We start from the raw sequence: 53,704 nt of genomic DNA on the forward strand, positions 1-53,704 counted from the left end.
TGGGGAAGATCGAGAAGCGTGCAAAGGGCGTCAACGCGACGTTCAAAGGTGAGGGCACGAGCGGCAAAGACGAGACGCGCACCTTCGACGCGGTGCTCGTCGCAGTCGGGCGCCGTCCCGTGACCGACGCGCTCAACCTCAAGGCCGCGGGACTCTCGACCGGCGAAAAAGGCTTCCTCGCCGTCGACCAGCAGATGCGCACGAGCGTTGCGAATATCTTCGCCATCGGCGACGTGACGGGAGCACCGCTTCTTGCGCATCGCGCCATGAAGCAGGGGCTCGTCGCCGCCGAAGTCATCTCCGGAATCCGCTCGGCCGCGTTCGATCCGATCGCCGTGCCGAACTGCATCTACACGGACCCCGAGGTCGCAACCGTGGGACTCTCCGAAGAGGAAGCCAAGGCGCAAGGCCACGAGGTTCGGATCGGCAAGTTTCCTCTCGCGGCCAGCGGCCGCGCGCGCACAATGAACGAGACCGAGGGGCTCATCAAACTCGTCGGCGACGCGAAGACGGACCTGCTGCTCGGCATGCATATCGTCGCGCCGCAAGCGGAGTCGCTCATCGGCGAGGGCGTGATTGCGCTCGAGATGGGCGCGACGCTGGAAGACATCGCGCTCTCCGTGCACCCGCACCCGACGCTCACGGAAGGCATCATGGAAGCGGCAGAGGCCGCGCACGGAAAGGCGATTCACATCCTCAATCCCAAACCGCGAACCCCCACAGCGGTATAGCCGTGTCGCAGGCGCGCCTGCTCGATCTCGGGCTGCGCCCGTACCGCGAGGTATGGGAGCTTCAGCACGCCCTGCACGAGCGCGTCGCGCTAGGCGAGGAGCCGGAGACGTGGATCGCCGTCGAGCATCCGCCGGTGATCACGCTGGGGAGGAACGCACGCGCCGCGAACGTTCTCGTGCCGCGCGATGCTCTCGCGGCGCGCGGAATCGACGTCGTCGAGATCGAGCGCGGCGGCGACGTCACCTATCACGGACCCGGGCAGCTCGTCGTCTATCCGATCCGTCGCCTCGAACGATTCCGTGAAGTCGTTCCGCTCGTACGCAGCTTGGAAGAGGCCGTCATCGGCGCCTGCGCGTCGTTCGGCATCGCTGCCACCCGCTGGAGCGAACACGCCGGCGTCTGGGTAGGGCGCAACCAGATCTGCGCGATCGGCCTTGCAGTACGACAGATGGCCTCGCTGCACGGTATCGCGTTCAACGTCTCGACGGAGCTCGACTACGACCGCCTCATCAACCCCTGCGGTCTCACCGATCGCGGCTTGACCTCGCTCTCGAAAGAACTGGGCCGCAACGTCTGCGTCGACGAAGCCAAACCCGCGCTCTTCTCGTCCCTCGAAAGAACCTTCGCGCTGTCCTTTGCCGGCGACGTGCCATGGCTCTCGAAATCGATCTGATCCGCAAGCCGGACTGGCTGCGCGTCCGCCTTCCGATCGGCGACAACTACGAACGCGTCAAGCGCGAAGTGCGCGGCCTCGAGTTGCACACGGTCTGCCAGGAAGCTGCGTGCCCGAACCTCGCCGAATGCTGGGGCGTCGGCACCGCGACGATCATGATTCTCGGCGACGTCTGCACGCGCGGCTGCCGCTTCTGCAACGTCAAGACGGGAACGCAGCACGGCAACGTGGACTGGCTCGAGCCGCTGCGCGTCGCACGCGCCGTCGAGGAGCTCGGCTGGAAGTACCTCGTCTTGACGGCTGTCGACCGCGACGATCTCGCCGACGGCGGCGCGCTCGTCTTTGCCAACACCGTGCGAGCGATTCACGAGCGCGTCCCCGATGCACGCGTCGAGATCCTGAGCGGCGATTTTCGCGGCGATCTTCGCGCGCTCGACATCGTCATGGACGCCGCGCCGGACGTCTTCGCTCATAACGTCGAAACGGTGCGCCGTCTCACGCCCGTCGTCCGCGATCGCCGGGCCGGCTACGATCAGTCGCTGCGCGTGCTCGATCATGCGAAACGGCGCGCACCCGAACGCTTCACGAAGACGTCGATCATGCTCGGCCTCGGCGAGCGCGAAGACGAGGTCGAGCGCGTCATGGAGGATGCGCGCAGCGCCGGCGTCGACATCTTCACCATGGGCCAGTATTTGCGTCCCACGAAGAAGCATTTGCCCGTTACCGAGTACGTCACGCCGGATCGCTTTGCCGAGCTCGGCGCGCTCGCGCGCTCGAAGGGTTTCCATCAAGTGGTTTCGAGTCCGCTCTCGCGCTCGTCGTATCACGCTGAACAAGCCTTTTCGTGATTCGGTTCTTCCTCAACAGACCGATCTTTGCGACCGTCTGCGCGCTCATGATCACGCTCGCGGGCGCGGTGATGATTCCGACGCTGCCGATCGCGCAGTACCCGCAAGTCGCGCCGCCGGTCGTCACCGTTTCGGCGAACTGGATCGGCGCGAGCCCGACCGCAATCGAGAGTGCCGTCACCGTTCCCCTCGAAGACGCACTCAACGACGTCGAAGGCCTGCGCTACATCACGTCCTCGAGCGCCGACGGTGCCTCCACGGTGAGCTGCACGTTCACGCTCGGAACGAATTTGGACATTGCGGCGGCCGACGTGCAGAATGCGGTGCAGTCGGCGTTGGGCTTGCTCCCGGCGCAGGTCCGTCAAACCGGCGTTACGATCACGAAGAACTCGGGTTCCATTCTCGTCGCGATAGCGTTGAGGTCGAACACTTCCAAGTACGACACGCTATGGCTCAGTAACTACGCACAGCTCAACGTCGTCAACACGCTGGCGCGCGTTTCGGGAGTCTCCCAAGTGCGCATCTTCGGAGAGCGCCGGTATGCGATGCGCATCTGGCTCGATCCGCGCAAGCTCGCTCAGCAGGGATTGACGGTCCCCGACGTCATCAACGCCCTCTCCGAGCAAAACGAGGAGGTCGCGGCCGGCAGCATCGGCGCGGCGCCGGAGCCATCAGACCAGCCGTACACCTACGTCGTCAACGCTTCGGGCCGCCTCTCCGCACCCGCCCAGTTCGCCAACATCGTGCTTCGTACGGATCCCAACGGCGGCTTCACCCGCCTCGGCGACGTGGCGCGCATCCAGCTCGGTGCGGAGGATTACTCGTCCTATCTCCGCTTCGACGGGCAGCAGAACGCTGTCGGCATGGGTGTCTTCCAATATCCTGACGCAAACGCGCTGAGCGTCGCCGCTGCAGTGACGAAGCGCATGAAGGAACTCGCCAGGCACTTTCCGGCCGGCATCACGTATACGGTCGCGCTCGACTCGACGACGTTCGTGCGCGAGTCGGTGCGCGAGGTGCTGATCACGCTGATGCTCTCGGTCTTGCTCGTCGTGCTCGTCATCTATCTCTTCTTGCAGGACCCACGCGCGACGCTCATTCCCGCCGCAACCATTCCGGTTTCGCTCGTCGGTACGTTCTTCGTGATGAAGATCTTCGGGTTCACGATCAACACTATCACCCTCTTCGGATTGACGCTCGCCACGGGGCTCGTGGTCGACGACGCAATCGTCGTCATCGAGAACATCGCACGCCACATGGAGCGCAATCGCGGCAAGATGTCGGGACGTGACAGTGCGCTCGAGGCAATGCGAGAGATTCAGAGCGCTGTCGTCGCTTCGTCGCTCGTCTTGCTTGCGGTCTTTTTGCCCGTCGCATTCTTTCCAGGCACGACGGGCGAAATCTACCGGCAGTTCGCCCTCACCATCGCAGCCTCCATCTCGATCTCGCTCTTCGCAGCCTTGACGTTCGCGCCGACGCTGACCGCAAGGCTCCTCCACGGCGACATCGAGTCGAACGCGTTCGTGTTCCACTACTTCAACCTCGGCTACCACGCATTCCGCGACTGGTATGCGCGGTCGCTGCCGAAGATCGCAAACCGGCGGACGCTCGTTCTTGGCGCGTTTGCGGCGGCATTGCTGGTGACGGGAATCATGTTCCGCACAACGCCGACGGCGTTCATCCCCAATGAGGATCAGGGCTTCGCGATCATCTTGGTGCAGGCGCCGGAGGGTACCTCGCTCGCCTACGAGAGCGCGTTCGCGGCGAAAGCGGAGCACATTTTGCTCTCCTCGTCGGACGTCGATCATGTCTTCAACGTCGGCGGCTTCAGCTTCGGCGGCTCGGCGCCGAACTTCGGCCTGATCTTCGTACGCTTGAAACCGTGGAGCGAGCGGCCGGGCTACGCACACTCGTTGGACTACCTGCTGGCCGGCTGGGACGCGCAGTTCGCGCGGATTCCGGGCGGCACGATCATCGGCTTCGACCCCCCGGCGATCAACGGCATCGGCAGCTTCGGCGGCTTTCAGTTCGAGCTCGAAGACCAAGGGAATGTCGGTCTTCCCGTCCTCGCAGCGACCGCAAACGCGATCATCGCCGCCGCCTATGCCGACCCGCGATTGTCGCGCGTTTTCACGCAGTTTCGTCTGAACTCGCCGCAAATCCAGATGCACATCGACCGCAACAAGGCAAAGGCGCTCGGCATCTCGATGACCGATCTCTTCGAGACCGTCGGGACCGATCTCGGCTCCTACTACGTGAACGACTTCGACTACCTCAATCGCTCCTGGCGCGTGTACGTCCAAGCCGACACGCCCTTTCGCGACCGCATCGATGCGCTGCAGCAGCTCTACGTCGCTCCCATCGTAGCGCCCGGCCCGGCGCCGGCGGCGAGCAGCAGTCTGGCAAGCGGGCAGACGCCGATAAGCAACCTCGTGACGCTCTCACAGGTCAAGACGGCGCCGGTGATATCGCACTACGATCTCTTTCGATCTCTCGAAATCAACGGAAACGCGGCGCCCGGGCATGGCTCCGGCGAGGCGATCGCCGCCATAGAGCAGATCTTCGCGCGCGTCGCGCCGGCAGGCATCGGGTACGAGTGGTCGGGATTGCAGCTCGACGAGATCGCCGCGGGCAGCACGAGCACGCTCATCTTCGTCCTGGGACTCGTCGTCGTCTTTCTCGTGCTCTCGGCACAGTACGAGAGCTTCATAGACCCGCTGATCGTGATTCTCGCCGTGCCGGCGGCGATCTTCGGCGCGCTACTCGCGCTCGACGTGCGTCACTTGCCGCAAGACATCTACGCGCAGGTCGGATACGTCATGCTGATCGGCCTCGCGAGCAAGAGCGCGATCCTCATCGTGGAGTTCGCAAACCAGCAGATGCGGGCCGGCGCGGATGCCGTCACCGCGGCACTGCGTGCCGCCCAGACGCGGCTGCGCCCGATACTCATGACCTCGATCGCTTTCATCATCGCGGTTCTGCCGATGGTCTTTGCTACCGGGGCGGGCAGCGCGGCGCGTCACTCCCTCGGGACGGTCGTCTTCGGCGGCATGCTCCTTTCGACGTTTCTCAACTTGGCGATCACGCCCGTCCTCTATATCCTCATCAAGTCGCTCTCGCGGCCGCGCGCCCCGGCAGACTCCTAGGAGTCCTAGCCGGGTTTTTTCTAAGGCAGCGAGGGTTTAGCGGGGCCAGGAGGCAAGTCTCTGGCCGGCCTACCTTGATAAGTTTAATAGGGTCTTGCCGTCTTTTCGTGGGAGAAGCTCGATGTTCAAACGCCTTCCCGCCATAGCGGCCGCCGTTTTGGCGGCGGCGTCTTTCGCGTGGTCTTCGATCCCCGCAATGGCCGACGGCGGCACCGTCGACGCCATGTCGCAGGGCGTCGTTACGGGCGCCAACACGGCGATCCGCAATGCCATGGACGCGGCTGCGCGGCGGAGGGCCGAGCACGTGGCTCCGGCGACGGTGAGCCAAGCGCCGCCGGTCGCCCAGCCGAAGCCGAGCGGCTCCCTCGGGCTGCCGATGGGATTTACTTATACGCTCGATTGGTCGGTGGCGTACCCGTTCGGCAACATCGGCACGTTCGGCAAGCGTTGGCTGCCGGGTGGAATGGATGCCGTCATGGGGTGGGGTTTCAGCCCCTACTCTCGCATCGTCGCGAACTACTACGAGATCCAGCATTACCCGTACGGATTCAACTCGGGAATCGTGCCCTTCTACTTGCAAGGACTCGCTAATCCGGTCGGCACCGCTAACCTCGGGACGCTTTCGCCGCAGTTGAACCTGGCGACGAAGGACCGCTTCTTCCTTGCGAACTGGGAACAGCTCTTCACGCTCGGAAACGTTGGCGGCAGGCAGATTCCGCTCGTCGTTACCCCGACGTACGTCGCGCGTTGGTCGTCCATCGCCGCGTCGAACAACAACAGCGACGTGGTTCCATTCGAAACCGTTCCGGGCCTCGGCACGCCGGTCTACGACGTGCATACGCGTACCGCTCAATACTATTCGGTGGCCTTCACGCTGCCGTTCCTCAAGACGCCGAAGTTCTTCGGGACGTTCACGGTGGCGCCGACCTGGCTCGTGCACCTCGCTGGAAACAACCAACGCAACTATGCCCAGCTCTATCAGATCCTCTACCTCGAATACGACGCCACGCCGACGACCACGCTCTTCGTCGAGCCGCAAAGTTCGCGTGACTATCTGCCGCTCGATCCGTACGCGCAGCACGTCATCGATTACTTCGCCGGCGTGTCGCAGCGCATCGGCAAGTTCGGCTTCGTTCAGCTCGTGCTCAACAGCGGCGGCCCCACGAACTTCTCCCCGGACGGCGTCAGCGCGCTAACCTGCCAGCAGCTTCCGTGCGGCCCGAGCCAAGTGGTTCCAACGGTCGGCGGTCTGCGGGCGACCCAACTCCAGATTCAATTCGGCATCGGTTCGCCGAGCGTGATTCAATTCTAAAGCAAGGGCATTCATCATGAGATTGACAGACTCGATCAAGCTCCTCACGCTCGCCGCCATTACCGCAGGCATCGCGGCCTGCGGCGGTAGTGCCGGGAATCTCCCGCCCGCTGGTCCGCCGGGGGTCCCGCCGCCGAGCTCGCCCGCAATGGTAACGAACAAGATCGTGGGACTCGGCGACAGCCTAACCGCCGGCTACCAGTCCAGCGGTATGCTCGGCCAGACGAACGTCCCGCTCGGGCAGGCGGAGTTCACGAGCATCGGATTGACGACGGTTCCGCCAACGCAGGAGAACGGCTTCTTCTCGGTCTTTTACTCTGCGGCCAAGGGCATGACGTGGGTGCAGCAAGCCACCCCGGGCGTGTCGGTGCTGCCTCTTATCGCGGGGCCGGGCATCGGCAACCAGATTCTTCCCGCGAACCCCGCCGACACCGGCGGCTACCCATTCGCTACGGTGCCGGGACGCTCGAGCTGCGATGCCTTCAATCAATCGGCATACGCGTATACCGCCAGCTCCGGCGCCGGAGCGACGGTTCGCATGAATCCCACATCCGTGACGTACGATCTCGGCATTCCGTCGCTCACGCTCGCCGAAGCGATCGGAATGCGCCAGCCGCTCACGACGACGTGCAGCGAACTCTACAATCCCCCCGCCAGCGTGGCGCAGGCGGAGATCGACGCGTTGCAGACGCTCGTCAGCGGCGAGAGCGAGAACTACTATCCGGTGATGGAGAAGTACAGTTCGCCGGCTAGCCCGATGTCGCCGCTCCAAGCCGCCGAGTCGCTGCACCCGACGCTCACGACGGTTTGGCTGGGCGCCAACGACTTGCTCCGCTATATCTTCTCGGCTGGTACCGCACCCGGCATCGACACGACCGCGAGTCAAGTCCGAACGCACATGACGACAATCATTCAAGGGCTGCGCCACAGTGGATCCGACGTCATCGTTGCCACGTTGCCGAACGTGATCGAGACGCCGCAGTTCGCGATCGTCGGCAATCCGCCGTCGCAAGCCTACTGCCAGATTCAGACGTGGCTTCCGTGCATACTCTACGAGTTTGGCCTGGCCCCGACGTTCGCTCTGGCCGAAGGCTACACAACGGGCGTCCTCATCGCGAGCGACAGCTTCCTCGCGCCGTCCGGATCGCAGAACGCCTACCTCACCGAAACCGGCCTCATCACGCTTCTCGCGTCGGGGGCTAACCCGGCGTCGCTGAGTGCCAGCGCAAATGGATCCGAGTATCTCACGGCGTCGTTTGCTGCCCAGTCACAATCGGTGAACGCCGCGATCAACAGCGGCATCCTCGCCGCTGCAAGTGCCACCGGCGTCCCCGTCGTGCGCGTCGATCAGATATTCGACGGCATCTACAGCGGCTCCGGGCCGTACTTCGCAGCCGCAGCATCGATCAATCCGCCCAAGTGCTGCACGCTCGCATTCGGCGGCGGATTGCTGACGTTCGACGGTTTGCACCCTTCGGACACCGGGTACGCGCTGATCGCCTCGTCGTTCGCGCAGACCGCCAACGGCGCATTCGGTACGAGCATACCCGCCATCAATGCGGCGGGAGCGTACACGGGAGCCGGCGGCATCTTCGCACCGTACCCGGACCCCTACGCCCTACACTAGCGACCTAGGGAGCTATGCGTAGATGCCGCGGAGCTTGAGCGCCCTCACGACGCGGTCGATCGCGAGCGTATAGGCGGCCGTCCGCAGCGTTGCGCCGCGTTTGTTCGCAATTGCGCGGATCTCGTGCAGATTCGTGAGCAAGACGTCCTCGAGGCGCTCGTTGACCTCGGCTTCCTTCCAAAAGTACCCCATGCGGTCTTGGGCCCACTCGAAATACGAGACAGTAACGCCGCCGGCGTTGCCCATGATATCCGGAATGACGACGATGCCGCGCTCTTTGAAGATGCCGGCGGCCTCGGGCGTCGTCGGGCCGTTTGCGCCTTCAACGACGAGCTTGGCGTTAACCTTGGCGGCATTCTCCGCGGTAAAGACGTTCTCGAGCGCTGCCGGCACGAGCACGTCGCACTCGCTCGTCAACAGCTCGGCATTGCCGATGCGCTCGCCACCGGTGAAACCCTCGAGGCTACGGTGCTTGAACGCATGGGCCGCCGCCTCGTCGATATCCACGCCCTTCTCGTTGTAGTACGCGCCGGTGACGTCGGAGATACCGACCACGCGACACCCTCGCTCGGCGAAGAGTTTCGCCGCGTGCATGCCGACGTTGCCGAACCCTTGAATCGCGATCCTCGCGTTTGCCGGCTTGAGACCCATCTGCTGCATCTGATCGAGAGCGCAGATCGTGACGCCGCGCCCCGTCGCTTCGACGCGACCGCGAGAGCCGCCGATCTCGAGCGGCTTGCCGGTGACGACGCCGGGCTGATTCTGGCGCACGTGCATCGAGTACGTGTCCATGAACCACGCCATCACTTGCGGCGTCGTGTTGACGTCGGGCGCCGGAACGTCTTTATCGGGGCCGACGACCTCGACCAGCTCCGCCGCATAACGTCGCGTAATGCGCTCGAGCTCGCTCAACGACAGCGTCGCCGGATCGCACGTCACGCCGCCCTTGGCTCCTCCGAAGGGCAGATCGACGACGGCGCACTTCCAGGTCATCCAAAATGCCAGTGCCGTGACCTCGTCGAGCGTCACGCCGGGATGAAAACGGATCCCGCCCTTGCCCGGACCTCGAGCGAAGCTATACTGAACCCGATACCCCGTGAACACTTCGAACTCTCCCGAATCGCGCTGAAACGGAATCGAGAAGATGATTTGGCGGGTTGGATGCGTCAATATCAGTCGCATCCCGGAATCGAGTTCTAGGAGATCTGCGGCTTCGTTGAAATAGGCGATCGCTTCGCCGAAGATCGAGACGTCGCGTACCGCAGTGCTCATCAAAGAAAAGACTACAAGGGTGGCGCCGTAGCTCCTTCGGAAAGCCTTGGACTTTTTTCCCTCATCGCTACGGCCCGAAGGCGATGCCGTAGGCGTTCGAAATCCCGCTCAAAACCTCGACTGCCGTGCTGGCAGAGGTGATCGGGGCCTTGATCTCCCAGACGGAACCGCCGCCTACCTCCTCGGTAACCCATAGGTCGCCCGAGCCGTCGAATGCCATCCCGTAAACCACATTTCCCGAACTCACCGTCAGGTTGAATGCTGGCGTGCTGCTGGAGACAAACGGCGGCGTGAGAACGGAAACGAGCCCATTGCTGCTCGCGTCGGCCACGAACACTCGGCCGCTGGAATCCACCAACAACCCATAGTTGTTCTGGTTTGGCGTTACGTTCGCTGCAGGGGCCATTGGGGCTGACTCCGTTTGCATTGATGCTGAAGTTCGCCGTAGCCGTGCCGTTGACGGGGCCGTTGAAGGCGTCGATGCAGCAGGTGCTGTTGACGTCGGCGCTCTCGTAGACGTTCCCCGCCACGTCCTCGGTCGTATCTTCTATACCGCCGTCGGCCGACCCGCAACTCCCTCTCCGCTCAAACGTTGAAGCGGAAGTTGACGACGTCGCCTTCCTGCATGACGTACTCTTTGCCCTCGCTGCGCACGAGCCCGGCGGCGCGCATCGCCTCCATCGTCCGATGCTTCACGTAATCGTCGTATGAGACGATCTCGGCGCGGATGAATCCGCGCTCGATGTCGCTGTGGATCGTACCCGCCGCTTGCGGTGCGCGCGTCCCCTTGGGGATCGGCCAGGCGCGTGCCTCTTTCTCTCCGGCGGTGAGGAAGGTCATCAAACCGAGGGCGTCGTACGCCGCGGCGGCGAGCTCGTCGAGCCCACTTCTCTCGATGCCGAGGCTCGCGCGAAACTCCGTCGCCTCGTCCTCCTGCAGGCCCGCTAGCTCCGCTTCCAGCGTGCCGCAGAGCCGCAATACGCGGCTGCCGTCTTCTGAGGCCTTCTCCTCGACCGCGCGGACGCGACCGCCCGTCATCTCCGTCGGGGTTTCGTCGACGTTTGCGACGTAGAGCATCGGCTTCGCGGTGAGCAGAAACGCTTCGCGCGCAATCCCGCGTTCGAGCGACTCCGGTGGGAACGCTCTCGCAGGGCGCCCCGCTTCGAGAGCCTCCCTGACACGCCGCGCCGCATCGAGCCGTGAGCGCACCTTTGCGTCGGCTCGCGCTTCGCGCTCCAAGCGCTCGATGCGGCGCGAGATCGTCGCGAGGTCGGCAAGCGCGAGCTCGATCGCGACGATCTCGATGTCGCGTAACGGATCTGGTTCGCCTTCTACGTGCACGACGTCGCTCGCCTCGAAGCACCGGACGACCATCGCGACGGCGTCGGTCTCCCGAATGTGGCTCAAGAACGCGTTGCCGAGCCCTTCCCCGGCGCTCGCGCCCCGTACCAAGCCGGCGATGTCGACGAAGCGCACGGTCGCCGGCACCACGCGAACGGCACGAACGAGTTCCTGCAGGACCCCAAGGCGCCGGTCGGGGACCGCCACCTCCCCGATATTGGGCTCGATCGTGGCAAATGGGTAGTTGGCGGCGAGCGCCGCCGCCGAGCGTGTGAGCGCGTTGAAAATGGTCGACTTGCCGACGTTGGGCAGACCGACGATCCCGCAGGAAAGGGGCATGAGAATCCCCAGTTCGCGTCGGATAAAATGAAACATGCGGAAGATGACGGTCGATAAGCTCGGCATCGATCTCCTGACACACGATCCGGTCGTCATCCTCCGGGACGGCGACGGCACCCACTACCTGCCGATCTTGATCGGTCCGTTCGAAGCAACCGCTATCGCTCTCGCGCTCGAGGGCGCTCCCGTTCCTCGGCCGCTCTCCCACGACTTGATGCGCAGCATCCTCGTAACGCTCGGCGCCCATCTCGAACACGTTATCATTCACGACATCAAAGAATCGACGTTCTTTGCCAAACTGGTCGTACGTACGAACGGCGATCTCCAAGAAATCGACGCGCGCCCCTCCGACGGCATCGCGCTGGCGCTACGCGTCCAGGCGCCGATCTACGTCTCCGACAAGATCGTTCTCGAGGAATCCGTGTCGGAGAAAACGCGCCCCGTCGACGACGCGGAGATGGCGCGATTCAAGAAGTTCCTCGACGATCTCAAGCCTAGCGATTTCAACCGCTAATGGCGCAGAGCGGTCGCACCGTCGCCGCTAGATGTCCCATTGCCAGGCGTTCCACCAGGGCGTGGCGCTCGGATTCGTGCTAAAGTTGCGCAAATCGGGAGACCGCACGATTGGCCGCCGTAGTTCGTACAATGGCACGTACGAGATCGTCTCCCACATGATCTCGCTGGCTTGCCGGTAGAGCGCGGCGCGAATCAACGGGTCCTCGGTCTGCAGCCCGCGCTTCTCTAGCGCGTCGACCTCGCGGTTGCAGTAGCCGAAGACGTTCTGGCCGTGCGGATACCATCGATCGCACCCGACGTAGACGTGGACGTCCGGATCCCACTGCAGCGTCGTGGAGTAGATCGCCATGTCGTACGTGCCCGATAGTATCGGACCCGCCGGCACGAAGATCGTGTCGTAAGGATAACTCTTCATCGTGAGAGCGATGCCCACAGCTTTGAAGTTCTGCTGAAGCTCGATTCCGATATCCGTAAGAGTCGTCGAGCCCGCGATCACCGCAAGCGTGAAGGCGAGGCGCACGCCGCGGCGGGAACGAACGCCGTCGCTCCCGCGTACCCAGCCCGCAGCGTCGAGCAGCCGGTTCGCGCGTACGGGATCGTAGCGGTGGGGCGGCAGCCGCTCGTATCCGAGGGCCGTCGGAGGCAGCGTGTTGTACGCCTCCTCCCCGATGCCGTGCGCGATCTTGCGAAGGAGCGCGTCGTAATCGATCGCGGATGCGACGGCGCGCCGAACCGTTACGTCGGCCAGCCCGGGTTTGCGCTCGTTGAGTATCAGCACTTCCTGCGCGTTCCAGGGCCGCAGGCCCGTGACCACGCCGGGAAAGGAGCGATACTCTTCGTACAGCGCTCCGGTGGGCGAGACGACGAGATCGACGTGATGCACCCGAACCTCGGTCGCGATCGTCTGATCGTCCGGAATGACGTGCAGCTCGATGCGTGCGAGCTTCGGCCTGCCCTTGAAGTACCGGTCGAAGCGCTCGAGCACGATGCCCGTACCTCGCTTCCAGCTGACGAACGCGAACGGCCCGGTGCCGATCGGATGCGTGTCGAGGGAGCTATGATTGAAATCGACATCCCGATCGATGACGTGCGCTGGAAGAACGGGCTTGCCGCCTTCCTGCAGTGGCGCGAAGAATTGCGAGACGAAGGCGGGGTCCCGCTCGCGCAAGCGCACGACGACGGTATACGGGTTGGGTGCGCGTATCGACGCCACCCGGTCGTATCCTTCGCGGAAGAGCGTGTCGTTTCGCGGATCGACGACGGCGCGCCACGACGCGATGACGTCGCGCGCCGTGAAGGGCGCGCCGTCCTGCCAGAGGACGCCTCGCCGAAGATGGTACGTCACCGTCAGGCCGTCGCGAGAGACGCCGCCGTTGAACGGCGTCGGCACCGTTTCGGCGAGATCTCCAACGAGCCGCCCGCGATCGTCGGAGATCACGAGGTACGAATAGATCAGGGACGAGAGATCGTAGACGAGGTCCATCTCGGACAAATACGGATTGAGATGATCGGGGTCGGAGATATCCGCAATGCGCAGCACGTGGGGAACCGTCCACGCGTGACGACCGTTTGGAGACGCCGGCGCGCCGACGCGCGTACACCCGGCGACGATCGCGACGAGCAACGCGCAGCATAAACGACGCATGCACGTGCGTTCGAGGGGAAAGCAGCGTTACCTCGAATCCGCCCCGCGATATGGAGACATCGGAGCGCGCCGACATCGGCGTTTTTGGCGGTTCGGGATTCTATTCGCTCATCGAAGACGCGCGCGAAGCGTGGGTCGAGACGCCGTACGGCCCCCCCAGCGATCGCGTCGCGCTCGGCGAGCTTGCGGGTCGTCGCGTCGCGTTTCTCCCACGTCACGGCAAAGACCATCGCTATCCGCCGCACGTCATCAACTATCGCGCGAACCTGTACGCGATGAAGATGCTCGGCGTCACGCACATCGTCGGGCCGACGGCGTGCGGGTCGCTCGCACGCGAGGTAAAGCCGGGATCGATGGTCGTTGCCGATCAACTCGTCGATCGCACGACGGGCCGTAGGGACACGTTCTTCGACGGACCCGTGACGACGCACGTGAGCTTTGCCGACCCGTATTGCCCGACGCTGCGTCCGATCGCCGTCGAGGCGCTGCGCTCGCTCGGGATCGAAACGCACGAGCGCGGTACGGTCGTCGTAGTCCAGGGTCCACGTTTCTCCACGCGCTCGGAGTCGAAATGGTTCCAGAGCCTCGGCTGGGAGGTCATCAACATGACACAGTACCCCGAGGCGTACTTGGCGCGCGAGCTCGGGATATGCTACGTGAACATCTCGCTCATCACCGATTACGACGTTGGTCTCGAAGGCATGCCGCCGGTGTCGCACCACGAGGTCATGGAGGTGTTCAAGCGCAACAACGAGCGGACCAAAGCCGCCATCGCACGCATCGTCGAGCGCATCCCACGCGAAGCCGATTGCTCGTGCCGCCACTCGCTCGAAGGAGCGCGGTGAGGCGCGCCCCCGACCTCACGATCTACCTGCGCGCGATTCCGTTGCTCGCGCGCCAGCCCTCCGTCTTCGTCGGGCCCCTCCTCGGCGCCGTCGCCGCGCTCGCGCTTGCGGCGCTGGCAACGTACGTCACCGCTCCGCTGGGAGGCGCGGGCGCAAGCCTTTTCGACTTCGCCGCCCGAGTTTTCTATAGTTTTGCTTTCGGCGTGGCGATCGTGCACGCCGACGCACTCGAACGTGGGCTTCGCGCAACGTTCGACTCGGCATGGGAAGAGGCGCGCCGCAAGGGCGGCGGCATCATCGTCGCGGCCATCGGCTTTTGGTTTCTCGTCATGATCGCAGAGTACGTCGGCGCGCTCTTCGGGCTCACGGGCCAGATCGTCCTGATGCTGGTAGCTGCATTCTTTCTCATCTACACGATCCCGGCGGCGGCGATCGGTGGATTGCCGGGAAGCCTCGCGCTCGGCGGTTCGTTCCGCGCGGTTCGCGCCGATCTGCTCGGTGCGGCAATTCTTGCGGTCGCATTCGTCGGACTCTTCGTGGTTCTCCCCCCGTATCTCGTCAACGTCATCGGCGAACGAGTCCTCTTGAGCCACACCGAACAAGTGCTCTTGCAGGCCCTCTTCGAAGCGATCGCGCTCGGCTATCTCGCCTTCCCGTTCGCCAAGCAGTACGCGAACCTCGCGTTTCGCGCTTAGCGGGTTAGCCCGGCGCGCCGGCGCCGCAGAGCGCCATGCGCACGATCTCGCTCGCCATCGACGGGCTGACGTTCGTGCGCGCGAGGCGCTGCGCGTCGTCGATGCGGCCGAGAATCGCCCCAAGCGCCGCACCGGAGAGCGGCGGAAGCGAACGAAGCGCGTCGTCGTAATCCGCGTAGAGCGGCGCACGCTTCGCCTCGTGGACCGCAACCCAATCGCGGACGAGACCCTTGAGGACCTCCAGCCCCAAGACCAACGTTTCGCGTGACGCCCACCCCTCTTGCGGCGTTCCTCCCGCAACCACGTCGAAGAACCAGCGCGCTGCCTGCGTGCGCACCGATGCCTCCTCGGTTTCGAGCGCTGCCGTCGCCTGCGTCACGCTTCCTTGGCTCAAGAGCGCACCCGCTTCAGCCTGCGCGGCGTCGTACCCCTTGCGGCGCAGAATATCGGCTACCTCTGCGCGCGAGAGCAAGCCGAAACGTATCTCCAAGGCGCGCGAGCGAATTGTCGAAAGCAGCGTGCCGGGAGAGGGCGTGGTGAGGAGCAGTACGACGCCCGCCGGTGGCTCCTCGAAGAACTTCAACAGCGCGTTGGCCGCGTGGTGCGTGGCGAAATCGAGATCGCCGAGCAGCAGGACGCGCATCCCGCCCACGTACGACTCCATCGACAACTGGCGCACGAGATCGCGCGCGGTGAGCGTCTCGTCGCCGAAACGTGCCGGCGTATCGCGGTCGCCGATCTTCAGCGTACCGTCGTGCTCGAGGAAATCCGGATGGTACGCCTGCATTTCGAAGAGCCGGCAGGAGGGACAGACCCGGTCGTAGCCGAGCACGCCGGGCTTCGGCGCGGCGCAGAGCAGCGACTGCGCGAGGCGGCGCGCAAACGTCTTCTTACCGACGCCGTCGGGGCCGCTGAAGACGTAGGCGTGCGCAATGGAGTCGCGCGTCAGATGTTCGAAGTAGGCGCGCGGTCCGTGCGCGCCGACGACGTCGAAAGAGAGCTCGCCGTTCACGCGGGCGCTTCTACGAGCGCACGAACGATCGGCCACGCGTCGTCGAGCAACTCCTCCGGCGAGCGCATCGCATCCAAAACGTGCCAGCGGCCGCCGGCCTTTGCCATCTCGAGATATCCTCGCCGCGCGCGCTCGAAAAACGCGCCGTCCTCTCGCTCGATGCGGTCCGCAGCGCGCTCCTGCAGACGGCCGCGCGCGCTCTCCACCGGGAGATCGAGAAGAAACGTGAGATCCGGGTCTAGGCCGGACGTCGCGGCTAGACAGAGAAGGCGCAACGTCGGGATGTCGAGTCCGCGTCCGTATCCTTGGTACGCGAGCGTCGAATCGAAATACCGGTCGCAGAGCACGATGCGCCTCGCAGCCAGCGCCGGACGGATTCGGCCCGTCACGAGCTGCGCCCGCGCCGCGTTCATCAGGAGCGCTTCGGTGAGCGGCGCGATCTCCAGATCGCTGTTGAGCAGCAGCTCGCGCACCGCGTCACCGGCCGGCGTTCCGCCGGGCTCGTACGTGACGAGCGGCTGCGCGCCGCCCGCTTCCAAGCGCTGCGCGAGACCGCTCAGCAGCGTACTCTTGCCGCTGCCCTCGATGCCCTCGAGCGTTACGAACACTTGGAGATGCGGACGCGCCTATTCGGCTCCAATCCCGTGCTGCGCGATTGCAGGCGGTATTTCTCCGCGAGCTGATGCTGCATGCGCCGCACGTACGACGTCTGCGGCGTCAGCTCGACGGCCTGACTCGTCAGGAGCACTTGGTAGATGCCCTCCTCGGCCTCGCGCAGCGCCAGCTCCTCCCGGTCGATCGATCCGAGGTTGAACACGTCGCGCAGGGCGCTCTGGATCTGGGTGGTCGTGTTCGTCTTGATCGAATAGATCGGCACGTTGTCGGCCGCGATCTCCTTGAGCTTCGGCTGCTGTTTGCGCTCGAGCGCCTTGAGCGTGATCACGACGTCGGCCTCGTCCCACGTGCGCGAAATCCCCGCGTTGACGCGAAGGTTGTGAATCGCGCGTTCGATCTTGCTGCGCGAGACGCCGTACGGAAAGATCGCGACCGACCGCTCGTTCTCGCCATGCGAAGGTGGCGCAAACGACTCCGAGAGCACGGGCATCGATTCGGTGTCGGCCTCCTGAACGACCGTGACCTCGCCGCTCGGCTCCCGGCGTCGAATCTCGGGCTGCGGCTGATACCCGCGCAGCAGCGCATCGACCACTTCGCCCACGTTCTTGTGAATCGCGAGCCGGTCGCGTTCTTGAATCTCAACCACGACGTCGAACGTCGGCGGTGCCTTGCGCTCGAGAACGGTCTTGCGCGTGCCGCGGCGGCGCGCCTCTTCATCCGAAAGGGTGACCGCGCTGATGCCGCCGACGAGGTCGGTGAGCGTGGGATTCATCAAAAGGTTCTCGAGCGTCTGGCCGTGCGCCGTGCCGATGAGCGTCACGCCGCGTTCCGCGATCGTGCGCGCGGCCTCAGCCTCGGCGGCGGTGCCGATCTCATCGATCACGACGACCTCGGGCATGTGGTTCTCGACGGCTTCGATCATCACCGCGTGTTGGAGCGCGGGGTCCGCAACCTGCATGCGGCGGGCGAGCCCGATGCCGGGGTGCGGCACGTCGCCGTCGCCGGCGATCTCGTTCGAGGTGTCAACGATGACGACGCGCTTGCGCTCTTCGGACAGAACGCGGGCGCACTCGCGAAGCATCGTCGTTTTGCCGACGCCGGGCCGGCCCAAGAGACAGACCGACGCACCGCTGTGCAAGACGTCCAAAAAGATGTCGATCGTGCCGTAGACCGCTCGTCCGACGCGGCACGTGAGGCCGACGATCTTCCCGTTGCGATTGCGAATCGCACTGATGCGGTGCAATGTCTGCTCGATGCCGGCGCGATTGTCGCCGCCGAAAGACGAGATGCGAGAACAGATGTGTGCGATGTCTTCGTTCGTCACCGCGGCGTCGCTCAAATACGTGAAATCGTTCTCGAAGCGCGCCTCCGGCGGTCGTCCGAGATCGAGCACGACCTCGATCATCGCTTCGACGTTGGGAAGGCGAACGAGCGCCTGACGAATAGGAAGAGGGAAGATATCGAGAAGTTGGGAGAGCTCCCAACTGGGGGAGACCTGCTCGGCTTTCACCGCCACGCCTTTCTCTTTTCCGCGAAGCGGCGTCGCACCTTGCGCCTCCGGCGGCGCCTTCGCGCGCCTACGGTCGGACGACGCGGATCGTGCGCAGTTCGCTGTCGTACGGGCCCTGAATGCGCACGCCGGCCTTCAACTCCAAGCGCAGGTAGTTGAGGATCTCGTCGGTGATCTCTTCGCCCGGGGCGAGCACCGGAATGCCCGGCGGATACGGCGCGATCGTCTCCGCGCAGATGCGCCCCTTGCTCTTGCGAAACGTCACGCTCTCCGTCGGTGCCAAGAACGCATCGCGCGGCAGCATGCGCATCGGCGGAGTCTTCGGCAGCCGGTAGCTGCGCCGATTGCGCGGTTGCTCGAGGATCCCCGAGCGCGCAAACATGTCGAGGGGCCGATCGTCGCGCGAGATCTCTTCCAATGCGGTGACGAACCGCTCCGCCGCTTCGTCCCTGGTTCCGATCGTGAACAGTGCGACGATGTTGAACAGGTCCGCGAGCTCGACTTGGATATTGTAACGCCGGCGCAAGAGCTCCGAGACCTCGTAGCCGGTGTACCCGAGGCCGCGCACGGTAACGACGACCTTGGTCGGGTCGACGTCGAAAACTCCCGGGCGCCCCTTGAGCTCGTCGCCGAACGAGTAGAGACCTTCGACCCGATTGATTCTCTCGCGCGCTTCGCGAGCGAGCGCAATCGTTCGTGAGAGCAGCCGCTCGCCATCCGTCGCCATCTGCTTGCGCGCCACGTCGAGCGAGGCGACCATCGGCAGATTGGGCGAGGTCGAAAGGAACATCTTGACGACCGACTGGAGCCGATCCACGCGCACGCGATCTCCGCACTGGTGCAGCATCGCGCACTGCGAAAAGGCCGAGAGCATCTTATGCGTCGAGTTGATGGACAAGTCGGCCTTGGCAGCGGTCGCCGAAAGCGGCAGCTCCGGATGGAAGTGGAAATGCGGCCCCCACGCCTCGTCGACCAGCAGCAGCTTCCCGGCATCGTGGACGATGCGCGCGATCTCGGCCAAATCGGCCGCAACGCCGTAGTACGTCGGGGAGACGATGTAGACGGCGGCGAGATCGGGGTGCTCCTCGAGCGTGCGCGCTACCGTCTGCGGCGTCACGCAGTGATCCATGTGGAGCCCTTCGTCCACCTCCGGCTGCATGTAGACGGGCTGCGCCCCGCTCATGACGAGTCCGCCGAGCATCGACTTGTGCGAGTTACGAGGAACCGCGATCTTGTCGCCCGGGTTCACGGCGGTCATCATCATGCATTGGTTCCCGCTCGTGGATCCGTTGACCAAAAAGAACGTTCGATCCGCTCCGTACGCCTGCGCGGCAAGCTCCTGCGCGTCGCGCACGGCCTCGGTAGGCTGGAGCAGATCGTCGAGCCCCGGCATCGGCGTGAGATCGATCGCGCAAATATTGTCGCCGACGAACTCTCGAAACGACGCATCCATCCCGTTGCCTTGAACGTGCCCCGGCGTGTGAAACGGGATCACGCCTGCATCGACGTAGTCGAGCAGTGCCTGAAAATACGGCGTTTTTGTTTGGTCCACGACCGTTGCCCCGCAAAGAGAATGAGCGCTAAGAGGAAAGCGTACGCGCAGAGCGCGTGCGTGCGAGTCGCTACGCTCCCTTGGCCGTGGCGGAATGATGGCTAATCGCAAACGCCGCCGCGCGAAGTGAGGCGGAGAGGAGCGCGAAGAGCCGGACGTCGCTCATATCGTTCATTCTTCAACGTCGCTGCCAAGGCTCCGCTTAACCTCAGGCCGAACCGGGGGCGCGATGGACGCTCCCGTGATCATCGTGGGCGGTGGGCCCGTCGGACTCTCTCTGGGGCTCGGTCTCGCGCATCACGGCGTCCGCTCCACGATTCTCGAACGCGAGGCCGAGCCACCGCAGGAGTCGCGCGCGCTGCTCGTCGTGCCGCGCACGCTGGAAGTGATGCAGGATTGGAGCGCGCTCGACGCTCTGCGCGCTGCGGGCACGTGGCGCCAGGTGGTGGAGATCTCGGCCGTCGGCGTCGCCGAGCGCATCGTGCGGATCGATTTTTCGAACGTTGCCGACGTCATCGAACCCGCCGGTGCCCTTCTTATCCCGCAGAACGAGACGGAAAGCGTCCTTCGCCGGCTCGTCGGCGAGAGCGGGCTCTGCACGCTGCGAACGCGGTGTGACGTTACCGGAGTCGAGGAGCGCGCGGACGGCGTGACCGTAACCTTCTCCACGGACGCGGGAACGCAGCAGATGACGGCGGGCTACGTCGTGGGGTGCGACGGAGCGCACAGCATCGTTCGCCAGGCGCTTGGCTTGGCGCTCGAGGGCGCGACCTATCGCGCGCGCGCCGTCCTCACCGACGTGATCGTCAGCGGCCCGCCGTGGGCGCCCCCGTCGCCGCGCTTTTCGTTCAAGAAGGCATCGCTCGCGCTTGGCATCGAGTACGCCGCAAACAGGTGGCGCGTCATTGCGCTCCTCCCCGAGGGCGTCGACGACGCAAGCGCCCTCGATCCGGCCGCGCACGCCGCGCGCCTCGCGCGCCTGCTCGGCGAAGGAGTCCGAGCGCGTACGATATGGTCGAGCCTCTTTCGCATTCATCGCCGCCACGCGCAGCACTTCGTCGTCGGCTCCATCGCGCTCGCCGGCGACGCCGCGCATCTGAACAGTCCCGCGGGAGGACAAGGCATGAACGCGGGCATCCACGACGCTGCCAACCTTGCATGGAAACTCGCCTACGCGCTCTCGGGCCGCAGCGACGCGCGGGCGCTGCTCTCGAGCTACGAGCTCGAAAGGCGCGAAGCGATCGCGGGGTCGGTGGAGCGTTTCACCGACGCGCTGACGCGATTTGGATTCGGCGGCGCCAGGTGGTTCGGAGCCCTCCCGTTCCGCTTGCTCGGCGTTTTTTTGCGCGAGCCCGGCATGCAGCGCAAAGCGTGCCGCGCGATGGGAATGCTATCCGGCCGCTACACGAAGTCGCCGCTCATCGATACGCGTCACCCGCTCGCAGGGCGCCGCATCGACGATCTCGCGCTCCCGAACGGTTCGCGCATCAATCGGATGCGCGCCGGAGGGGCGGCACTCGTCGTCGTCGGGCACGTATTTGGGGACGGACTTCCCGAACCGGTCATTCGGATCGAGAAAGCGCCGAAGCACTGGCATCTCAAGCACGATGCGGCCCTTGTCGTGCGCCCGGACGGCTGCGTCGCCTGCGTCGTAGAGAGGCCTACGCCGGAGCGCGTCTCGGCAGCGTGGCGCAAAGCGTTTGCTCTGAGATCCTAACCCGCATAGAAAGGCGCTCGAGTCTAAGGAGACTCTACGGCTTCGACGCAAGGAGCGCGTTGGTCGCATAGCTGCGATCGAGAAGGCTTTGAGCCTGTGCCGCACCGGTAACCGGGAGGCCCGCCGGATCCAAGAGACCGACTTGAACGAGCAAGCACGCTTGATCCCAGTAGATGTGTTCGTGGACGATCTTTCCTTCGTGGAACTTCACCACGACGACGACCGGCAGCGACACGCGTCTTCCAGTGGGCGTGACGCCGGGTAGAAGCGCGTCTATCACGGTGTCGTGCGTGAACGTCATGACGAGTTCGTCGACAACCTGATCCTCTCCGATTGTCCGCGAAATGCGGGTCGTGGACGTGTCCCGCGGCCACGTAGTGACAAAATGATCCCGGTAGAACCTAAATATCTCTTCCTTACCGTTGCCACCGATCATCGTTGGTGCATGGTAGAGGTGTGGCTCGGCGCTCATGGTTTCCATCGTGGCCACGGCATCATGCAATTCGAATTCGTCGCGTAGATGTTCGTCGAATACCGCTCCTAGGTCTCGTGCCGGCATACGCACATCCCCTCCATCCATTCATAGCAGCCTCATTCGGACGCAAAATCGTCCGATGAATGCTGGCCTAACAGGTTAAACCTCGATGCGCTCTTCGATCGAGACGTTGTAGAGGAACAAGAACTTGCCCCATTCGTCGGGCAGCGTGTTGCGCTTGATCTGAATCCAGGGAATGTATTTCGGCTGCCGCGGCTTGCGGCGCAGCGTGAGGTTCGCTTCCTGCGGCGTACGGTTGTTCTTACGGTTGTTGCAGCGCATGCACGAGCAGACGAGGTTTTCCCACGTCGATGGTCCGCCACGGCTCTTGGGCACCACGTGATCGACCGTCATGAGGCGCTCGCCGTGCGTTCCGCAGTATTGGCAGGCGTAATCGTCGCGAATAAGCACGTTCTTCTTCGTCAAGGCTACTCGCTGCATCGGACGCCGGATGTAATAGAGCATCCGAATGACGGACGGCATGCGCATCTCGAAGCTCGTCGACGCCAGCACGCGTTCCCGATTGTGCACGGCTTCCGCTTTGCCGGCGAAGAGCAGCTTCACGGCGCGCTGGAACGTCGTGACGTTCAACGCTTCGTAGGTGAAGTTCAAAACGAGGACGTCGCTTTGCATGGGCCTTCGAGGTTACGCCTCGCGCCTTCTGACGTAGGCCAAGCGCGTCTCCGTCAAGAGCTGAGCGATCGCGAGACGCCGCTCGGCGCCCAGACGTTCGCGGATTCGATCGAACGCGAGCGACGCAACGTCGATGGCCACTTCCGCGGAAGCGAGATCGCCGGCGCCGGAGGCCTCGTCCATGTACGCATGCGCCGCAAGCGCGAGCGAACCGATGATCTCGCTTACGACCTCGGCGATTGAAGGGACCTGCCCCTGAAAACCGGAGGCTTTCGCTTCCGGGGCTGTTGGAGAACTCATCCGCCGTACGTTCTTATGCGGCGGTGGAGCGCTTCCCTATCCTCGCCGCCTCGCGGACGATTGAGAGGAAATACTCGTGGACGCGCGTGTCCTTGCCCAGCTCGGGATGGAAGGAGGTCGCAAGCACGTTTCCCTGGCGCACCATGACGCCGTGTCCCTCGCGGGAAGCGAGCAACTCTACGCCGGGGCCGGTGCGCTCGATCCATGGCGCACGAATGAAGATTGCCGCAAAGGGCTTGGCGCCGATCGCCGGAACGGCGAGATCGACTTCCGCGGACTCGTTCTGCCGGCCGAACGCATTGCGCCGAACGGTGATGTCGAGCACGTCGAGGGTCTGCTGCTTCACGTCTGCGACGTCGTGCGCCGCGACGATCATGCCCATGCACGTTCCCCAAAGCGGCAGACCGGCGCGTACGCGCTCGACGATTGGCGACGCCAGGCCGAAGCGCTGCAGCAACTTCATGACGGTAGTCGACTCGCCGCCCGGGATGACCAATCCGTCGAGCCCATCGAGCTGATCGCACTGCTTCACTGCGCGCGCCTGCGCGCCGGCGCGGCGCAGCGCCGCAAGGTGCTCCTCGACGTCACCCTGCAACGCAAGGACGCCGATCACGGGCACGCGCTCCCCCATCAGTTTCCTCTGCTTGCGAGCAACTCCGAATCGGGGAGGTTACGCACGTCGAGGCCCGGCATCGCCGACGACGTTCCGAGCGAGCGGCACGCCTCGGCGACGACCTTCGGATCCTCGTAGTGCGTCGTCGCGTCAACGATCGCTTTCGCAAAGAGTCTTTCGTTGTTCGATTTGAAGATGCCGCTCCCGACGAAGATGCCTTCCGCCCCGAGCTGCATCATGAGCGCCGCGTCGGCCGGCGTCGACACGCCTCCGGCGCAGAAGAGCACGACCGGTAAGCGTCCATCCCGCGCGACCTGCGCGACGAGCTCGAGCGGTGCGCCGAGATCGCGCGCGCGCGCGGTAAGTTCTTCTTTCGGCGCAACGCTCAACTCGCGGATCGCGTCGCCGATCGCGCGCATGTGACGTACGGCTTCGACGATGTTTCCGCTTCCGGCTTCACCCTTGCTGCGAATCATCGCTGCGCCCTCGGCGATCCGGCGCAGCGCCTCGCCGAGATCGCGTGCGCCGCAGACGAACGGCGTCGTGAACGGACGCTTCTCGATGTGGTACCTGTCGTCGGCGGGCGTCAGTACTTCAGATTCGTCGATGTAATCGACGCCGATGGACTGCAGCACTTGTGCCTCGGCAAAATGGCCGATCCGGACCTTTGCCATGACGGGGATCGTCACGGCGTCCATGATCGACTGGATCAACTCGAGCGAGCTCATCCGTGCCACGCCGCCGGCCGCCCGGATGTCGGCTGGAATTCGCTCGAGCGCCATGACCGCGACCGCCCCCGCCTCCTGCGCGATGAGCGCGTGATCGGGCGTCACGACGTCCATGATGACGCCACCCTTGAGCATCTGCGCGAGGCCGCGCTTGACGGTGTCCGTGCCGGTGTGTTCCATGTTCTCCTTATCCTATCAGTACGGCGGCGTGGTTGCACCGGGGGATGCGGCAGCTTGCGCCTCCGGCGACCCTGCGGGGCTGGGCATCGCCGTAGGCAGGGGGCTCTGGCGCCAGATGGGGACGTTCGGATTCGGCGTGGGTTCCGGCGGCTTCGGCGTAGGCGTCGGTGCGGGCGGGCGCGTCGGCAGCGGCACGGGCGGGACGCGGGGATCGGGGAAACCGGGGTCCGGAGCACCGGAGAGCGTCTGCGAGCGCTGCCAATCGGGGCCGAAGGTGCCCGAGCTCACGCCGGAGGGCTCGGGCGTGATCAAGACGGTCGGCAGCACGGCCGGGGAAAGCTCCGTCGCCTGCCCGAGCAAGCGATAGCCCATGTGCTGGCCGATGGCGATGGCGGCGAGCAAGACCACCGTGCCGAGCGCCAGCACGATGGTGGCGAAATGCTTGGAGGAGCCCACGACGCTGCCTTCGCCGCTACGTGGAGACGCTTCTTCTCAACAAGCGGTTGAGCGCCGGGCGAACGACGTCCAGGCGCGTGGCGCGTGCTCTGCGCTCGGTGGGCGTCCCCATGAAGTGGACTTCGCCCAGCGCCCCTGCGGCAAGCTCGAGGCGCGCGGAGTGGCCGCGAAACTCGACCGAAACGTCGCGCGCAGCATCGTCGAGGTTGCAGAGAAAGATGCGTGCCGCGCCGTTCGGATCCTCGAACGCCACCGCTCCGACCTCGACCGGCGAGGTCGTGACCTCGTCGCTGACGTCGCGCCCGGCATGGATGCACGTGAACGGCTCCTCCGCCGAGAGCTCGCTCATATCGCCGTAGATGATGTCGTTGCGCAGATCGATGACGTAGCTGCACCGGCGATTGCCCCAGTGCACGCGCGCGGCCGCGATCCATTGCCAGCCCTTCGGCCGCAACGGCACGAGATGCGGCCTACCGCTCGTGCGATACCCGTCGAGGCCGCCGACGGTCTCGGCCACCGCCCAGAGATACTTTGCGCCGGTCCACGGCGAGAGATACATTCCGCGGTTGCTGAGCGACCCGCCGTCGAACCATTCCCCGAACTCACCCGGTACGGTGTTGCGCGGGCTTCCAGCCTCCATCGCTTCGTACATCGCACCCAAGTAGTGCACGGCTTCGTCTACGTACGCGTGACGGGCGAGCGCCACCGTGAACCAGAGCGTGAGATCCGGCCACACGCCGCCGAGCAACCCGTAGCCGTACGAAGGGAAGTACCAGGAATCCGCCGTCGAGATGGTGCGCAGGCCGATCGGCGTCACGAAATCCGCTTCCTGCAAGCGCGCCAGGATGGCGCGCCGCTGCTCGTACCCGCCGACGCCGAAGAGCACCGGGAAGACTTCGTCCGCCGTGAAGTTGTCTTGGTAGTTGCGGTCCTTGTCGTAGTTCAGGACGAACGCCCCGGTATCGTCGTTGTAGAGCTGGGCGATCATCGCCGCCCGCAGCGCTTGGGCTTCTTGCCCGTACCGCTCCCAGTGTTCGTGATCGTCGACGACCGCGCAGAGCATTGCCGCTGCCTCCAGCGCGAAGACCGCTTCCGCGTTGATCTCCGTGACTGCGCCGTCGAGCGTGTAGTACGGAATGATGTTGCGCCACGAGGAGATGCCGTACATATCGACGCCTTGCGCTTTGCAGAAAATCAGCCCGTACGCGTCGCGCTGCGAGAGCAGGTAGTCCGCCATTTTGACGACGAGCGCGTGATGCTCGCGCACCCATGCGTCGTCCAGCGTCGCGTTGTAGTGATGGAGCATCGCCACGAGATGCAACGGCGTGTCGTCATTGATGTTGAGATCGTAGGACGTCTTGAAGCCGCTGACGCCGCGCACGTACTCGATCATCATGCCGTTCTCTTCCGCGACGCGACTGAAGACCTCGAGCGCGTCGCGGCTGAACTGCGGCAAGAAGTAGTCGTATCCGTGAACGAACCACGACGTGTCGCGCGAGACGAGGATGTCGGAGGGCGGCGAGTTCGTCGCACCCCAGCCGTGCGGATATTCCTTCACGACGCGCAGCATGTTCGCTTTCGCCCAGACGATGCCACGGCTGATGACCGGTGAGGGGGTCATGATCCGCGCGTCGGCTAGTCGCTCGGCGAAGTAGTGCTGCGTGTCGTGCAGCGCGCGGGGATCGCGGAGGAGCGCTTCGAGGACGGGTCTGGAACGCTCTCTGCCGGCAGCGTGGTAGACGACCGCGATGCGCAGCGCCTCGCGCGCACCCGCCGCGACGCGAATGCGGTACTCGAAGGCGCCGAAGATACGGTGGCTGACCAGCTCGGCTTCCTCCGGGGTCACCTCGCCGAGCTGCTGGTCTTGGATCCGCGGCACGAGCCCGCCGCGGCGCATGTGCTGCAGCAGCACCTGTTCACGCAGTGACAAGTTGATCGCCGACGGCGTCCGCGAGCCTCCCCACCAACGCTCGCCGCCGGTCTCCAGATTGCGCGAGCACACCAGCGGCCCGTCGATGTGTGCGTGCACTTCGTGCTCCGGTTCGCCGTAGAAACGCTGCCCGATGAGGAGCGCCCAAGGAAAGACGGAGACCTCGATCTCCGCGGCGCCGGGGTTGTACAGGGTGACGTCGACCACGAAGGAGACGGCCCGGTCGAACGCGGCGCCGTGCGGCACGTAAAACGCTTCGCTGACGTGCAAGCGGTTCTCCAGCGTGAACTCCGAGAGCTGCGCGTAGGGGAGGAACGTGAACTCGCGCGCGATTTGGTGCGGGAAGAGCGTCTGCCGCCCGTCGCGCAGGCGATAGGCGATTTGATGCGTTCCGAAGATGATGCGATCGGTATCCGCGTCCCATAAGCCGCGGACGCCTCCTTTTGCCGTCGATTGCGCGTACGTCTTGTAGTTGCCTAAGAGGAGACCGTACGGCGTTTGCTCTTCGGAGAGAACGTACGCGCAGTACTCGTTGTGCTGCGCGTCGTAGCTCGATCCCATGAAGTCCGGTATTCGCGGCTTGGGGCCGCGGCCATCCCGAGACACGTTCCGCGCACCGGCCAAGATCAACCTGACGTTGGAGGTGCTCGGGCGCCGCGAGGACGGCTACCACGGCATCCGCAGCGTCATGGTTCCCCTGGAGCTCGCGGACACGATAACGATCGAGCCCTGCGAGGAGCTCGTTTTCGATTGCGAGGTACGCGAGCTTGCCGGGGAGGAAAACCTCGCGCTTCGTGCGCTGCGCGCGATCGAGGCCGCAACGCGACGGCCTCTCGGTGCGCGCGTCACGCTGCACAAGGCAATCCCCACGCAGGCGGGCCTCGGCGGCGGTTCGAGCGACGCAGCGGCGATTCTCCGCGCCGCGATGGAGGGCACGCTCGGCGTCGTGCCCGCACTCGATTGGCTCGAAATCGCGCGCGGTCTCGGCTCCGACGTTCCGTTCTTTCTCGTCGCCGGCGCGGCACTCGTCGAAGGAACCGGCGAGCGGGTGACCGCACTCGGCGCCGTTCCCGCATGGCCGGTGCTCGTCGTGAAGCCGCCGGCGCAGGTCGTGACCGCACAGGCGTACGCCGCGCTGGACGAGCGGAAGCGCCCCGGCCGACCGCGTAGCGAGTCGCTCTCGCTGCAATGCGCGCAAGCGCTCCAGCACGGCGATTTCGACGGCGTCCAAAACGCGCTCGGCAATGATTTTCACGAGCTCGCTCTGGACGTGCCGTCGATCCGGCACGCCTACGACGCGTTACGCGCGGCGGGCGCCGCCAAGCCGCTGATCGCGGGTTCCGGCTCGTGTCTCTTCGTGCTGGCGCGCGACGCCGCCGAGCGTGATGCACTACACGAGCGCTTGAGGCTCTCGCCGGAGTTCGAGGTCTTCGCAACGGCGTTTGCCCGCGATGATGCGTGGCGGGAGGCCAGCGCGCGCGCGTGACTGCAGTCGTGCTTGCGGGAGGCCCACCCGACGAGGTCTCGGCACTGCAGCCGGGCGCGCCCAACAAAGCCTTCGTCCGCGTGGGAGGCCAGACGCTCGTCGAGCGCGTGCTTCGCGCGCTGCGCGCCGCGCGCGACGTCTCGCACGTCATCGTCGTCGCGCCGCTCGCGACGCATACCGACGCGGCGCTCGCGCTTGCCGACGAGCGCAGGCCGGACGGCAAGCGGATTACCCAGAGCCTGCGCAGCGGTCTGGCCGGCGTTCCACAGGACGAGCTCGTACTCGTCGCGGCCTCCGATCTGCCGGTACTCACGGCCGGCGCGATCGACGACTTCGTCGCACGAGCCCAACGCCTCGGCGGCGAGATCGGCTACGGCTGCGTCGAACGCGCCGTACACGTCGCCGCCTATCCGGAGGTACCGCACACCTGGGCGCGGCTGCGCGACGGCACCTACTGCGGCGGCGGCCTCTTCACGCTGCGTCCGCGCGTCTTGCCGGCCCTAGAACGCTTCATCGAGCAGCTCGGCGCCGCGCGCAAGAAGCCGTGGCGCCTCGCTAAGCTCTTCGGACCGGGCGTACTGGCGAAATACGCCCTCGGAAAACTCTCGATTGCGGATGCCGAGGCTCGTGCCCGGGCAGTGCTCGGCGCTGCGGTCTACGCCGTCGTCTCGCCATACGCGCAGACCGCCGTCAACGTCGACCGCGCTAGCGACGTCGCGCTGGCAGAGCGAATCATCGCCAACGCTTGAAGAGGTCGTTGCTGATGCCGAACTGATCGAGCGCCTTGCCGACCGTGTGCGCCACGATGTCTTCGACGCTCTTCGGAGCGGCGTACATCGCAGGGATCGGCGGTAAGATGACGGCCCCGATCTCGGCGAGCTGGACGAGCGTACGCAGGTGTCCCAGGTGAAGCGGCGTCTCGCGAACGACGAGCACCAGGGGGCGTCTCTCCTTGAGGCAGACGTCGGCGGCCCGAACGAGCAGGTTCTCGTCCAAAGAAAGCGCGATCGCGGCTGCGCTCTTCATCGAGCACGGGACGACGAGCATGCCGTCGGTGAGAAAGGATCCGCTCGCGATCGCCGCCGCGATGTCATCGTTGCGATACACGACGTCCGCAAGCGCCTCGAACTCGGACGGCGTCGATCCGGTCTCGATCTCGATCGTTCGCCGCGCCGCCGAGGTGATCACGAGGTGCGTCTCGATGCCGCCTGCTGCGCGCAGCGCTTGCAGCGTCGCGCGGCCGTAGACGCTTCCGCTTGCTCCGCTGATGCCGACGACGATACGCTTCATCCGAGCGCAATTACACGCGGGACGGAGGGGCGCCTGGCGGATCGCCGGGAAATCACCACAGCGACGTGAGAGCTTTGGATTCGTCACGCGCGTTCGAGCTGGCCGAGCCCGCCGAGCGCGAAGCCGCCGCCGCCGTGCGCGCGCGAAGGCCGCATTTCAGCGCCTCCGCGCTGAACGCATATGCCGAGTGCGAGCGCAAGTGGTTCTACCGCTACGTCTGCGCCGCGGTCGACGATCCCGGCTCGGCAGCATCGGCGTACGGAAGCGCGTTCCATCTCGCGCTCGAGCGCTTTCACGAGCGGTACGTGCATCCGCAGCCGGACGACGCGGCGGCCATGCACGGCGATCTCGCACGCGAGATCGATGCCGCCTTCGCGCAGTATCGTCATGGCTTTCCTACGGCGGTCGAGTTCGAGATCCAGATGCGACGCGCGCACCGCACCGCACGCAAGTACGTGGAGTGGCTGGCTGCGGAGTCGAAAAGGGCACCGTTTACCGTCGTCGGACGGGAGCTTCCGGTTCAGCTCGACCTCGAGGGATTCACCTTCATCGGCTTCATCGACCGTCTCGACCGCGACGCGCAAACCGGCGGGGTCACCGTCGTCGACTACAAGACCGGGTCGATCGCCGCCTCGGCATCCGAGTACCTCCAAGTCGTGCGGGAGTTCGGCGACTTTCAGCTTCCTTTCTACTATTGGGTGCGCACCGCCGCGGGCGATCGCGTGACGCGCCTGGCCCTCCTGCCGCTCAAGGACGCACTGCTGGACGTACGGCCGGTGAGCCTCGAAGTCGTTCCCGTTCCCGCGGCGGCGGCGCGGCGCGACGCACCGGTCGGGACCATCTCGATTGCGGATCTCGAGCGCGCCAAGGAGCGCATGATCGAGATCTGCCGCGAGCTGACCTCCGCGCAACCGCGCAGCTTCGCTCCGGCCACCGATCCGCAAGCCTGCGTCTTCTGCGCCTACGCTCTCGCCTGCACGCGCCGGCCTCCGCCGGACGGCAATCGCTTCGGCCGGTGATAGCGGCCTCGCTCGATCCTGCGCAGCACGAGGCCGTCGAAGCACCGTTCGACAAGGCGCTTGCGATTTTTGGCAAGGCAGGCTCAGGCAAGACGAGCGCGCTCCTTGCGCGCATCGAGCGCGCGCGCTCGCTCGGCCATCGCACGCCGCTCGTTGCCGGCATCGACGAGCCCGCGCCGGTACGGCTGCACGAGTTCGCTTTGGAGATCCTGCGCGAGAACGGCGCAGAGCCGCGCCTCATCGACGACGTCGAAGCAGCGGCGCTCTTCGCCGAAGCTGCGGTGCCGCTGCTGGCAATGGAGAGCGACCTCATCGAGCTCGAAATCGACCCTGAGGTCCACGGTCTGCGCTCGCCGGAGCGCTTTCTCGAATCGGCGTTTCGCCTGCAGCGCAGGTTGAGCGAGGCATTGATCTCGGCCGACGGCTTCCTGGAACTCTCGCTCACCGGGGCGACCGAGTTTTACGCAAAGCCGCCCAACTTCGCCCAGCCGGACCTCATCGCGTCCACGAAGAGCGAGCATCGCTCGTCGCTTGCGGTCTCGCCCGAAGAGCTGAAGCGCCAGTATCGCCGCGAGGTCGATCTCGCAAAGCTGCTCGCGCAACTGTACCGCGCCTACGCAGCGCTCTTGCGCGAACGGCGCTGCGCGCCGGGACGCGACGCCGTTTCGGCCGCAGTGGACGCTCTGCGTGGGGACGCCCCGTTGCCGGCGCGGATCGCGCAGCGCTATGCGCTCGCCTTCCTGGACGACGCGCAGGACCTCACCGTCGGCGAGATCACGCTGCTCCAGCGCGTCTTCGGCGAAGCGCTTCCCGGCGTCACGCTCGCCGGAGACCTCGGTGCCGAGATGCGCGCGGGCGCACGGCGCGACCGCGTCTTTGCGAGCGCCGGCACGCGCGTCGAGCTCTCCCGCTCCTACAGGGCGCGTCCCCCGCTCGAGACCGCGCGGCCCGCCACGCAGCGTGAGGAAGCGCGCTCGATCGCCGCGCACGTAGCGGCGCTGCTTCGCAACGGCGCCGAGCCCGGGCGCGTCGCCGTGCTTCTCCGTTCGGTCGCGGCCGCCGCCGCGTACGAGGAGGCGCTCCTCGACCGCGATATCTTCGTCCGGATTGCCGGCGATTACAACGTATTCGCCGACCGCCGCGCTCTCGACGCGATCGCACTTCTCTGGAACGTATACGATCCGGCGCGCCACGAATGGCTCCTGCGAACCTTGGAGGGTGCCGCTCTTGCGCTCTCCGATGCATCGCTGGCCGTGCTCTGCGGCGAGCCTGCGGACCGGCAGACCGTGCTCTTCGAAGAGGAGCCGCCGCGGCCGCCTTCAGGCGAACGCAAGCGCGACCCCGAGCGCGCCGTGCGCCTTTCGCAAAATGTCCTCGGCGCAGCGTGCGATGCCTCGCTCTCGGAGATCGCGCGCGAGCGCGTCGACGCGTTTCGCGCGGCGCGCGAGCGTTGGCTCGAGGCCCGCCGCGCCTTGCCCTTCGAAGATTTCGCGCGGCTGGTGTGGAGGGAAGGGCTCGCACGCGAGGGCGCGCCTGGATCGGCGCGCGCGCGCGCGCAGCAGCACGCGCTGCACCTGCTGCTCGGGCGGATGCACGCGTATCTCGAGAGCCATGCCGGCGCGTCGCTCGGCGACGTGCTCGCCGATGCCGAGCTACGCGCGCGCAGCAAGCTCGAGGTCTGCGAGCTTCCAGACGGTCGCGACGCAGTGCATCTGATGAGCGTCGAAGCCGCACGCGGCTTGACCTTCGATCACGTCGTCATCGCGAACGTGCGCCCGGGCGCCTTTCCTTGCTGGTACGCTCCCGACGCATTTCTCTTCAGCCCGAGCCTCGGCATGATCCCCAAAGACAACGTCGGCGACGCGACGACGGCGAGAACGGCGAAGTTCACGTACTATCTGTATCGCGTGAAGGCGCGCGACGCGTACAACGCACGCGAGCGCCGCGTCTTCTCCTATGCGCTGAGCCGCGCGACGCGCTCGCTCTACGTGTGCGCGTGGGGACGACCGACGCGCGCGCTCTCCGCCCCAGAGTTCTTGGAAGAGCTGCGTTAGGGAGACGCTGGTGCAGCTGCGCACGATCCCCGCCGCCGAGTACGCGCGCTCGGTTCTCCCTCTCTCGGCGACGCTCTGGGCCGGGCGCCGTAACTTGCGCACCTACGTCGCGCAGACGCTCGAGATCGCGCAGGGGACGTACGGAAAACGCTACTACCGCACGCTCGGCCTGTACGACGGCAGCGAGCTCGTGGCATCGTGCAAACGGTACGAGCGCTCCATTCGCGTCGGTGCCCGGCGCTTGCGCGCCTTCGGCGTCGGCGCGGTCTTCACGCCAGAGCCGTTGCGCGGGCGCGGGTATGCGAGCGCCATGCTCGCCATGGCACTCGATGCCGGGCGCGGTGAGGGCTTCGATGCAGCGTATCTCTTCTCCGATATTCGTCCGCGATTCTATGAAGAGCTCGGGTTTCGGCGTCAGCCGTCGCGCTCGATCGCACTTCGTGCCGATATGCTCGCGAAAGGCCGCATCGAGATCGCTAGGCTCGAGGAGCGCGACTGGGAAGGCGTGCGACGCTGCTTCTCGCTGCTCGACCGCTCGCGCCCATGGAGCTTCGCACGTACGCCGCTGGTCTGGGACTGGGTGCGCATGCGCCTGCGGCACGGCTCAGAGCACGTGCGCGGGGCGGAGGCGAGTTTCGTCGTACGCGAGCGCGGCGGCGTGCGGGCCTACGTCGTGGGCATGCGCGTGCCGGAGCGCGACACGTACGTCGTCGATGAGTTCGGCTTCGCCGACGACAAGGGTGCGAGCGCGCTCGCGCTCCTGCTCCGCGGCGCCGCGGGAGACTTGCGCCGCATCTCCGGCTGGCTTCCTCCCGACGGCGTTCGTAGGCTTCTTCCGCGCGGGACGGTGCGCGAACGGCGCACCGCGATCTTCATGATCGCGCCGCTCACGAGCGAGGGCAAACGCTGGTGCACGCTCTGCGAACGCCCCTCGAACGCCGACGGCGTCTGGGCGACGGATCACATCTGATCGAAGAGCCCCGCTTGTTGCGGAGCACCAGGAACGAGCGAGGCCACGCGTAAGCCGAGCAGACGCACCGGCGCACCGTTGAGCTGCGCGCGGCGCAGGCAGTGCACCGCCGCGCGAAAGATGCGGCGCGCGTCGCGCGTGGGCTCGACAAGACGCGTCTGGCGGCCGAGCGTCGAGAAGTTCGCGCGCGTGATCTTCACGCCGACGGTGCGTGCGCTGAGGTCCTCTCGCGCGAGAGCCTCCGCAATCTCCTTCGCCTGTTCGCGCAGCAGCGCCACGAGCGCGGCCTCATCGCGTACGTCGTATTCGAACGTTTCTTCGCTGGAGATCGACTTCGTCTCGCGCCCGGGCTCGACCGGTCGCGCGTCCATTCCGCGCGCGAGATCTCGTACGTGCGCGCTCCACGACCCGAAAAGTGCACGCAACGCGGCGTCCTCGAGCGCCACGAGATCCCCGATGGTGGCGACGCCGACGCTTTCGAGTTTCGCCTGCGTCTTCGGACCGATTCCCCAGAGCCGGCCGACGGAGAGCGGCGCAAGGAATGCCGCCTCTTCGCCCGGCGCGATTGCGAGCACGCCGTCCGGCTTGCAAGAATCGGACGCGATCTTCGCCACCATCTTGCCGCTCGCAACGCCCGCGCTCACCGTGAGCCGGGTCGCAGCAAGGACCTCCGCTCGGATCGCGCGCGCGATCTCGCACGCCTCGTCGAACGCGATCTCGCCGAGCCCGACGAAAGCTTCGTCGAGAGAGAGTCCTTCGACCGGAAATCCGCGAGCGCCGAAGATCGCGAAGATCTCGCGAGAGACCGCTTTATACGTTGCCATGCGCGGCGGAACGACGACGAGATCGGGGCACGCTTCGCGCGCGCGATAGAGCGGCACTGCGGACCGCACGCCGAACGGACGCGCTTCGTACGAGGCTGTCAGGACGACGGCGCGGCGGCTCGATCCGGCGACCGCCAGCGGTTTTCCGCGCAGACGCGGATCGTCGCGTATCTCGACGCTGGCGTAGAAGGCGTCTACGTCGAAGTGCGCGACAAACACGTTACACCATGGCGGCGCCGCGCGCGATGGTCGCGATCGTCTGCATGTTGCGCGCGTCGTCCTCGTCGCTGCCGGGCGTCTCGAGGATCGCGGTCTTTTCGCTCAGCTCCGGACGAGCGAGCAACGCGCGAAAACCTTCGACGCCGATGTTGCCGTCGCCGATGTGCCAGTGCCGGTCGCGATTGGCGCCGAGCGGAACCTCGGTGTCGTTGAAGTGAAAGAGATGAATCTTGTCGAGGCCGATGGATTCGGCCGCCTCATAGACGAAGCGGTCGACGCCAGCCGTCCCATTGATCTCGTAGCCTGCAGCCCAGGCGTGCGCGGTGTCGAGACAGACGCCGAGCTGCGGATGGTCGAGCGCGACGATGAACCGTCCGAGCTCTTCGAGCGTGCCGCCGGCTAGGCTTCCGGCACCAGCAGAGTTCTCCATCACGAGGACCACGCCGGACGGAATCGTTGCGAGTACGGCCTCGAGGGCGTGACAGATTGCCGCAAAGCCCTCTTTGCGATCGCCTTTGCCGTACGAGCCGAGATGCGTGTTGACGTAGCGGATCCCGCCACGCCCCGCGACCGCGAGGTCGGCTTCCAGCAGGCGCACCGAGCCGGCATAGATCTTTTCGTCCGCGCTTGCGAGGTTGATGAGATACGGCGTGTGCGTGACACAGGGGTCGATCCCCGCATCGCGCCGCAGTGCCGCGAACTCGTCGAGGGTTGCTTGACTCGCGACGGACGGCCGATAACTGCGCGGGTTGGTGGAGAAGACCTGCATCGCGCTGCATCCGACGGCGCGCGCGTGCGCGACTGCCGCGGCGTACCCGCCTGCGACGCGAACGTGAAGGCCTATCCTCATGGGCGAATCAGGACGTGATCGGAAGTTCGAGCGGCTGGCCGGATTCGAGCTCGAGCGTCGGCAAGTCGTCGAGGGAGCGCAGCCCGAAGGACTCCAGAAAGAGCGGCGTCGTCTTGTACAGCAACGGACGCCCGACGACTTCCTTGCGACCGGCTTCCGCGACGAGGTTGCGGTCGAGCAGCGTCGAGACGACGCTGTCGGAGTTGACGCCGCGAATCGCCTCGATCTCGCTCTTGGTCACCGGCTGCATGTGCGCGACGATTGCCAGCGTCTCGAGCGCTTGCACGGAGAGGTTGTTCTTCGGGGGTAGGAGGTAGGCCTCGACCGCGCCGCGCACGAGCGGCGACGTCGCAAAACGGTAGCCCCCGCCGGCCTCGCGCACGACGATGCCGCGTTCCGCGTACTCCTCTTCCAGACGCTGTAACGCGAGCGCGACGGCCTTTTCATCCTCGCCGACGAGTTTCGCGATGCGCTTGGTCTCGAGCGGTTCGCTTGCGACAAAGAGCAGCGCTTCGATCGCGCCTCTGATGCGGTCGGCGGCGGCGTGCAGGGCCTCGCCGTCACCGTGCGATTCGATGGGGTCGAAAGGAACGACGTGCTCTTCGATCGGCATTCGACTTCTCAGCGCTCTCGAGCGACGGGCAGCAGGAGAATATCATCGAATGCGGCGGGCTGCTCGTAGGCGACGCGCCGGCGTCGCACGAGCTCCAGCACCGCGAGAAACGTCGCGATGATGATCTCGCGCGTGGCGCCGAGCTCGCGGCAAAGCGTAGAGAACAACACCTCGCCGCGCTCCTTCAACGCGCGCGTGATGTAATCCATCTGCGCGAGCACCGAGATTCGTTCCGCCGCGATCGAGCGCTTTTCGGGCCGGGCCTCCCGAAGCATGGCGATGAAGGCGCGATTGAGTTTTTCGACGTCGATGCGGTAGCGCTGAACGAGCGCGCTCGATGGGTCGCCGGATTCGCGGGTAAAAAAGCCCGCAGCTTCGTGCTGACGCGCGCGCAGGTCGTCGCCGAGCTCACGATACTTCGAATACGCGATGAGCCGCCGGCGCAGCCGCTCCTCGACTTCCTCGGGCGACTCGCCCTCTTCAGCGAGAAACTCATTGGGAACCGGCGGCAGCAGCGCCCGCGATTTGAGGAAGACGAGCGTCGCGGCGATGACCAGGTACTCGGCCGCCACCTCCACGTCGAGTTCTTCCATCATCGAAACGTACGCGAGATACTGTTCGGCGACGGAGGCGAGAGGCACGGTGGCGATATCGAGCTGCTGCTCCTTGACGAGATGCAAGAGCAAATCGAGCGGTCCGTCGAAGACGTCGAACCGTACCACACACGAGGACTGATCCGTTTCCCGCGCCTCCGCTACGGCGGATTCGCCGTTCAAGAGCTCTTCTGCTCGACCGCGGGCACGATGCTCGGCGGCTCCCCGAAGGCTGCTGGATTCTTCGCCAGATAGTCGAGCGCCAAATCGACGAGGCGCTTCTCGTTCACGTATTTGAGCGTACGGCGCGCCTCGGCGATTTCGAACCACCGGCACTCCTCGACTTCATGATCGTGATTGTCGGCTTCGCCCGACAGGTAGCGCATGAGATAGAACGTGACGCTCTTGCGGTGCTTGGCCTTGCCGACGTAGAACCAGAACGATATCTCGTTCAAGCGCGTGATGATCTCGCCCCAGCAGCCCGTCTCCTCGCGAACCTCACGCAGCGCCGCTTGCTCGTGCGTTTCGTGCCGCTCCACGTGGCCTTTGGGCAGCGTCCAAATACGGGGAGAGCGGCGCCCGATGAGAAGGGCATCGTAGCCCGACTCGTGGCGACGCAGCACCAAGCCCCCTGCCGAGACCTCGTACTTGATCCGCATGATATCTACCTAAAACCGCCTTCAGAGATATGAGGAGGCGCCTCGACCGCGCCCCTTCGCCTACCTCCATTATAGCGGCTACCGCCAAGAAGGCCTCCAGTGTTCGTATCCCGCTTCCCCCCTTGCTCGAGCGAACAAACTAGCTTAATCTACTAGATAGATGAGAAGCGTAGGGTTGTTCGAAGCCAAGACCCATCTCTCGGCGCTCGTCGACGATGCGGTCGCCGGAAAGACGACGATCATTACCCGGCGCGGGAAGCCTGTCGCGGAGATCGCTCCCGTGTCGCGCGAGCGCCGAACTGCAGCAGAAAACGCACTGTCGCGGCTGAAAGCGCTGCGGTCGCGCCTTGCCGCAGAGGGCAAGCTCAGGGATCTGAACATCCGCTCCCTGATCGACGAAGGACGCAAGTGATCGCCGTCGATGCGAGCATTGCGCTCGCTTGGGCACTCCAGGAGCGAGAGCACGCGGACGCAGCCGCCGCGCTCGCCTACGTCACGGAGCACGGTGCGTATGTGCCGGGAAACTTTCAGTCCGAGATCGCCCACGCGCTGCTCCAGGCAGAGCGCAGGAGACGTTTGAGTGAAACTGACGTGACGGAGGCGCTCAGCGCCCTTCTCGCATTGCCCCTGACCGTCGAGCTCCCCGACCCGCACGTCATTGCGTCGGTAGCGCGCGCACATGGGCTGACGTGCTACGACGCTTCCTATCTGGCGCTCGCGCTGCAAGCCCAGCTGCCGCTCGCAACCGTTGACGCGGGCCTTACTGCAGCTGCTCGCGCGGCAAAATGTTTGTGGAAGCCGAGGTCCTAGCAAACAGTTTTGCGCTTGTGACGCCTCTCTAGTGCGATGATTCACGTTCCAATCCTTCCCGCGGGCCTTCCGGCCGGAGCGACGCCCGTTCAGCTCTTTCACGCGGGGAGGAGCCTAATCGCAATAACGTACGATCTGCCCGGCGCCTGGCGTCGATCGCACCATCTGCTCTATATTTTCATCGCGAACGCAGCAACGCTGAAAATCAACGGCGAGGCGCCATGGCCACGCGTCTCTTTGCGGCTCGCCAGTGAAAGGATGAAGATTATGCGCGTCTGGCAACGCGGTCAGGAGGTGGTGATCGTCGTCTCCAACGGGCCCACACAAGCGGAGCTTGCGCACATCAAGAGCGCGATGGAAAGCGAAGCTCACTAGGGAAGCTAGCCTTGTCGGCGCTACGTTTCGGGTGGCAGAGGCGGGCGCCAACGTAGATCGGGCTGGCGGGCGGCGCGCGTCTCATCGACGCGGCCCACGACGGTCGTGACCGGTGCGTCGAAGAGCTCCTGCGGGTCGGATTGCGCCGCCGCGACGATCTCGCGCAGGGCGGCAACGAACTCGTCGAGCGTCTCCTTCGACTCCGTCTCGGTCGGCTCGATCATCAAACACTCCGGCACGATCAGCGGAAAGTAGACGGTCGGCGCCATGAAACCGCGGTCGAGCAGCGCCTTGGCGATGTCGAGCGCGCGCACGCCGGTCTTCTTTTTGAGGCTCTGCGCCGACGCGACGAACTCGTGCCGGCAGACCTCCGGATACGGCGTCTCGAGAAACTCGGCGATCTTCACGCGCAGGTAGTTTGCATTGAGCACGGCGTACTGCGACACGTTCGCGAGCCCTTCGGCACCGTTGGCGTAGAGATAGGCCAGCGCCCGCACGGCATGCGCGAAGTTCGACCAAAACGAGCGCACGGGCCCGATCGATTTCGGCCGGTCGAAGTCGAGGCGATAACGATCTGCGTCGCGCACGACGTAGGGCGTCGGAAGATACTCGACCAAATGCGGCGCGACGCCGAGCGGCCCGTGTCCGGCTCCGCCGCCGCCGTGCGGAATGGTGAACGTCTTGTGCGTGTTCAGGTGCATGAGATCGAAGCCCATGTCACCAGGACGCGTGTTGCCCATCAGCGCGTTCGCGTTGGCACCGTCGTAGTACATGAGGCCGCCCGCCTCGTGAACGGCGTCGGCGATCTCGTGGATGCGCTCTTCGAAGAGGCCGAGCGTATTCGGATTCGTCATCATGCAGACTGCGGCGTCCGCGCCGAGCACGGCGCGAATCTCGGCGGGATCGACCCGGCCGCGCGCGTCGCTCTTCACCGAGACGACGGTGAAGCCGGCCATCGTCGCCGATGCCGGGTTCGTTCCGTGCGCGGTGTCCGGTACGATAACTTTGTCTCGTTTCGTCTCACCGCGATCCTTGAAGTATTTCTTCGCGATCAAGAGCGCGGCGAGCTCGGCTTGCGCGCCCGCCGCCGGATTCAACGAGAACGCCGCCATACCGAAGAGCGAGCAGAAGCTGCGCTCGAGCTCGTGCATTACCTGTAGCGCGCCTTGTGCGAGCTCGTCGGGAACGAACGGGTGCAGCTCCGCGAACTCGCGCAGGTTCGCGAGCGCATCGTTGATCCGCGGGTTGTACTTCATGGTGCACGACCCGAGCGGATAGAACCCTAAATCGATGCCGAACGTGCGCTGCGAGAGGCGCGTGTAATGACGCACGACGTCGAGCTCGGTGTTGTCCGGAAGCGGCAAATCGTCGCGCAGCGTGCTCGCGGGCATGAAGCTTTGGAGAGGCTTCCCATGCTCGACGTAGCGGGTCGCTCGGCCCGTCTGCCCCGTCGCGAAGATCAGCGGGGATGCGGTACGATCAGATGCCTGCGCCGACACGCACGACCTCCTCCAGCGCTGCCCCGAGCTTCGCGATCTCGTCCGACGTCGTGAGCTCGGTCGCGGTCATGAGTACGCACGTCGCGTACTCCGGATACCACCGCCCGAGATCGAGGCCGCCGAGGATGCCGCGCGCGCGCAGTGCGCCGAGCACCTCGCCCGCCGGGCGCCCGACGTCGGCGACGAATTCGTTGAAGAACGGCACGGAGAATGCCAGCCGAACCCCTGCGTTCGCAACCGCCGTCGCGAGTTCGCGCGAACGCTCGAGGTTGAGTGCGGCGACGTCGCGCAATCCCGTCTTTCCGAGGAGCGCCAGGTAGATCGTGGCGATGAGCGCGCAGTGCGCTTGGTTCGTGCAGATGTTCGACGTCGCGCGCTCGCGCCGGATGTGTTGCTCGCGCGCCTGCAGCGTCAGAACGTACGCGGTGCGGCCCGCGTTGTCGACGCTCTTGCCGACGAGCCGGCCGGGAATGCGCCGCACGTGCTCGTCCTTCGTCGCGATAAACCCGACGTACGGACCGCCGTAGGCCAGCGGCACGCCGAAGGACTGCGCCTCTCCGGCGACGATCTGCGCGCCCCAGGAACTCGGCGTCGCCAGAGCCGCGAGCGCGAGCGCCTCCGCAACGACCGCGATCGGTACGGCGCCGCGTTCGAGCACCGCACGCAGCGCATCCGCGTCGAGCGTGTCGACGTTGCCGAAAAAGTTCGGTGACTGCAGGGCGACGCCGGCGTATTCGTACGATGCGACAGCGTCGGCCAGCGCGCGTAGATCCGTCGTGCCATCGGCGGCGAGCGGGATCTCGTCGACGAGGACGTCGAGTCCGTCGCAGTAGGTGCGCAGGACCGCGCGGTAGTTGGGGTGCACGGCGCGGGAGACGAGAAAGCGGTGTCTTCCCGTTGCGTTGATCGTCATGATCGCGCTCTCCGCGAGCGCCGTCGCTCCATCGTAGACGGAGGCGTCCGCGACGTCCATCCCGGTGAGCAGGCAGATATAGGTCTGCCACTCGTAGATCGCCTGCAGATACCCCTGAGAGACTTCGGCCTGATATGGCGTGTACGCCGTCAAGAACTCGCCGCGCATTGCAAGCGCTGCGATCGCCGGCGGAGCGTAGTGCCGGTATGCGCCGCCGCCGAGAAAGGAGACGAGGTCGACGCCCGTGTTACGCTTGGCGAGCCGCTCGATGCGGCGGCGAATCTGGTACTCCGGCAGCGCCGGAACGATGTCGAGCTTCGCGCGCAGCTTCAGCTCCTCGGGGACCTGCAGCAATGCATCGATCGACTCGACGCCGACGGCCTCGAGCATCGCATCGATATCGGCCTGGGTGTGGGGCGTGTACAAGGCTTACTCGGCGATGAGCTTTTCGTAGTCGCGAACGGAAAGCAGATTCTTCGCTTCCGCCGGATCCTTGAGCTTGAGCCGCAAGAACCAGCCCGCGCCGAACGGATCGCGGTTGACCGCGGCCGGATCGTTTTCGAGCGCTGCGTTGACCTCTTCGATTTCACCAGAGATCGGCGTGAAGAGGTCGGAGACCGCCTTCACCGACTCCACGACGCCGATATTCCCGAACTGTTCGACCTGCTTCCCCGGCTTCGGCAGCTCGACGTAGACGATGTCGCCGAGAGAGTTCTGCGCGTAATCCGTGATGCCGATCACCGCGCGATCGCCCTCGATGCGAACCCACTCGTGTTCCTTGCTGTAGAGCAACTGCTCCGGCTGCGCCACTAACGACTCCTCTTGTAGAACGGCATGGCGACGACGCGCGCGTCGTGCCGCGTGCCACGAATCTCGACCGCAACCGTGGTTCCGATGGTTGCAGCATCGCGCTCGAGTAGTGCGGTCGCGACGTTGGTTCCTCCCCCTACCGACGGGGCGAAGGAGCCGCTGCGCACTTCGCCGACGCGCCGGTCCCCGGCGTAGACCGGATAGCCCTCGCGCGCCGGCGTGCGCCCGGCCATGGCGAGCCCGGCGATCCGCGCGTAGTCGTCACGTTCGAGTTGCTGGGCGAGTGCCTCGCGGCCCGTGAACGCCGGTTTTGCCAGCTTGAGCGCCCACGCTTGACCGCCTTGCACGGGCGTGATCTCTTCGGTCAGCTCGTGTCCGTACAGCGGCATTCCGGCTTCCAAGCGCAGCACGTCGCGCGCGCCGAGACCGCAAGGCTCGAGGCCATCTCGCGCGTGCGCGCGCAGCAGCGCGTTCCAGACGTTCGAAGCGTACGCTCCGTCGACGAAGATCTCGAAGCCGTCCTCGCCGGTATAGCCGGTGCGCGCAATGGTCGCGGGAATGCCCTCCACTTCCGTCTCGGCGCAGAAATAGTAGCGCATCGCCGCGAGATCGTCGTCGACGTGCGGCTGCAGCATCGCCACCGAAGCGGGGCCTTGAATCGCAACGAGCGCATCTTCACCGTGACGGTTCTCCATGCGCACGCCGGAAGGCCGGTTGGAGAGCAGCTCCCACATTTTGCTCGCGTTTGAGGCGTTGACCACGAGGAGCCAATGGTCGTCGGCGAGGCGGTAGAAGATCGTGTCGTCGTGCGTTCCGCCGCGCTCGTTGCAGAAGATGTTGTACCGCGCTTGCATCGGCTTCATCGATGCGACGGCATTGATCGTCAGGGTGTCCGCCCATGAAGCGACCTGCTCGCCGCTCAAGCGAAACTGCCCCATGTGCGAAAGGTCGAAGAGTCCGGCGCGATTTCTGACCGCGTCGTGCTCCTTGAGCACGCTCGTGTACTGCACCGGCATCTCGAACCCGCCGAACTCGACCATCCGCGCACCGATCTTCACGTGCTCGTCGTAGAGCGCGGTTCGCCGTGCCGTCTGATTCATGGCTTCGGCTTCTCCTCGGGATAGGTGTTGAGGAAGTTCAACGTCGAGTGCGCGACCAGCTTCCCTCCGCTTCGCACCTGCACTTCGCCGTAGCAAATGCGCCGTCCGGCGCGCAGGACCGTCGCCTCGGCGACGAGATCGTCCGGCGGGAGAGCCGGAGCCAGAAAGTTACACTGCAACGCAACCGTCGTCGTGTCTTGGTCCCGGCCGTAAATCGACGCCAGCGCGATGTAGAAGACCGTGTCGCACAGACTCACGATCGCGCCGCCGTGGATCGCGCCCGTGCCGTTGGAGATTTCCGCGCGCCACGGCATGCGCATGACGGCCTTGCCGTGCTCGACGTGCTCGAGCTTGAGGTCGAGCAGCGCGACGAAGTGGCTCTTCTGCTTCTCCCATTGCCGCACCGCGTGGTCCCGGTCGATCTTCACCGCACGCGACCCTTCATCGCCGGGGCGCGAACTCATTGTCATCTGAGGAAGTCGAGCGTCCCGCCGTGCAACCAATGCGCGCCGTCCACGCAGAGCGTCGCGCCGCTCACCCACGACGCCTCGTCCGAGCAGAGCCAGAGCGCCGCGCGCGCCACGTCCTCGGGGCTGCCGAGCCGCCCCAGCGGAATCTCCTTGCGCACCGCCTCGTCGACGCCGGCACCCCAGAGATTTTTGTCCGTGCCCTCGGTGTGAATCGGCCCGGGAGCGATGGCATTCGCACGAATCCCGTAGCGCCCCCACTCCGCCGCGAGCGTCCGCGTCATCGCGAGAACGCCGGCTTTGGCGCTCGCCGAATGCAGCACGCCGGGTTCGCCGCTCCACGCATAGGTCGCGACGATGTTGAGAATCGCCCCACGGCTCGCGCGCAATGCATCGAAGGCGAAACGCGTGCAGTGGAACGTGCCGAGCAGAACGATGTCGACGACGCTCTTGAAGCCATTCGGCGACAGTTGCTCCGACGGCACGATGAAGTTTCCGGCCGCATTGTTCACGAGCACGTCTATGCTTCCGGTGCGTTCGACGATCTCGCCCGCGACCGCTTCCACCCGTTGCGCGTCGCGCACGTCGGCGCAAAGACCGAAGATGCTGCCGCTCGGCGCGAGCGCGGCCGTTTCGTCGAGCTTCTCTTGCCGTCGCCCGATCACGCAGACGCGCGCGCCTTCCGCCGCAAACGCCAGCGCCATCGCGCGGCCTAAGCCGCTTCCGCCGCCGGTTACGACGGCCGTTTTGTCGCGAAAGCGGTCGCTCAAAAAACGTCCCCTTCCTCGGCGAGCATCCGGCGTAGGTACAGCGGCAGCGAGAAAATCCGGCGATGCGTCTCGCCGTCGTAAAATAGGCTCGTGCCGTGCAGCTGGTCGCAATACGCGTCCACGACGCGCGGATCGAGCCCTGCAACGTCGACCGCATCGCTGCAGGCGAGAAACGCCCAGTCCGTATCGAAGGCCGGGACGTGCGTGAAATACGACGCGACGAAACGAAAGTGCCGGCGCAGCGTTCGCGCCATCTTGCAGTGCAACGCGGCGTTGTGCACCGATCCCGTGGAGGCCTGTAGCGCGTAGACGCCGCCCGGTGCGAGATGCGCTTTGATCGATGCGAAGACGCCGTCGTTGAAGAGCGGATGACTCGGCGAGTCTGCGAGCGGTTCGGTGAGATCGGAGAGAATGGCACCGTACGTCTCGTTGTTTTCGGCGAGAAACGCCAGAGCGTCGCCTACGACCACGCGAGCTCGCGCATCGTCGAAGGCGCCCGCCGACCATTCCGGCAGGTACTGCTTGCACAGCTCGACGACCAGCCCGTCGATGTCGACCATCGTGCAGCGCTGCACGTCGTCGCGCCGGAGAACCTCGCGCAACGTCGCCCCCTCGCCGCCGCCCAAGATCAAGACGTCGGAGCGGTCTGCCGTGGCGGCCAGCGCCGGGTGGACGAGCGCCTCGTGATAAATCCGCTCGTCGCGCTGCGCGCTTTGCGTGTCGCCGTCAAGCACGAGCATCTTGCCGAAGACCGGCGTCTCGATGACGGCGACCTGCTGAAACTCCGAGCGCCCGCTATAGAGCACGCGCTCGACGGCATGATGGTGCTGCTCCGTCGGCGCAAACTGCTCGACGTACCAGTTCCAGTACTCAGTCTTTGGCGAGGTCCGAGTCTCTAAGCGGAAAGGACGCGCGTGTCATGGTCGCGCGTGAGGACATGCGTGAAACGCCGGTCCGCCGATTGCAGCACACCGCGCTTGACCTCCGACGTAATCGTGCTCTGTGCGCGCAGCGCTTTGGCCGCGTGCTCGCAGGCAAGCCATGGGTCGGTATGATCGCCACAGGTATAGAAATCCATGGCCGCATAACCGAGCTCAGGCCACGTGTGAATCGAAATGTGCGATTCCGCCAAAACCACGACGCCTGAAACGCCTTGAGGTTGAAAGCGGTGAAAAGCCACCTCCATGACGGTTGCGTTGGCGGCCTTCGCCGCGCCGATCATCATGTCGCGGACCGCGTCTACATCCGTGAGCACCTCCGGATCGCACCCCGACAGCTCACAGACGATATGGGTACCGAGTGCCTTCAATTTATGGTTTCTCCTCGTGCCCCTTCGGGGGATCCCACCTCCGGACTTCGTCGGCTGGCGCCTGCGGTGCAGTCACGTCCCCGACCTATCGACGAGCTCTTGCCGGCGCGTTCCGGTGCACGGGCGACTCGTCGCGATGGCGCGAAAGGGCGCACCTTCCCCAAGACCGTTCGACCCACGGTTCCCCGCAGGTTCCGCGCAATCATACCCCCCTGCGCCACCCGTGTAAAGGGTTCGCGCAGGCAGGCTGCTGCCGTGGTGGGCCATCGGACGAAAATCGGACGTCCGCTCGCTAGGATGATCTCACCTTTCCACAAGGACGGCCAGCATGAAATCCTACTTCCGTTTCGCGGTGCTGCTCGGGATCGCGGCCTCGGGCCTCTTCGTCAAGGCGCCCGCAACTGCCGCGCCCGTACTCTCCGGGCAGTGGACCTGTCTCGCGTACGGCGCGCAAGTCAACTGGTTTCAGAACATCCTGTTCCATCCCGACGGAACGTACGCCCTCGGCGACGCTCGCAAGCCATACGCGCCCGGACGCTATTCGATCGACTCACGCAACATCGTCCACTTCCTTGGCGGCGGTGACGACGAGTTTCTAGGGCTCTACAAAGGCGGTGCCGTCTATCTGAAGTCCAGAACCGATTCGGGACCGTTTGAAAAGCGCGGCTTCAACGTCACCTTCAAGTGCGGGCGCAACGGCAGGCAGTAAAAGCGGATCGCGCTCCGCGTTGGGCTTTCGCCGTCATGACGGCCGCAAGACGAAAACCGAACGCATGCCAGCGTAGGATCACGCCAGCCAACTCTCGCCGCCGACGCTTCATAAGGACTCATATTATGAAACTCTACCTTCGCCTCACCGCGCTCCTCGGATTGACGGCCGTATCCCTTGCCGCATTCGTGGGCTGCGGTCCGGAAGCCGGGATAGGCGGCGCTCTATCCTTGCTCACCGAGTGCTCCCTCCTTCCGGTCCGATGCCCGTATCCGGTGCTTTACGTCGCGAACTACTCCGCAAACAACGTCGCGAGATACAACGAGCCCTACCACACGGGTAGCGGGCCGGCTGACACCTACGCGGATGTCTCGCCCGTCGGCATCGCGGTGAATGACAAGTTTCTGGTAACGGATCGAACCGACGGCAGCGTCACCGTGTTCCAGTTTCCGGTACTTAAGGGAGCCACGCCGAGCGCACACTTTGGGACCTCCGCGGGCGGCTTCATGGCGTTCGACCCGCAAGGCAACCTCTGGGCAACCTCGCAGAATGCCGTCGTCGTCGAATACGTGCCGCCGTTTACCAACAGTAGCACCGAGTCCAATGGCCTAACCGACGGCATCACCGATTCGTACGGCATCGCCTTCGACTCGAGCGGCAACGTGTACATCTCCAATGCCGACAGCAGCGGAACGGTCGTGATGTACGCGCCGCCGTACAGCACGCTCGGCACGACGATCACGGTTCCCGAAGCCAACCCAAAACTCCACGGACTTGCGGTGGACGGTTCTCAACTGCTCGTCGCCGATACGGCCAACAACGAAATCCTCGTCTACAATCTGCCGCTGAGCGGCAACACCCCGGTCGTGACGTTTAGTGTGACGGCGGCGCTCGGATTGGCAGTCGACTACAATAACGTCCTATACGTTAGCGAGCAGGGCAACAACAAAATCGACCTGTTCGTTCCGCCGTTCTCGAACGGGATGAGCCCTTCGGGCACGCTCACCAACGGACTTGACGGCGCCTTCGGTCTCGCCGTCGCGCCACACCACACATGACAAGTTCGGGGCCGTTCGAAAAAGCGCGGCTTCAACGTCACCTTCAAGTGCGGGCGCAACAGCAGGTAGGAGAAGCGGACCGCGCTCCGCGTTGGGCTTTCGCCGTCATGACGGCCGCCGGGCGAAAAAACGGACACTTCATCTCGTAGGATGGTTTCAACTTTCCACAAGGGGTTCATCATGAAATTTGACCTTCGTATCGCTGCCCTCTGCGCAATGGCGGCAACCGGTCTCGTCGTGCTCAGCGCCTGCAAAGGCCCAATTACCAGTGCGGCGCAAATCGGCCATTTTTGTCCACCCACGCCGATCTTCTGCCGCCTATTCGTTGCGAACTATTCTGGAAACGACGTGGCCGCATATGACACGGATTTGAGCAATCCGAGGCCGGGAATCGTGACTACCGATGCGGCGCCCGTCGGCATCGCCGCGAACAACAAGTACGTCGTGACTGATCGAGTCACGGGCAGCGTTACTGCGTTTGCCTGGCCACTAACCAACACGAGTACGCCGGTCGCGACTTTTGGAACTTCGGCAGGCGGCTTCATGGCGTTCGATCCGAACGGCAACCTCTGGGCAACATCGCAGAACGCCGTCGTCGTCGAGTACGTGCCGCCGTTCACGAACAGCACCGTCGAATCCAACGGTTTAACCGACGGCATCACCGATTCGTACGGAATCGCCTTCGACTCCGGCGGCGATATGTTCATATCAAACGCAGACAGCAGTGGAACGATCGTCATGTACCCTGCGCCGTACACGACCTTGGGCACGACGATCACGGTTCCCGACACGAACCCCGGATTGCACGGACTTGCCGTCTCAGGCTCCCAGCTTTTCGTGGCCGACACGAGAAACAACAGGATCCTGGTCTATAATCTGCCGCTGGGCGGCAACGTGCCGAGTGTGACCTTCACGACGACGGCACCACTGGGGTTGACGGTCGACACTCACGGCAACCTCTATATCACCGAACAGGGCCACGACAAGATCGACGTGTTCACGCCGCCGTTCTCGAACTCCAGCTCGCCCGCGCGATCGATAACGAGCGGATTGAGCGGCGCCTTCGGCTTGAGCTTCTTTTAAACCCAAACCCTCTAAGTCATGGACCTAACATCCGAGGAACGCGCGCTGGCACGCATGGTTGCCGACGGCAAGTCAAATCGCGCCATCGCGGTCGCTCTTGGGGTAAGCCTGCGCACGGTTGAAAATCGCCTACAGGTTATCTTTGCAAAGCTCGACATTGAGTCGCGCGACGCGCTGGAAGCGATCGCTCTGGAGGAAAGCAAGTCAAGCTAGCGTCTGGGGGAAAACGGCTCGCGTCCAAGGTGCCGCCGCGGGTGCACAGCCAAGAAAACGACTCTTGGAGGCACCTTCGCCGGCTCGGGCGCGTTTGCAACTCTTCGGCACGCCGCTTCTCTATGACGGCGCGGGGGGGTCGCGCCTCGCTCTGCCCGCGAAAAGCCTTGCTCTACTAGCTCTGCTCGCAATCGAACACGACCGTCCGCATCTGCGCGCGCGGCTCGCCGAACGTTTATGGCCCGAGGTTACCGACGAAGAAGCGCGCGCAAACCTCCGCCGGCATCTCCACCTGCTCGCGCACGCGCTGCCCGCGAATGCGCTCATCCTGACGAAGAACGGCGTGCAATGGAACCATGCTGCGCTCGACGCCGACGTTATCTTCTTTCTCACATCTTCGTCCGACCCGCAACACCTGCGCGGCGCGGTGTCACTTTGGAGTGGCGAGCTTTGCGCGGGCATCCACGACGACGCATTGGAAGAAGGCCGAACCGTGCTCGCTCGGCGCTACGCTTCGATGCTGCGAACGCTCTTCGAAGCATCCCGTGACGAAGGCGACGCTACAGCCTGTACGACGTATTTGGAGCGCCTCTGCGCTTTCGATCCGCTCGACGAACGCACGATCCGCGCACTTATGGAAGTGCGCACGCAGACCGGCGATCGCGCCGGGGCCTTGCGCGAATACAACGCACTCGTCCAACGTTTGCGCATCGAACTCGAAACCGAACCCGAGCAGGCGACGACGGAGCTATTCCGGCGCATTCTCTACGGTGACGCAACCGCCGCAGCGGCGCATAATTTCATTCCATTTTCCACCTCCTTCGTGGGCCGCGAGATCGAGCTCGATGCTATCGCGCAGGCGCTGAAAACCTGCCGCGTCATTTCGCTGACCGGGCCGGCGGGCGTCGGAAAGACTCGCTTGGCGTGCCGTAGTGCGATGAATCACCTCGGCGCCTATCCCGGCGGCGTATGGTTCGTCGACGTGAGTGTAGCGCGCAGTCGCGCGGAGTTGCGGGCGCGAACGGCGCAGGTCCTGGAAACAGCAAGATCGGCCGGTACTGGGGTCGATTTGAAACGTCTCCTAATCCTAGACAACTGCGAACATGTGCTCGAAGAAGCGCGGGAGTTCGTCGACGAGCTGTTGGCTGAGACCACGACGCAGTTCCTGGTAACGAGTCGCCAACGCCTTTCCTGCGCGTCCGAGCACGTGATTCCGGTCGCGCCCTTGCCCGTGCCTCCCGAGCTCACTGCGTATCGTGCAGACGAGATCGCGCAGTATTCGGCCGCCAGGCTTCTTCTCGAGCGTGCGGTTACCGTGGCCCCGTCGTTCCGCATAAATCCAGAGAACGCGCATGCCCTCGTGGATGTCCTACGGCGCCTTGACGGCTTGCCGCTTGCAATCGAGCTCGTAGCGGCGCGCGCAAATCTGTTAACGATGGAAGGCATTCGCAAACGTCTCGACGATCGCTCGCGTGCCTTCGCGAACCGCGCCGCGCCTTCACGCCATACTACCCTGAACGATGCGCTGGCGTGGAGCGTGGAATTGCTCTCCGACCAAGAGCGTCTCCTGTTCGAGCGCGTCGCCGTCTTTCCATCGTCGTTTGACATGGAGGCAGCAGAGGCGATTTGCGGCGACGGGCGAATCGACGTCGTTGCCACCCTTTCCGAATTGGTCGAGGCCTCGTTGGTCGGCACCATTCTCGACGGCGATAGCGCGCGATACTCGCTTCTCGTAACCACGCGCTCCTTCGCAAGCCTTTACTTGCAAGCGTCCGGCGAGTGGGACGCCGTTCGATACGGACACGCTCGGTATTTTGCCACGATTGCCGAAGCACTCCGAAAGATCGACGCCTCGGAAGTCGAGGAACGCATCAATGCCTTGCGCTCAGATCTCGGCAACTTCGTCGCCGCCCTCGAGTGGTGCATCGAGTGCGACGACTTTGAAATCGGTGCGCGCCTCGTCGCTGGTGTGGCTCGGTACATGACGCAGCATGCGAATTGCCGACAATATCTCAGCCTATCTGAACGTTTTCTGGAACAGGTGGCAGCGTCGCAGCCGCCTTCAGAGGAACTCGCGTTGTGCTATCGCGCTGCCGGAATTCTTTCCAACACCTGCACGGAGTGGGGCCGTGCGCGCCGATACAACGAGCGTGCGCGAGATATCTTCGCAGCAATTGGGAACCACAGAGCCGCTTCCAACGCGCAGGCTGCACTCGCCGCAGCGGAGATCGAGGCTGGTAATTTCGAGAAGGCGGAGCGTTTGCTCCTCGAAGTCCTACGCGAGCAAGAGCACGTGGACGACGGGAACACGCTCGGCCGTACGCTGAACTTTCTCGGTGCCTTGTATCTGTCGACCGGACGCCTTGATGAGGCTCGAATCCACCTGACACGTTGCCTCGAAGTATTCCGAGCGCTCGGCGACATGAACAACGTGAGCGTGGCGCTAAAGAACCTTGCTCTGGTCGAGTACCACGCCGGTGATTTGCGCGCGGCAACCGAGCGCATAGAAGCAGCGTTAGCCTTGCGCGCAACGCATCACGACGTTCTCAGATTCGTCGACGCAGTCAACCTTCAAGGGACGATCCTTCGGCGACAAGGACGCCTCCCTCAGGCGCTGGGCAGACACGCGGACGCGTTGGAACATCTGGTGCGGCTCGAAGAGTGCCGCCTCATTGCGGACGTTCTCGAAGACGTGGCACATTCGTGCGCCGAGGCCGGCGACGCCCACACCGCCGCGCTTGCCGCAGGGGTGGCGTCATCGATTCGATCGAGGCTCGGTGCTCCGATGGACCCGGTTACCGCCTCTTCCTGGGATGAGCTCGGGGAGCGGCTCCGCTTCGCGCTGGGGCCAGACGCGTTCCAAACAATTTTCGGCCGAGGGGCGGGTGCTGCGCGTAGCGCCGTACTGGCGGAAATCACCGCGGCCGTACGGGCCACTGCTCGGGCCCCTGTTCGCTTTTCCCGCCTGACGGAGTCACAACCAGATAGTGGGTTCTAATATACTTGACGCCTCTGCCTACCGAGCGGTATGGCAGCGAGGACAGGGCGGCGCTGAAAGTCGGTGTCTGCGGCTAGGCCGCTTTCCGGTCTTTAATCCGCGACCAGAGCAGGCGGAAGCCAATGAATGCGGACACCGGAAGCAGGATGGCCCGCCAATCCGGGGCTCCCGAGTTCTCAAAAGCGGCAGCGCCTGCGACGAGATCACCAACCATGAAGTACACGGTTTCGAGGACGTAGTAGATCGCCAGGGAGAGAACGAGCGCCAGGAGCACCCACCCGACCCTACCCACGCTTACGAGCCTTCTTGAGCCGAGGGTTCTTAATGCTTGGCCGCTTTTTACGTTTGGGGCGGGCGGCTTCCAGGGCGTCCACCTCAGCCTTAGGGACATGGGCCAGCGCCGCTACTACCTCATCAAACTCTAGGTCGCCATCGTGCTTGCTATTGTCCATATGGGTTGACACTAGGCGCAGTATAGCACCTTACAATCTCCTATGAAGGCGCGGATCGTGGTGCGCGGATGGCTGGACTCGAACCAGCATCCCCCCAGTTAGCAGCCGGGCGCTCTTTCCAGTTGAGCTACACCCGCACGGCGATCCGAATGTCTCAGGGGCCCGCCGATGCTGCTCACACACCATCCCGGGCCCCTTTGCTTTTACTCCAGGAGCTTCACGCAGTCCGCATCGACGTATTCGATGCCTTCCCGCTTCCCGGACCGCTGAAGCGTAAGGCGGACGTACTGCCGCTGCTTCGAGGTCCCGGCGATCTCCCTCGGCAGGCGCTGGCATAGCTCCGCGAAGGTTAGCCTCCGGGCGGTGATGCCCTCAAGCACCTTGCGCGACTCGCTTAGAGCCCGCGAGGCAGTGGACTTGGGATCGGGCTTAAAGGCATGCCGCCGCCCGCGCTGCGACCGAGGTTTCGGGGCTTTCTCCGAGACGTGGCCGTTCGTCATGGACTTGGCCCGCGCAATCAAGCGCCGGACCGCCGCCAGATCGGACTCAAGCTCAGATTCTTGTGCCTGGAGCCCCTCCAGGTAACCGATGCTGCTCACTCGGGCAGTATACACTACTCACGCAATACTGGCAAACACGCGTTGCGCTTGCTATGCGAACACCCGTGCGGCTAACTCCTGGCGATTAGCTCCCTGTAGGTCAGGCGTTTTTGGTCGGCTCCGCGTGCCGCGGCCACGAAGCGACGACCGTCGGGATTCCCACTCGCGTTGAAGCGGAACACCTGCTCGGCAAGGTAGCGGTCCAGGTGCCGAGGATTAACGTGGATATACGTCCCGCCGATGGTGCGCTTGAGAACCGACCAGAATCCTTCGATGTTGTTGGTATGTACGTTGCCCCGGACGTACTCTATCGCGTGGTTAATCCATTCGTGCGCCGCGAACCGCTTGCCAATCGCCCAGAAAGACCACGAACCATCGGTCATGAGCGTGGCATCGGGGCGAATGGACTTAACGAGCTTCGGGAGCATCGTCGCCGCACTTGTGTTCGGAATCGACCACGCTCGCGCTTCGCCTCCGCGCTGCACAAGGCCGAGGACGCGCGTCTTGCCAAAGTTTCGGTCCCATTTCCCGCCGGCACGGCGATGACGCCGCGCCGCCTTGGAGATATTGACCTTGCCCCCAACGAGCGTTTCGTCGGCCTCGACCTCCCCGGTAAGCGCCTCCCAGGTCTTACTCTGCATCGCGAGCCGGATGCGATGAAGCATGAACCACGCGGTTTTCTGCGTCACGCCGAGCGCCCGGTGAACCTCGTAAGAGGACACTCCGTTGCGGTCATTCGTGAGCATCCAGATCGCCGGTAACCACTTATCGAAGCCGACCGGGGAGTCCTCAAAGACGGTGCCGACCTTGGCGGTGAACTCGCGTTTGCACTCCTTGCAGAGCCAGCGCGGCCGCTTGCCGCCGATATATCGAACGTCGGCGTTCCCACAGCCCTCGCGGGGGCAGGCAACGCCGTTCGGCCAGCGCAGGTTGGCGAAATACTGCTGGGCTCTTTCGGGGTCGGCAAAGGCGGTAACGGCTTCGAGAAAGGTGGTCGGCGTATCCATGCCTCAAGGATACCGCAAGAGGGTAGCGGCGTCAAGTATATTAGAACCAGATAGTGAAGCTGAACCCTAACTATCTTGACTATTGGCCCTTGGGTGGATAGGCTGAAGTCATGGCAACCCAGCTGAAGGTCTCTCCGGGCGAGCTGCTCGAGGAGTATCGGCACGGCTTTCACGACCCCGAGA

54 protein-coding genes, 1 tRNA gene and 1 pseudogene (1 of these 56 running past the window's edge) are annotated in these 53,704 nt (G+C 64.7%); 22 read left to right on the plus strand and 34 right to left on the minus strand.

Going from position 1 to position 53,704, the window contains the following annotated elements:
- The 6 genes from lpdA to VMV82_03065 all read left to right on the plus strand — a co-directional run.
- Positions 1–731, plus strand: partial view of a dihydrolipoyl dehydrogenase gene (lpdA, locus tag VMV82_03040; GenBank protein ID HUY40524.1) — the 3' portion only. The gene continues 712 nt to the left of window position 1, outside the view; only the last 731 of its 1,443 coding nucleotides appear in the window; its start codon lies off the left edge, out of view; its stop codon occupies positions 729–731.
- Positions 732–733: 2 nt separating this feature from the next.
- Positions 734–1,405 carry a lipoyl(octanoyl) transferase LipB gene (gene lipB, locus VMV82_03045; protein ID HUY40525.1) on the plus strand — a complete coding sequence of 224 codons (672 nt, stop codon included), beginning with the start codon at positions 734–736 and terminating at the stop codon, positions 1,403–1,405.
- On the plus strand, positions 1,384–2,253 hold the full coding sequence (gene lipA / locus VMV82_03050) for a lipoyl synthase (GenBank protein HUY40526.1): 870 nt from the start codon (positions 1,384–1,386) through the stop codon (positions 2,251–2,253). Before lipB ends, lipA begins: the two co-directional genes overlap by 22 nt.
- On the plus strand, positions 2,250–5,399 hold the full coding sequence (locus VMV82_03055; GenBank protein ID HUY40527.1) for an efflux RND transporter permease subunit: 3,150 nt from the start codon (positions 2,250–2,252) through the stop codon (positions 5,397–5,399). The genes lipA and VMV82_03055 overlap by 4 nt, the downstream gene beginning before the upstream one ends.
- 121 nt (positions 5,400–5,520) lie before the next feature.
- Entirely contained in the window at positions 5,521–6,711 is a 1,191-nt protein-coding gene (locus tag VMV82_03060; GenBank protein HUY40528.1) for a hypothetical protein, read from the plus strand.
- Positions 6,712–6,727: 16 nt separating this feature from the next.
- A complete protein-coding gene (locus tag VMV82_03065) occupies positions 6,728–8,338 on the plus strand; it encodes a hypothetical protein (protein ID HUY40529.1) in 1,611 nt (536 codons plus the stop codon).
- Positions 8,339–8,350: 12 nt separating this feature from the next.
- Here VMV82_03065 and VMV82_03070 read toward each other — a convergent pair whose 3' ends face one another.
- The 3 genes from VMV82_03070 to ychF all read right to left on the minus strand — a co-directional run bounded on the left by VMV82_03070 (position 8,351) and on the right by ychF (position 11,290).
- The gene (locus tag VMV82_03070; protein ID HUY40530.1) at positions 8,351–9,610 is read right to left on the minus strand and encodes a Glu/Leu/Phe/Val dehydrogenase; all 1,260 of its coding nucleotides are present in this window, start codon (positions 9,608–9,610) and stop codon (positions 8,351–8,353) included.
- A 67-nt stretch (positions 9,611–9,677) separates the two neighbouring features.
- The gene (locus VMV82_03075) at positions 9,678–10,016 is read right to left on the minus strand and encodes a hypothetical protein (protein ID HUY40531.1); all 339 of its coding nucleotides are present in this window, start codon (positions 10,014–10,016) and stop codon (positions 9,678–9,680) included.
- A gap of 179 nt (positions 10,017–10,195) precedes the next feature.
- Positions 10,196–11,290 (minus strand): redox-regulated ATPase YchF, encoded by a 1,095-nt coding sequence (gene ychF, locus VMV82_03080; GenBank protein ID HUY40532.1) that lies wholly within the window; start codon positions 11,288–11,290, stop codon positions 10,196–10,198.
- Between the two features lie 43 nt (positions 11,291–11,333).
- Here ychF and VMV82_03085 point away from each other — a divergent pair, with 43 nt between their 5' ends.
- The gene (locus VMV82_03085) at positions 11,334–11,804 is read left to right on the plus strand and encodes a bifunctional nuclease family protein (GenBank protein ID HUY40533.1); all 471 of its coding nucleotides are present in this window, start codon (positions 11,334–11,336) and stop codon (positions 11,802–11,804) included.
- A 27-nt stretch (positions 11,805–11,831) separates the two neighbouring features.
- On the opposite strand, the gene VMV82_03090 is transcribed toward VMV82_03085, so the two are convergent.
- Entirely contained in the window at positions 11,832–13,451 is a 1,620-nt protein-coding gene (locus VMV82_03090) for a peptide ABC transporter substrate-binding protein (GenBank protein HUY40534.1), read from the minus strand.
- 50 nt (positions 13,452–13,501) lie between these two features.
- Between VMV82_03090 and VMV82_03095 the strand changes: the two genes are divergently transcribed.
- Both VMV82_03095 and VMV82_03100 read left to right on the plus strand, forming a co-directional pair.
- On the plus strand, positions 13,502–14,296 hold the full coding sequence (locus tag VMV82_03095) for an S-methyl-5'-thioadenosine phosphorylase (GenBank protein HUY40535.1): 795 nt from the start codon (positions 13,502–13,504) through the stop codon (positions 14,294–14,296).
- Entirely contained in the window at positions 14,293–14,991 is a 699-nt protein-coding gene (locus VMV82_03100) for a hypothetical protein (GenBank protein HUY40536.1), read from the plus strand. Before VMV82_03095 ends, VMV82_03100 begins: the two co-directional genes overlap by 4 nt.
- A 4-nt stretch (positions 14,992–14,995) precedes the next feature.
- On the opposite strand, the gene VMV82_03105 is transcribed toward VMV82_03100, so the two are convergent.
- From VMV82_03105 to VMV82_03120, 4 genes are all read right to left on the minus strand, one after another.
- Positions 14,996–16,003, minus strand: a complete 1,008-nt coding sequence (locus VMV82_03105) for a hypothetical protein (GenBank protein ID HUY40537.1) — start codon at positions 16,001–16,003, stop codon at positions 14,996–14,998.
- Positions 16,000–16,611 (minus strand): dTMP kinase, encoded by a 612-nt coding sequence (gene tmk, locus VMV82_03110; GenBank protein ID HUY40538.1) that lies wholly within the window; start codon positions 16,609–16,611, stop codon positions 16,000–16,002. The genes VMV82_03105 and tmk overlap by 4 nt, the downstream gene beginning before the upstream one ends.
- Entirely contained in the window at positions 16,602–18,128 is a 1,527-nt protein-coding gene (locus tag VMV82_03115; GenBank protein ID HUY40539.1) for a R3H domain-containing nucleic acid-binding protein, read from the minus strand. Before VMV82_03115 ends, tmk begins: the two co-directional genes overlap by 10 nt.
- Before the next feature lie 67 nt (positions 18,129–18,195).
- Entirely contained in the window at positions 18,196–19,680 is a 1,485-nt protein-coding gene (locus tag VMV82_03120) for an aminotransferase class I/II-fold pyridoxal phosphate-dependent enzyme (protein ID HUY40540.1), read from the minus strand.
- Between the two features lie 229 nt (positions 19,681–19,909).
- Here VMV82_03120 and VMV82_03125 point away from each other — a divergent pair, with 229 nt between their 5' ends.
- The gene (locus VMV82_03125; GenBank protein ID HUY40541.1) at positions 19,910–21,397 is read left to right on the plus strand and encodes an FAD-dependent monooxygenase; all 1,488 of its coding nucleotides are present in this window, start codon (positions 19,910–19,912) and stop codon (positions 21,395–21,397) included.
- A 34-nt stretch (positions 21,398–21,431) separates the two neighbouring features.
- Here the strand turns inward: VMV82_03125 and VMV82_03130 are convergent, their stop codons facing one another.
- From VMV82_03130 to VMV82_03160, 7 genes are read right to left on the minus strand one after another with little or no spacing between them, the layout of a single operon-like run.
- Complete coding sequence (locus VMV82_03130) at positions 21,432–21,977, minus strand: nuclear transport factor 2 family protein (GenBank protein HUY40542.1); 546 nt, start codon at positions 21,975–21,977, stop codon at positions 21,432–21,434.
- A gap of 54 nt (positions 21,978–22,031) precedes the next feature.
- Complete coding sequence (locus VMV82_03135; GenBank protein HUY40543.1) at positions 22,032–22,565, minus strand: HNH endonuclease; 534 nt, start codon at positions 22,563–22,565, stop codon at positions 22,032–22,034.
- Positions 22,566–22,577: 12 nt separating this feature from the next.
- Positions 22,578–22,865 (minus strand): hypothetical protein, encoded by a 288-nt coding sequence (locus VMV82_03140; protein HUY40544.1) that lies wholly within the window; start codon positions 22,863–22,865, stop codon positions 22,578–22,580.
- Between the two features lie 13 nt (positions 22,866–22,878).
- Positions 22,879–23,496 carry a pyridoxal 5'-phosphate synthase glutaminase subunit PdxT gene (gene pdxT, locus VMV82_03145; protein HUY40545.1) on the minus strand — a complete coding sequence of 206 codons (618 nt, stop codon included), beginning with the start codon at positions 23,494–23,496 and terminating at the stop codon, positions 22,879–22,881.
- Positions 23,496–24,386, minus strand: coding sequence for a pyridoxal 5'-phosphate synthase lyase subunit PdxS (gene pdxS, locus VMV82_03150; protein HUY40546.1), 891 nt, complete (start codon positions 24,384–24,386; stop codon positions 23,496–23,498). The genes pdxT and pdxS overlap by 1 nt, the downstream gene beginning before the upstream one ends.
- Before the next feature lie 15 nt (positions 24,387–24,401).
- Positions 24,402–24,842, minus strand: coding sequence for a hypothetical protein (locus VMV82_03155; GenBank protein ID HUY40547.1), 441 nt, complete (start codon positions 24,840–24,842; stop codon positions 24,402–24,404).
- A 16-nt stretch (positions 24,843–24,858) separates the two neighbouring features.
- Positions 24,859–27,333, minus strand: a complete 2,475-nt coding sequence (locus tag VMV82_03160; protein HUY40548.1) for an amylo-alpha-1,6-glucosidase — start codon at positions 27,331–27,333, stop codon at positions 24,859–24,861.
- Here VMV82_03160 and ispE point away from each other — a divergent pair.
- Both ispE and VMV82_03170 read left to right on the plus strand, forming a co-directional pair.
- Complete coding sequence (gene ispE / locus VMV82_03165) at positions 27,332–28,258, plus strand: 4-(cytidine 5'-diphospho)-2-C-methyl-D-erythritol kinase (protein HUY40549.1); 927 nt, start codon at positions 27,332–27,334, stop codon at positions 28,256–28,258. The two genes, VMV82_03160 and ispE, sit on opposite strands and share 2 nt — an antisense overlap.
- Complete coding sequence (locus VMV82_03170; GenBank protein ID HUY40550.1) at positions 28,255–29,007, plus strand: nucleotidyltransferase family protein; 753 nt, start codon at positions 28,255–28,257, stop codon at positions 29,005–29,007. Before ispE ends, VMV82_03170 begins: the two co-directional genes overlap by 4 nt.
- On the opposite strand, the gene VMV82_03175 is transcribed toward VMV82_03170, so the two are convergent.
- Positions 28,991–29,548, minus strand: coding sequence for a UbiX family flavin prenyltransferase (locus tag VMV82_03175; GenBank protein HUY40551.1), 558 nt, complete (start codon positions 29,546–29,548; stop codon positions 28,991–28,993). The genes VMV82_03170 and VMV82_03175 overlap by 17 nt on opposite strands.
- Positions 29,549–29,613: 65 nt before the next feature.
- Between VMV82_03175 and VMV82_03180 the strand changes: the two genes are divergently transcribed.
- Genes VMV82_03180 through VMV82_03190 form a run of 3 tightly spaced genes read left to right on the plus strand, consistent with a single transcriptional unit; the run spans position 29,614 to position 33,591 of the window.
- Positions 29,614–30,567 carry a PD-(D/E)XK nuclease family protein gene (locus VMV82_03180; protein HUY40552.1) on the plus strand — a complete coding sequence of 318 codons (954 nt, stop codon included), beginning with the start codon at positions 29,614–29,616 and terminating at the stop codon, positions 30,565–30,567.
- Entirely contained in the window at positions 30,564–32,621 is a 2,058-nt protein-coding gene (locus VMV82_03185) for a 3'-5' exonuclease (GenBank protein HUY40553.1), read from the plus strand. The genes VMV82_03180 and VMV82_03185 overlap by 4 nt, the downstream gene beginning before the upstream one ends.
- A gap of 10 nt (positions 32,622–32,631) precedes the next feature.
- Entirely contained in the window at positions 32,632–33,591 is a 960-nt protein-coding gene (locus tag VMV82_03190) for a GNAT family N-acetyltransferase (protein ID HUY40554.1), read from the plus strand.
- On the opposite strand, the gene dinB is transcribed toward VMV82_03190, so the two are convergent.
- From dinB to VMV82_03215, 5 genes are read right to left on the minus strand one after another with little or no spacing between them, the layout of a single operon-like run.
- Positions 33,582–34,634 (minus strand): DNA polymerase IV, encoded by a 1,053-nt coding sequence (gene dinB, locus VMV82_03195; GenBank protein HUY40555.1) that lies wholly within the window; start codon positions 34,632–34,634, stop codon positions 33,582–33,584. The two genes, VMV82_03190 and dinB, sit on opposite strands and share 10 nt — an antisense overlap.
- A gap of 1 nt (position 34,635) precedes the next feature.
- Positions 34,636–35,484, minus strand: coding sequence for a deoxyribonuclease IV (locus VMV82_03200; protein HUY40556.1), 849 nt, complete (start codon positions 35,482–35,484; stop codon positions 34,636–34,638).
- 7 nt (positions 35,485–35,491) lie between these two features.
- Positions 35,492–36,097, minus strand: coding sequence for an SMC-Scp complex subunit ScpB (gene scpB, locus VMV82_03205; protein HUY40557.1), 606 nt, complete (start codon positions 36,095–36,097; stop codon positions 35,492–35,494).
- Positions 36,098–36,105: 8 nt separating this feature from the next.
- Positions 36,106–36,819 (minus strand): segregation/condensation protein A, encoded by a 714-nt coding sequence (locus tag VMV82_03210; GenBank protein HUY40558.1) that lies wholly within the window; start codon positions 36,817–36,819, stop codon positions 36,106–36,108.
- 50 nt (positions 36,820–36,869) lie between these two features.
- Entirely contained in the window at positions 36,870–37,349 is a 480-nt protein-coding gene (locus tag VMV82_03215) for an NUDIX hydrolase (GenBank protein HUY40559.1), read from the minus strand.
- Positions 37,350–37,509: 160 nt separating this feature from the next.
- Here VMV82_03215 and VMV82_03220 point away from each other — a divergent pair, with 160 nt between their 5' ends.
- Positions 37,510–37,761 (plus strand): type II toxin-antitoxin system Phd/YefM family antitoxin, encoded by a 252-nt coding sequence (locus VMV82_03220; GenBank protein HUY40560.1) that lies wholly within the window; start codon positions 37,510–37,512, stop codon positions 37,759–37,761.
- Entirely contained in the window at positions 37,758–38,159 is a 402-nt protein-coding gene (locus VMV82_03225) for a type II toxin-antitoxin system VapC family toxin (protein HUY40561.1), read from the plus strand. Before VMV82_03220 ends, VMV82_03225 begins: the two co-directional genes overlap by 4 nt.
- 395 nt (positions 38,160–38,554) lie before the next feature.
- Here VMV82_03225 and gcvPB read toward each other — a convergent pair whose 3' ends face one another.
- The 9 genes and pseudogenes from gcvPB to speD form a co-directional block, all read right to left on the minus strand.
- Positions 38,555–40,033 (minus strand): aminomethyl-transferring glycine dehydrogenase subunit GcvPB, encoded by a 1,479-nt coding sequence (gcvPB, locus tag VMV82_03230; GenBank protein ID HUY40562.1) that lies wholly within the window; start codon positions 40,031–40,033, stop codon positions 38,555–38,557.
- Positions 40,014–41,372, minus strand: coding sequence for an aminomethyl-transferring glycine dehydrogenase subunit GcvPA (gene gcvPA, locus VMV82_03235; GenBank protein ID HUY40563.1), 1,359 nt, complete (start codon positions 41,370–41,372; stop codon positions 40,014–40,016). Before gcvPA ends, gcvPB begins: the two co-directional genes overlap by 20 nt.
- Positions 41,373–41,375: 3 nt before the next feature.
- Positions 41,376–41,756 (minus strand): glycine cleavage system protein GcvH, encoded by a 381-nt coding sequence (gcvH, locus tag VMV82_03240; GenBank protein HUY40564.1) that lies wholly within the window; start codon positions 41,754–41,756, stop codon positions 41,376–41,378.
- Positions 41,756–42,856, minus strand: coding sequence for a glycine cleavage system aminomethyltransferase GcvT (gene gcvT, locus VMV82_03245; GenBank protein HUY40565.1), 1,101 nt, complete (start codon positions 42,854–42,856; stop codon positions 41,756–41,758). Before gcvT ends, gcvH begins: the two co-directional genes overlap by 1 nt.
- Entirely contained in the window at positions 42,853–43,284 is a 432-nt protein-coding gene (locus tag VMV82_03250) for a PaaI family thioesterase (GenBank protein ID HUY40566.1), read from the minus strand. The genes gcvT and VMV82_03250 overlap by 4 nt, the downstream gene beginning before the upstream one ends.
- A gap of 38 nt (positions 43,285–43,322) precedes the next feature.
- Positions 43,323–44,093 (minus strand): SDR family oxidoreductase, encoded by a 771-nt coding sequence (locus VMV82_03255; GenBank protein HUY40567.1) that lies wholly within the window; start codon positions 44,091–44,093, stop codon positions 43,323–43,325.
- On the minus strand, positions 44,090–44,833 hold the full coding sequence (locus VMV82_03260; GenBank protein HUY40568.1) for a spermidine synthase: 744 nt from the start codon (positions 44,831–44,833) through the stop codon (positions 44,090–44,092). The genes VMV82_03255 and VMV82_03260 overlap by 4 nt, the downstream gene beginning before the upstream one ends.
- Positions 44,819–44,941: pseudogene (locus VMV82_03265) on the minus strand (spermidine synthase). Before VMV82_03265 ends, VMV82_03260 begins: the two are co-directional and overlap by 15 nt.
- A gap of 47 nt (positions 44,942–44,988) precedes the next feature.
- Positions 44,989–45,402, minus strand: a complete 414-nt coding sequence (gene speD / locus VMV82_03270) for an adenosylmethionine decarboxylase (GenBank protein ID HUY40569.1) — start codon at positions 45,400–45,402, stop codon at positions 44,989–44,991.
- Between the two features lie 328 nt (positions 45,403–45,730).
- On the opposite strand from speD, the gene VMV82_03275 reads away from it, so the two are divergent.
- From VMV82_03275 to VMV82_03295, 5 genes are all read left to right on the plus strand, one after another.
- On the plus strand, positions 45,731–46,111 hold the full coding sequence (locus VMV82_03275) for a hypothetical protein (protein ID HUY40570.1): 381 nt from the start codon (positions 45,731–45,733) through the stop codon (positions 46,109–46,111).
- A gap of 125 nt (positions 46,112–46,236) precedes the next feature.
- A complete protein-coding gene (locus tag VMV82_03280) occupies positions 46,237–47,169 on the plus strand; it encodes a hypothetical protein (protein HUY40571.1) in 933 nt (310 codons plus the stop codon).
- Positions 47,170–47,349: 180 nt separating this feature from the next.
- Positions 47,350–48,252 carry a hypothetical protein gene (locus tag VMV82_03285; GenBank protein HUY40572.1) on the plus strand — a complete coding sequence of 301 codons (903 nt, stop codon included), beginning with the start codon at positions 47,350–47,352 and terminating at the stop codon, positions 48,250–48,252.
- Between the two features lie 18 nt (positions 48,253–48,270).
- Positions 48,271–48,465, plus strand: a complete 195-nt coding sequence (locus VMV82_03290; protein HUY40573.1) for a LuxR C-terminal-related transcriptional regulator — start codon at positions 48,271–48,273, stop codon at positions 48,463–48,465.
- A 64-nt stretch (positions 48,466–48,529) separates the two neighbouring features.
- Positions 48,530–51,463, plus strand: a complete 2,934-nt coding sequence (locus tag VMV82_03295; GenBank protein HUY40574.1) for a BTAD domain-containing putative transcriptional regulator — start codon at positions 48,530–48,532, stop codon at positions 51,461–51,463.
- Between the two features lie 73 nt (positions 51,464–51,536).
- Here the strand turns inward: VMV82_03295 and VMV82_03300 are convergent, their stop codons facing one another.
- The 4 genes from VMV82_03300 to VMV82_03315 all read right to left on the minus strand — a co-directional run bounded on the left by VMV82_03300 (position 51,537) and on the right by VMV82_03315 (position 53,521).
- The gene (locus tag VMV82_03300) at positions 51,537–51,737 is read right to left on the minus strand and encodes a hypothetical protein (GenBank protein ID HUY40575.1); all 201 of its coding nucleotides are present in this window, start codon (positions 51,735–51,737) and stop codon (positions 51,537–51,539) included.
- Positions 51,738–51,978: 241 nt separating this feature from the next.
- Positions 51,979–52,052 (minus strand) — tRNA-Ser (locus VMV82_03305).
- Between the two features lie 66 nt (positions 52,053–52,118).
- Complete coding sequence (locus tag VMV82_03310) at positions 52,119–52,514, minus strand: hypothetical protein (GenBank protein ID HUY40576.1); 396 nt, start codon at positions 52,512–52,514, stop codon at positions 52,119–52,121.
- A 71-nt stretch (positions 52,515–52,585) separates the two neighbouring features.
- Entirely contained in the window at positions 52,586–53,521 is a 936-nt protein-coding gene (locus tag VMV82_03315; protein HUY40577.1) for an IS1595 family transposase, read from the minus strand.
- Positions 53,522–53,704 lie beyond the last annotated feature (183 nt).

This window comes from Candidatus Dormiibacterota bacterium (assembly GCA_035532035.1).
Lineage (GTDB): Bacteria > Vulcanimicrobiota > Vulcanimicrobiia > Vulcanimicrobiales > Vulcanimicrobiaceae > Tyrphobacter.

Coding starts and splice junctions, on each gene's coding strand:
- VMV82_03260 (HUY40568.1), bottom strand. CDS start 44,833: ATGCTCGTGCTTGACGGCGACACGCAAAGCGCGCAGCGCGACGAGCGG.
- VMV82_03065 (HUY40529.1), top strand. CDS start 6,728: ATGAGATTGACAGACTCGATCAAGCTCCTCACGCTCGCCGCCATTACC.
- scpB (HUY40557.1), bottom strand. CDS start 36,097: ATGCCGATCGAAGAGCACGTCGTTCCTTTCGACCCCATCGAATCGCAC.
- VMV82_03085 (HUY40533.1), top strand. CDS start 11,334: ATGACGGTCGATAAGCTCGGCATCGATCTCCTGACACACGATCCGGTC.
- VMV82_03290 (HUY40573.1), top strand. CDS start 48,271: ATGGACCTAACATCCGAGGAACGCGCGCTGGCACGCATGGTTGCCGAC.
- VMV82_03125 (HUY40541.1), top strand. CDS start 19,910: ATGGACGCTCCCGTGATCATCGTGGGCGGTGGGCCCGTCGGACTCTCT.
- VMV82_03135 (HUY40543.1), bottom strand. CDS start 22,565: ATGCAAAGCGACGTCCTCGTTTTGAACTTCACCTACGAAGCGTTGAAC.
- VMV82_03215 (HUY40559.1), bottom strand. CDS start 37,349: ATGCGGATCAAGTACGAGGTCTCGGCAGGGGGCTTGGTGCTGCGTCGC.
- VMV82_03315 (HUY40577.1), bottom strand. CDS start 53,521: ATGGATACGCCGACCACCTTTCTCGAAGCCGTTACCGCCTTTGCCGAC.
- VMV82_03140 (HUY40544.1), bottom strand. CDS start 22,865: ATGAGTTCTCCAACAGCCCCGGAAGCGAAAGCCTCCGGTTTTCAGGGG.
- VMV82_03060 (HUY40528.1), top strand. CDS start 5,521: ATGTTCAAACGCCTTCCCGCCATAGCGGCCGCCGTTTTGGCGGCGGCG.
- gcvT (HUY40565.1), bottom strand. CDS start 42,856: ATGAATCAGACGGCACGGCGAACCGCGCTCTACGACGAGCACGTGAAG.
- pdxT (HUY40545.1), bottom strand. CDS start 23,496: ATGGGGGAGCGCGTGCCCGTGATCGGCGTCCTTGCGTTGCAGGGTGAC.
- VMV82_03275 (HUY40570.1), top strand. CDS start 45,731: ATGAAATCCTACTTCCGTTTCGCGGTGCTGCTCGGGATCGCGGCCTCG.
- VMV82_03090 (HUY40534.1), bottom strand. CDS start 13,451: ATGCGTCGTTTATGCTGCGCGTTGCTCGTCGCGATCGTCGCCGGGTGT.
- VMV82_03200 (HUY40556.1), bottom strand. CDS start 35,484: ATGAGGATAGGCCTTCACGTTCGCGTCGCAGGCGGGTACGCCGCGGCA.
- pdxS (HUY40546.1), bottom strand. CDS start 24,386: ATGGAACACACCGGCACGGACACCGTCAAGCGCGGCCTCGCGCAGATG.
- VMV82_03075 (HUY40531.1), bottom strand. CDS start 10,016: ATGGCCCCTGCAGCGAACGTAACGCCAAACCAGAACAACTATGGGTTG.
- VMV82_03175 (HUY40551.1), bottom strand. CDS start 29,548: ATGAAGCGTATCGTCGTCGGCATCAGCGGAGCAAGCGGAAGCGTCTAC.
- VMV82_03280 (HUY40571.1), top strand. CDS start 46,237: ATGAAACTCTACCTTCGCCTCACCGCGCTCCTCGGATTGACGGCCGTA.
- ispE (HUY40549.1), top strand. CDS start 27,332: ATGAAGTCCGGTATTCGCGGCTTGGGGCCGCGGCCATCCCGAGACACG.
- VMV82_03130 (HUY40542.1), bottom strand. CDS start 21,977: ATGGATGGAGGGGATGTGCGTATGCCGGCACGAGACCTAGGAGCGGTA.
- VMV82_03160 (HUY40548.1), bottom strand. CDS start 27,333: ATGGGATCGAGCTACGACGCGCAGCACAACGAGTACTGCGCGTACGTT.
- lipA (HUY40526.1), top strand. CDS start 1,384: ATGGCTCTCGAAATCGATCTGATCCGCAAGCCGGACTGGCTGCGCGTC.
- VMV82_03285 (HUY40572.1), top strand. CDS start 47,350: ATGAAATTTGACCTTCGTATCGCTGCCCTCTGCGCAATGGCGGCAACC.
- VMV82_03220 (HUY40560.1), top strand. CDS start 37,510: ATGAGAAGCGTAGGGTTGTTCGAAGCCAAGACCCATCTCTCGGCGCTC.
- VMV82_03095 (HUY40535.1), top strand. CDS start 13,502: ATGGAGACATCGGAGCGCGCCGACATCGGCGTTTTTGGCGGTTCGGGA.
- ychF (HUY40532.1), bottom strand. CDS start 11,290: ATGCCCCTTTCCTGCGGGATCGTCGGTCTGCCCAACGTCGGCAAGTCG.
- VMV82_03070 (HUY40530.1), bottom strand. CDS start 9,610: ATGAGCACTGCGGTACGCGACGTCTCGATCTTCGGCGAAGCGATCGCC.